61 protein-coding genes, 3 other RNA genes and 4 pseudogenes (1 of these 68 cut by a window edge) are annotated in these 53,986 nt (G+C 60.4%); 49 read left to right on the plus strand and 19 right to left on the minus strand.

Annotation, left to right across the window (positions count from 1 at the left end; translation table 11 throughout):
• The 5 genes and pseudogenes from AB5Y50_RS11185 to smpB all read right to left on the minus strand — a co-directional run.
• Positions 1-134: pseudogene (locus AB5Y50_RS11185) on the minus strand (IS5/IS1182 family transposase); the annotation flags it as partial.
• A 114-nt stretch (positions 135-248) separates the two neighbouring features.
• Positions 249-419, minus strand: a pseudogene (locus tag AB5Y50_RS11190) (IS1634 family transposase); the annotation flags it as partial.
• 557 nt (positions 420-976) lie between these two features.
• Positions 977-2,215 (minus strand): integrase domain-containing protein, encoded by a 1,239-nt coding sequence (locus AB5Y50_RS11195; RefSeq protein ID WP_161653437.1) that lies wholly within the window; start codon positions 2,213-2,215, stop codon positions 977-979.
• Between the two features lie 164 nt (positions 2,216-2,379).
• Positions 2,380-2,739: a transfer-messenger RNA gene (gene ssrA / locus AB5Y50_RS11200) on the minus strand.
• 122 nt (positions 2,740-2,861) lie between these two features.
• Positions 2,862-3,350 (minus strand): SsrA-binding protein SmpB, encoded by a 489-nt coding sequence (gene smpB, locus AB5Y50_RS11205; protein WP_010673973.1) that lies wholly within the window; start codon positions 3,348-3,350, stop codon positions 2,862-2,864.
• Between the two features lie 248 nt (positions 3,351-3,598).
• Between smpB and AB5Y50_RS11210 the strand changes: the two genes are divergently transcribed.
• A complete protein-coding gene (locus AB5Y50_RS11210; protein ID WP_010673974.1) occupies positions 3,599-4,033 on the plus strand; it encodes an SRPBCC family protein in 435 nt (144 codons plus the stop codon).
• Complete coding sequence (locus tag AB5Y50_RS11215; RefSeq protein WP_102948158.1) at positions 4,026-4,382, plus strand: RnfH family protein; 357 nt, start codon at positions 4,026-4,028, stop codon at positions 4,380-4,382. Before AB5Y50_RS11210 ends, AB5Y50_RS11215 begins: the two co-directional genes overlap by 8 nt.
• A 67-nt stretch (positions 4,383-4,449) precedes the next feature.
• On the opposite strand, the gene AB5Y50_RS11220 is transcribed toward AB5Y50_RS11215, so the two are convergent.
• The 4 genes and pseudogenes from AB5Y50_RS11220 to AB5Y50_RS11235 form a co-directional block, all read right to left on the minus strand.
• Positions 4,450-5,085, minus strand: coding sequence for an NAD-dependent epimerase/dehydratase family protein (locus AB5Y50_RS11220; protein ID WP_041212681.1), 636 nt, complete (start codon positions 5,083-5,085; stop codon positions 4,450-4,452).
• 100 nt (positions 5,086-5,185) lie between these two features.
• Entirely contained in the window at positions 5,186-5,524 is a 339-nt protein-coding gene (locus AB5Y50_RS11225; RefSeq protein WP_029314185.1) for an outer membrane protein assembly factor BamE, read from the minus strand.
• A 132-nt stretch (positions 5,525-5,656) separates the two neighbouring features.
• Positions 5,657-6,621: pseudogene (locus AB5Y50_RS11230) on the minus strand (iron-containing alcohol dehydrogenase).
• A gap of 264 nt (positions 6,622-6,885) precedes the next feature.
• Positions 6,886-7,632 (minus strand): helix-turn-helix transcriptional regulator, encoded by a 747-nt coding sequence (locus AB5Y50_RS11235; RefSeq protein WP_201922504.1) that lies wholly within the window; start codon positions 7,630-7,632, stop codon positions 6,886-6,888.
• Between the two features lie 408 nt (positions 7,633-8,040).
• Here AB5Y50_RS11235 and AB5Y50_RS11240 point away from each other — a divergent pair, with 408 nt between their 5' ends.
• The 34 genes from AB5Y50_RS11240 to AB5Y50_RS11405 all read left to right on the plus strand — a co-directional run bounded on the left by AB5Y50_RS11240 (position 8,041) and on the right by AB5Y50_RS11405 (position 30,434).
• Positions 8,041-10,254 carry a DNA-binding protein gene (locus AB5Y50_RS11240; protein WP_368162832.1) on the plus strand — a complete coding sequence of 738 codons (2,214 nt, stop codon included), beginning with the start codon at positions 8,041-8,043 and terminating at the stop codon, positions 10,252-10,254.
• A gap of 41 nt (positions 10,255-10,295) precedes the next feature.
• The gene (locus AB5Y50_RS11245; protein WP_042008341.1) at positions 10,296-11,018 is read left to right on the plus strand and encodes an AAA family ATPase; all 723 of its coding nucleotides are present in this window, start codon (positions 10,296-10,298) and stop codon (positions 11,016-11,018) included.
• Between the two features lie 36 nt (positions 11,019-11,054).
• Positions 11,055-11,660 carry a hypothetical protein gene (locus AB5Y50_RS11250; protein WP_182935434.1) on the plus strand — a complete coding sequence of 202 codons (606 nt, stop codon included), beginning with the start codon at positions 11,055-11,057 and terminating at the stop codon, positions 11,658-11,660.
• On the plus strand, positions 11,644-12,204 hold the full coding sequence (locus tag AB5Y50_RS11255) for a transcriptional regulator (protein ID WP_368162835.1): 561 nt from the start codon (positions 11,644-11,646) through the stop codon (positions 12,202-12,204). Before AB5Y50_RS11250 ends, AB5Y50_RS11255 begins: the two co-directional genes overlap by 17 nt.
• Before the next feature lie 57 nt (positions 12,205-12,261).
• Positions 12,262-12,492, plus strand: coding sequence for a hypothetical protein (locus tag AB5Y50_RS11260; protein ID WP_010673991.1), 231 nt, complete (start codon positions 12,262-12,264; stop codon positions 12,490-12,492).
• Between the two features lie 41 nt (positions 12,493-12,533).
• Positions 12,534-13,154, plus strand: coding sequence for a DUF3164 family protein (locus AB5Y50_RS11265; RefSeq protein ID WP_368162838.1), 621 nt, complete (start codon positions 12,534-12,536; stop codon positions 13,152-13,154).
• Positions 13,155-13,168: 14 nt separating this feature from the next.
• On the plus strand, positions 13,169-13,366 hold the full coding sequence (locus AB5Y50_RS11270; protein ID WP_042074589.1) for a hypothetical protein: 198 nt from the start codon (positions 13,169-13,171) through the stop codon (positions 13,364-13,366).
• A gap of 2 nt (positions 13,367-13,368) precedes the next feature.
• Positions 13,369-13,438, plus strand: an RNA gene (locus AB5Y50_RS11275) — hammerhead ribozyme type II.
• A 5-nt stretch (positions 13,439-13,443) separates the two neighbouring features.
• Positions 13,444-13,656: a hypothetical protein gene (locus tag AB5Y50_RS11280; RefSeq protein ID WP_104452622.1), complete on the plus strand. Its 213-nt coding sequence runs from the start codon at positions 13,444-13,446 to the stop codon at positions 13,654-13,656.
• Positions 13,655-13,720, plus strand: an RNA gene (locus AB5Y50_RS11285) — hammerhead ribozyme type II. Before AB5Y50_RS11280 ends, AB5Y50_RS11285 begins: the two co-directional genes overlap by 2 nt.
• Positions 13,721-13,760: 40 nt before the next feature.
• Positions 13,761-13,991 carry a hypothetical protein gene (locus tag AB5Y50_RS11290; protein WP_201925086.1) on the plus strand — a complete coding sequence of 77 codons (231 nt, stop codon included), beginning with the start codon at positions 13,761-13,763 and terminating at the stop codon, positions 13,989-13,991.
• A gap of 149 nt (positions 13,992-14,140) precedes the next feature.
• Positions 14,141-14,731, plus strand: coding sequence for a gp16 family protein (locus AB5Y50_RS11295; RefSeq protein WP_368162843.1), 591 nt, complete (start codon positions 14,141-14,143; stop codon positions 14,729-14,731).
• Positions 14,724-15,155 carry a Mor transcription activator family protein gene (locus tag AB5Y50_RS11300; RefSeq protein ID WP_368162845.1) on the plus strand — a complete coding sequence of 144 codons (432 nt, stop codon included), beginning with the start codon at positions 14,724-14,726 and terminating at the stop codon, positions 15,153-15,155. Before AB5Y50_RS11295 ends, AB5Y50_RS11300 begins: the two co-directional genes overlap by 8 nt.
• A gap of 150 nt (positions 15,156-15,305) precedes the next feature.
• Entirely contained in the window at positions 15,306-15,806 is a 501-nt protein-coding gene (locus tag AB5Y50_RS11305) for an ImmA/IrrE family metallo-endopeptidase (RefSeq protein ID WP_214004496.1), read from the plus strand.
• 67 nt (positions 15,807-15,873) lie between these two features.
• Positions 15,874-16,452, plus strand: coding sequence for a hypothetical protein (locus AB5Y50_RS11310; protein ID WP_368162847.1), 579 nt, complete (start codon positions 15,874-15,876; stop codon positions 16,450-16,452).
• Between the two features lie 81 nt (positions 16,453-16,533).
• A complete protein-coding gene (locus AB5Y50_RS11315) occupies positions 16,534-17,121 on the plus strand; it encodes a glycoside hydrolase family 108 protein (RefSeq protein ID WP_368162848.1) in 588 nt (195 codons plus the stop codon).
• Entirely contained in the window at positions 17,118-17,420 is a 303-nt protein-coding gene (locus tag AB5Y50_RS11320) for a hypothetical protein (protein WP_368162850.1), read from the plus strand. The genes AB5Y50_RS11315 and AB5Y50_RS11320 overlap by 4 nt, the downstream gene beginning before the upstream one ends.
• Positions 17,413-17,634, plus strand: a complete 222-nt coding sequence (locus AB5Y50_RS11325; protein WP_368162851.1) for a hypothetical protein — start codon at positions 17,413-17,415, stop codon at positions 17,632-17,634. The genes AB5Y50_RS11320 and AB5Y50_RS11325 overlap by 8 nt, the downstream gene beginning before the upstream one ends.
• Before the next feature lie 26 nt (positions 17,635-17,660).
• A complete protein-coding gene (locus AB5Y50_RS11330) occupies positions 17,661-17,888 on the plus strand; it encodes a TraR/DksA C4-type zinc finger protein (protein ID WP_042074576.1) in 228 nt (75 codons plus the stop codon).
• Positions 17,869-18,171, plus strand: coding sequence for a DUF2730 family protein (locus AB5Y50_RS11335; RefSeq protein WP_081332095.1), 303 nt, complete (start codon positions 17,869-17,871; stop codon positions 18,169-18,171). Before AB5Y50_RS11330 ends, AB5Y50_RS11335 begins: the two co-directional genes overlap by 20 nt.
• Positions 18,168-18,464, plus strand: coding sequence for a hypothetical protein (locus AB5Y50_RS11340; RefSeq protein WP_010674005.1), 297 nt, complete (start codon positions 18,168-18,170; stop codon positions 18,462-18,464). Before AB5Y50_RS11335 ends, AB5Y50_RS11340 begins: the two co-directional genes overlap by 4 nt.
• 12 nt (positions 18,465-18,476) lie before the next feature.
• On the plus strand, positions 18,477-19,052 hold the full coding sequence (locus AB5Y50_RS11345) for a DUF3486 family protein (RefSeq protein ID WP_128296926.1): 576 nt from the start codon (positions 18,477-18,479) through the stop codon (positions 19,050-19,052).
• Complete coding sequence (locus AB5Y50_RS11350) at positions 19,052-20,623, plus strand: terminase family protein (RefSeq protein ID WP_368162854.1); 1,572 nt, start codon at positions 19,052-19,054, stop codon at positions 20,621-20,623. Before AB5Y50_RS11345 ends, AB5Y50_RS11350 begins: the two co-directional genes overlap by 1 nt.
• A complete protein-coding gene (locus tag AB5Y50_RS11355; RefSeq protein WP_368162856.1) occupies positions 20,623-22,194 on the plus strand; it encodes a DUF935 domain-containing protein in 1,572 nt (523 codons plus the stop codon). Before AB5Y50_RS11350 ends, AB5Y50_RS11355 begins: the two co-directional genes overlap by 1 nt.
• Positions 22,194-23,669: a phage minor head protein gene (locus tag AB5Y50_RS11360; protein ID WP_368162857.1), complete on the plus strand. Its 1,476-nt coding sequence runs from the start codon at positions 22,194-22,196 to the stop codon at positions 23,667-23,669. The genes AB5Y50_RS11355 and AB5Y50_RS11360 overlap by 1 nt, the downstream gene beginning before the upstream one ends.
• Positions 23,666-23,866 (plus strand): hypothetical protein, encoded by a 201-nt coding sequence (locus AB5Y50_RS11365; protein WP_010674009.1) that lies wholly within the window; start codon positions 23,666-23,668, stop codon positions 23,864-23,866. The genes AB5Y50_RS11360 and AB5Y50_RS11365 overlap by 4 nt, the downstream gene beginning before the upstream one ends.
• Positions 23,866-24,300 carry a phage virion morphogenesis protein gene (locus AB5Y50_RS11370; RefSeq protein ID WP_368162859.1) on the plus strand — a complete coding sequence of 145 codons (435 nt, stop codon included), beginning with the start codon at positions 23,866-23,868 and terminating at the stop codon, positions 24,298-24,300. The genes AB5Y50_RS11365 and AB5Y50_RS11370 overlap by 1 nt, the downstream gene beginning before the upstream one ends.
• A 201-nt stretch (positions 24,301-24,501) precedes the next feature.
• The gene (locus tag AB5Y50_RS11375) at positions 24,502-26,067 is read left to right on the plus strand and encodes a hypothetical protein (RefSeq protein ID WP_368162861.1); all 1,566 of its coding nucleotides are present in this window, start codon (positions 24,502-24,504) and stop codon (positions 26,065-26,067) included.
• 25 nt (positions 26,068-26,092) lie between these two features.
• A complete protein-coding gene (locus AB5Y50_RS11380; protein WP_368162862.1) occupies positions 26,093-27,289 on the plus strand; it encodes a phage protease in 1,197 nt (398 codons plus the stop codon).
• Between the two features lie 54 nt (positions 27,290-27,343).
• Positions 27,344-28,252, plus strand: coding sequence for a Mu-like prophage major head subunit gpT family protein (locus tag AB5Y50_RS11385; protein WP_202014187.1), 909 nt, complete (start codon positions 27,344-27,346; stop codon positions 28,250-28,252).
• A 104-nt stretch (positions 28,253-28,356) separates the two neighbouring features.
• Complete coding sequence (locus AB5Y50_RS11390; protein ID WP_368162864.1) at positions 28,357-28,839, plus strand: Rho termination factor N-terminal domain-containing protein; 483 nt, start codon at positions 28,357-28,359, stop codon at positions 28,837-28,839.
• 1 nt (position 28,840) lies between these two features.
• Positions 28,841-29,254 carry a gp436 family protein gene (locus tag AB5Y50_RS11395; protein WP_368162866.1) on the plus strand — a complete coding sequence of 138 codons (414 nt, stop codon included), beginning with the start codon at positions 28,841-28,843 and terminating at the stop codon, positions 29,252-29,254.
• A complete protein-coding gene (locus AB5Y50_RS11400; RefSeq protein ID WP_368162868.1) occupies positions 29,251-29,688 on the plus strand; it encodes a hypothetical protein in 438 nt (145 codons plus the stop codon). Before AB5Y50_RS11395 ends, AB5Y50_RS11400 begins: the two co-directional genes overlap by 4 nt.
• Positions 29,685-30,434 carry a hypothetical protein gene (locus AB5Y50_RS11405; RefSeq protein WP_368162869.1) on the plus strand — a complete coding sequence of 250 codons (750 nt, stop codon included), beginning with the start codon at positions 29,685-29,687 and terminating at the stop codon, positions 30,432-30,434. The genes AB5Y50_RS11400 and AB5Y50_RS11405 overlap by 4 nt, the downstream gene beginning before the upstream one ends.
• A gap of 59 nt (positions 30,435-30,493) precedes the next feature.
• On the opposite strand, the gene AB5Y50_RS11410 is transcribed toward AB5Y50_RS11405, so the two are convergent.
• Complete coding sequence (locus tag AB5Y50_RS11410; protein ID WP_368162871.1) at positions 30,494-31,189, minus strand: hypothetical protein; 696 nt, start codon at positions 31,187-31,189, stop codon at positions 30,494-30,496.
• A 175-nt stretch (positions 31,190-31,364) separates the two neighbouring features.
• On the opposite strand from AB5Y50_RS11410, the gene AB5Y50_RS11415 reads away from it, so the two are divergent.
• From AB5Y50_RS11415 to AB5Y50_RS11455, 9 genes are all read left to right on the plus strand, one after another.
• Positions 31,365-34,199: a tape measure protein gene (locus tag AB5Y50_RS11415; protein ID WP_368162872.1), complete on the plus strand. Its 2,835-nt coding sequence runs from the start codon at positions 31,365-31,367 to the stop codon at positions 34,197-34,199.
• Positions 34,196-34,564 carry a hypothetical protein gene (locus AB5Y50_RS11420; RefSeq protein ID WP_368162874.1) on the plus strand — a complete coding sequence of 123 codons (369 nt, stop codon included), beginning with the start codon at positions 34,196-34,198 and terminating at the stop codon, positions 34,562-34,564. Before AB5Y50_RS11415 ends, AB5Y50_RS11420 begins: the two co-directional genes overlap by 4 nt.
• Complete coding sequence (locus tag AB5Y50_RS11425; protein ID WP_368162875.1) at positions 34,561-38,178, plus strand: curculin (mannose-binding) lectin protein; 3,618 nt, start codon at positions 34,561-34,563, stop codon at positions 38,176-38,178. The genes AB5Y50_RS11420 and AB5Y50_RS11425 overlap by 4 nt, the downstream gene beginning before the upstream one ends.
• Positions 38,179-38,226: 48 nt before the next feature.
• Complete coding sequence (locus AB5Y50_RS11430; RefSeq protein ID WP_279989750.1) at positions 38,227-39,423, plus strand: hypothetical protein; 1,197 nt, start codon at positions 38,227-38,229, stop codon at positions 39,421-39,423.
• A gap of 2 nt (positions 39,424-39,425) precedes the next feature.
• On the plus strand, positions 39,426-39,881 hold the full coding sequence (locus AB5Y50_RS11435; protein WP_279989749.1) for a hypothetical protein: 456 nt from the start codon (positions 39,426-39,428) through the stop codon (positions 39,879-39,881).
• Position 39,882: 1 nt separating this feature from the next.
• Positions 39,883-40,287, plus strand: coding sequence for a hypothetical protein (locus tag AB5Y50_RS11440; protein WP_239053225.1), 405 nt, complete (start codon positions 39,883-39,885; stop codon positions 40,285-40,287).
• Positions 40,288-40,314: 27 nt separating this feature from the next.
• The gene (locus AB5Y50_RS11445) at positions 40,315-42,261 is read left to right on the plus strand and encodes a hypothetical protein (RefSeq protein ID WP_368162877.1); all 1,947 of its coding nucleotides are present in this window, start codon (positions 40,315-40,317) and stop codon (positions 42,259-42,261) included.
• On the plus strand, positions 42,258-42,482 hold the full coding sequence (locus AB5Y50_RS11450) for a hypothetical protein (protein ID WP_042016781.1): 225 nt from the start codon (positions 42,258-42,260) through the stop codon (positions 42,480-42,482). The genes AB5Y50_RS11445 and AB5Y50_RS11450 overlap by 4 nt, the downstream gene beginning before the upstream one ends.
• Positions 42,483-42,560: 78 nt before the next feature.
• The gene (locus AB5Y50_RS11455) at positions 42,561-43,070 is read left to right on the plus strand and encodes a GspH/FimT family pseudopilin (RefSeq protein ID WP_368162879.1); all 510 of its coding nucleotides are present in this window, start codon (positions 42,561-42,563) and stop codon (positions 43,068-43,070) included.
• Positions 43,071-43,179: 109 nt separating this feature from the next.
• On the opposite strand, the pseudogene AB5Y50_RS11460 reads toward AB5Y50_RS11455, so the two are convergent.
• Positions 43,180-43,353 (minus strand): annotated as a pseudogene (locus tag AB5Y50_RS11460) (L-threonine dehydrogenase); the annotation flags it as partial.
• 392 nt (positions 43,354-43,745) lie between these two features.
• On the opposite strand from AB5Y50_RS11460, the gene udp reads away from it, so the two are divergent.
• Positions 43,746-44,501, plus strand: coding sequence for a uridine phosphorylase (gene udp, locus AB5Y50_RS11465; RefSeq protein ID WP_010674037.1), 756 nt, complete (start codon positions 43,746-43,748; stop codon positions 44,499-44,501).
• Positions 44,502-44,608: 107 nt separating this feature from the next.
• Here udp and AB5Y50_RS11470 read toward each other — a convergent pair whose 3' ends face one another.
• Entirely contained in the window at positions 44,609-45,373 is a 765-nt protein-coding gene (locus tag AB5Y50_RS11470) for an RluA family pseudouridine synthase (protein ID WP_201984692.1), read from the minus strand.
• A gap of 161 nt (positions 45,374-45,534) precedes the next feature.
• Here AB5Y50_RS11470 and rihA point away from each other — a divergent pair, with 161 nt between their 5' ends.
• The gene (gene rihA / locus AB5Y50_RS11475) at positions 45,535-46,470 is read left to right on the plus strand and encodes a pyrimidine-specific ribonucleoside hydrolase RihA (RefSeq protein WP_010674039.1); all 936 of its coding nucleotides are present in this window, start codon (positions 45,535-45,537) and stop codon (positions 46,468-46,470) included.
• A gap of 29 nt (positions 46,471-46,499) precedes the next feature.
• Positions 46,500-46,976, plus strand: coding sequence for a hypothetical protein (locus AB5Y50_RS11480; protein WP_029314217.1), 477 nt, complete (start codon positions 46,500-46,502; stop codon positions 46,974-46,976).
• Between the two features lie 96 nt (positions 46,977-47,072).
• On the opposite strand, the gene AB5Y50_RS11485 is transcribed toward AB5Y50_RS11480, so the two are convergent.
• The 3 genes from AB5Y50_RS11485 to AB5Y50_RS11495 all read right to left on the minus strand — a co-directional run bounded on the left by AB5Y50_RS11485 (position 47,073) and on the right by AB5Y50_RS11495 (position 49,697).
• A complete protein-coding gene (locus tag AB5Y50_RS11485) occupies positions 47,073-47,369 on the minus strand; it encodes a helix-turn-helix domain-containing protein (protein WP_039039881.1) in 297 nt (98 codons plus the stop codon).
• Positions 47,366-47,896 carry a DUF1523 family protein gene (locus tag AB5Y50_RS11490; protein WP_039039880.1) on the minus strand — a complete coding sequence of 177 codons (531 nt, stop codon included), beginning with the start codon at positions 47,894-47,896 and terminating at the stop codon, positions 47,366-47,368. Before AB5Y50_RS11490 ends, AB5Y50_RS11485 begins: the two co-directional genes overlap by 4 nt.
• Before the next feature lie 178 nt (positions 47,897-48,074).
• Positions 48,075-49,697 carry a methyl-accepting chemotaxis protein gene (locus AB5Y50_RS11495; protein WP_201996816.1) on the minus strand — a complete coding sequence of 541 codons (1,623 nt, stop codon included), beginning with the start codon at positions 49,695-49,697 and terminating at the stop codon, positions 48,075-48,077.
• 163 nt (positions 49,698-49,860) lie between these two features.
• Here AB5Y50_RS11495 and AB5Y50_RS11500 point away from each other — a divergent pair, with 163 nt between their 5' ends.
• Positions 49,861-50,493: a LysE family translocator gene (locus AB5Y50_RS11500; protein WP_039039878.1), complete on the plus strand. Its 633-nt coding sequence runs from the start codon at positions 49,861-49,863 to the stop codon at positions 50,491-50,493.
• A 142-nt stretch (positions 50,494-50,635) separates the two neighbouring features.
• Here AB5Y50_RS11500 and AB5Y50_RS11505 read toward each other — a convergent pair whose 3' ends face one another.
• The 4 genes from AB5Y50_RS11505 to AB5Y50_RS11520 all read right to left on the minus strand — a co-directional run.
• Positions 50,636-51,739, minus strand: a complete 1,104-nt coding sequence (locus AB5Y50_RS11505) for a beta-N-acetylglucosaminidase domain-containing protein (RefSeq protein ID WP_180911532.1) — start codon at positions 51,737-51,739, stop codon at positions 50,636-50,638.
• 45 nt (positions 51,740-51,784) lie between these two features.
• Positions 51,785-53,512: a potassium/proton antiporter gene (locus tag AB5Y50_RS11510; RefSeq protein ID WP_010674047.1), complete on the minus strand. Its 1,728-nt coding sequence runs from the start codon at positions 53,510-53,512 to the stop codon at positions 51,785-51,787.
• A gap of 268 nt (positions 53,513-53,780) precedes the next feature.
• Positions 53,781-53,927, minus strand: a complete 147-nt coding sequence (locus AB5Y50_RS11515; protein ID WP_010674048.1) for a hypothetical protein — start codon at positions 53,925-53,927, stop codon at positions 53,781-53,783.
• On the minus strand, positions 53,927-53,986 hold the 3' portion of the coding sequence (locus AB5Y50_RS11520; protein ID WP_368162882.1) for a M15 family metallopeptidase. 627 nt of this gene lie beyond the right edge of the window; only the last 60 of its 687 coding nucleotides appear in the window; the start codon falls outside the window, past its right edge — the gene reads right to left on this strand; the stop codon is at positions 53,927-53,929. The genes AB5Y50_RS11515 and AB5Y50_RS11520 overlap by 1 nt, the downstream gene beginning before the upstream one ends.

A 53,986-nucleotide genomic window follows, 5' to 3' on the forward strand; every position in this document is an offset into this window, starting at 1 on the left:
TAAAACGGCTCGATGACTTCCACCATGTTTTGCCATGGCAGAATCTGCTCCATGCGGGACAAGAAAATCTCTTTTCTGGTCTGACGGCGCTTACTGCTGAATTCACTGTCGGCGAAGGTAAGTTGATGACTCATGATGAACCCTGTTCCATGGCTCCAGATGACAAACATGATCTCATATCAGGGACTTGTTCGCACCTTCCCTAGCGCAGACGGTCAAACTCATGTTGCCGACATTCCGCACCTGATTTAGGAATAAATTTTCTGATAGCGCTCACCCAATACTTCCAGGTTGACCTGCTGCTCCACGGTTAGCTCCGTTATCTGGGGTGTGGCTTCTACCAGTCGATATTCATGGATGCCGCCAAAGCGCAGAAAAATCCCACGGGCGGTTGGCTGCTGGGTCAGCTTCTTTTTCATCCGTCATTCCGCACTTAATTTTTGTATTGTAAATGGTGATGCAGATCACACCGTTATGATCTAGTTGTGAAAGTCCATGATTTTACCCATGTAATCGTGTCCTAATACTCAGTTCGATAACAATTCACTTCATCTCACAGGAGGCGGCAAACATGAATCTGAGTTTTTTAGCTATTTTTACCCCCCTTCTGCAAGCCCCTCATAGTCGCCATTTGCTGTGAACGTGTACCCACCATCTTCGAAAAAAGCCAATCAGGTACGGAAAGTCAGCTCTACCTGTAAGAAGTAAATAGTTCAGAACCACCATGCTCTGCCAAGCAGAAAAGAAGTTGGTAATTAGATGCAGAAGAATGATTCTAAGGAAGGTGCGAATAAGTATCCTATGTGCCAAAACTAAAAAGTTTAGCCATTTAATATCAATAATTTAGAATGGTGTGTTTTTGTGCCAAGTGACTTGTTAGCACCTTCCTTAGGTTAGAGCCAAAGGGCAGTCATTTCAGGACACACCCGCGCAATTGGGCGGTGAGGACTTCCTGCGAGACCTCACCGAATTATGCTCAACCTGCTTTTGTGGATGGCAACCAGGTCAGTGCAGAGCCAGTTTTCGCTGCTGCATCAATATGCTCTGACCACCAGACCATCATTTCTCGGCGGCGTTCCAGATAATCCGTGCGATTGTATGCGCTACGAACTTCATCTTTGTCAGAGTGCGCCAAAGCGGCCTCAATGACGTCTCGATCAAATCCTCTCTCATTAAGGGTCGTGCTGCCCAAGGCTCGCAGGCCGTGAGCGACTAAGGTCCCTTCATATCCCATCCGTTTCAAAGCGGCATTGGCTGTCTGTTCGTTGGTATGCGTCTTGGGATTTCGTAGTCCTGGGAAGATAAATTCACGATGACCGCTGATTGGCCGCATGAGGTCTAGGTAGGCAAGTGTTTGTGGCGTCAAGGGCACGTCATGACCTCTGCGCTTCTTCATTCTCTCTGGTGGGATCCGCCAGAGTTTCTTTTCCATATCGATCTCTGCCCACCGGGCTCCGGCCGCCTCGCTGGGGCGAGCCAAGGTATGCAGGCTCCATTCGATAAGGCAGCGGGTCTGCAAATTGATGCTGGCCTTGGAAAGCCGGTGCATCAGTTCTGGCAACTGGTTGGGGTTGATGCTGGGCATGTGCTGTTTGGCTGGCCGCTGAAAGACCTTGCTTATCCCCGAGCAAGGGTTGGCATCGATCAGACCAGAGTTGACGGCGAAGGTCATGATCTCGTTCACCCGCTGGGTGAGACGACGCACGGTTTCGAGTTTACCAGCAGCGGCGATGGGCTCGATGATCTTGATGGCTCTCTGAGCCTTGATCTCCATAACAGGCACAGTGCCAATCTCGGGGAACAGATACATTTCGAGCGAACGCCAGAGATCCTCGGCATAGGCCGGGGTGACGGAAGGACGCTTAACATCAAACCAGCGCTTGGCGACGGCTTCAAAGGTGTGCTCGCTCTGTGATAATGCGGCGGATGCTTGCTCATCACGGTGATGCTGGGGATCAATGCTTTGCAGTAACAGAGATTTGGCTTCGGAGCGTTTCTCTCTCGCTTCAGCCAACGACATCTCCGGCCAGGAACCAAAGCTGATCATGTTTCTCTGTTTAGTTAGGGGGCGGTAGTAACGCAGGCGCCACAACTTGGAGCCATTAGGCTTGATGACGAGCTCCAGACCAGCCCCGTCGCAGAGGGTGTATTCCTTCTCTTTGGGCTTCGCTGCTTTGATCTCGGTTGGGGATAAGGGACGGGTGATACGAGGCATAGGCATACGCTCCGGAAGGCATACAAAACGATATGCCTAACGATATGCCTAAAAGGGCTGGATGGCAACACACCCCATTGGACAGCGTAAGACAACAAAAAACCCGCAAAGCCTTATGCTATGCGGGTTTCTTGGACTTCGTTGGTCACTGTTGGACCGGTATTTGGTGGAGCTGGGGGGATTTGAACCCCCGTCCAAAATTACTACATCCTCGGTACTACATGCTTAGTCACTCTTTACATTCGCCAACACGCTGCGGAGAGACACGCCACGCATTGACTAGCTCGATTGGTTTTAATGCTTCCGCCCCGAGCAGGACTTCCACACGATCCTGTGAAGGATGACCTTCCATTTCCCTAGGACACAGGCAAGCTAGGGGAGAAGGGCTCAGCGCAGGTTATTAAGCTGCGAGTGCGTAGTTTTCGTCGTTTGCGACTATTTTTTTGCGGTTTATTAACGAGGCCTACCGCACCTCGGCATGCACCTTGGGTTTCGTGAATCTTGTCGAATCCAGAATCAGCCCCAAGTTGTCAAAAGGGATTGTACGCAAAAATCCTGTCATGGCAAGGCGTTGATGGCAATCGACCGGCCTTGGCCGGTCGATTGCTGGTTTATTGGTCGCCGCATGGGGGCCGACGGCGCACAATCAACCGCGGTGCTTGTTCTTCATGATGCGGGCCTTCTCACGGTCCCATTCCCGGGCCTTGGTGTCTTCCCGCTTGTCGTGCTCTTTCTTGCCTTTCACCAGGCCGATCTCGACCTTGACCCAGCACGCTTTCCAGTAGAGGGCCAGCGGCACTATGGTGTAGCCCTGACGAGCGGTCAGGCTCTCGAGCTTGTCGAGTTCACGGCGACTGAGCAGCAATTTGCGGGTGCGGGTCGGATCGCATACCACGTGGCTGGAGGCGGCGTTCAGCGGCAGGAAGCTGGAACCGAACAGGAAGGCTTCCCCCTGCATGAAGATGACATAGGCTTCGCTGATGTTGGCCTTGCCCGCCCGCAGGGACTTCACTTCCCACCCTTGCAGGGACAGACCGGCTTCCACGCGCTCTTCGATGAAGTACTCGTGACGGGCGGTTCTGTTGAGTGCAATGGTGCTGGACCCGGCTTTGTTTTTACTGTTCTTTTTGCTCATGACGGGGGCCTTAGGCAATGTTTAGGAAGGCGCATTATACGTGGGTGGCGGCGGCTGTAAAACGCACAGCGCTCCGAGTGGCGGCTTTGTGAGCAGTTCGATGACGATTTTGAGGGAAGGGCGGGGCGAGAGCGGACCACACTGGCCGGAAAGTGTGCGATTGCCCTGCTTGGTGACCCGCGAACAGTTTCGGCGGTGATTTTGGCTGACAAGGTGATAAAATCGGGCCGATTGGATGAGGAAAACCCATGCCCCGTATTACTCGCAGTGCCCTGGTGATGTTCAGCGCGGAACAGATGTTCCGGCTGGTCAATGATGTTGATGCCTATCCTGAGTTCCTGCCCGGCTGTGTCGGCAGCCGTGTTCACGAGTCAGGTGAAGACTACATGATGGCCTCGGTCGATGTGGCCAAGGCAGGTATCGCCAAGACCTTTACCACGCGCAACCAGCTTGATGCCAATCGCACCATCAAGATGGAGCTGGTGGAGGGGCCTTTCAGCAAGCTGGCGGGTTGGTGGACCTTCACACCCCTGGACGTGGATGCTTGCAAGGTGGAGTTCGATCTCGACTTCGAGTTCACCTCCAAGCTCATTGAGCTGGCATTTGGCCAGATCTTCCGCGAGCTGGTGAGCTCCATGGTGCTCGCCTTCTCCAATCGTGCCAAGGTGGTTTACGGTGTCTGAGCTCCTCAATATCGAAGTGGCCTATGCCCTGCCCGAGCGGCAGACGGTGCTGTGCATCCGGGTCGCGCCCGAGACCAGCGTGTTGGCGGCCATCGAACAATCCGGCATCCTGCAAAAGCACCCGGAGATAGACCTGTCGGTCAACAAGTTCGGTATCTACAGCCGTCCGGTCAAGGGCGCAGAGCCGGTGCAGGAGGGGGATCGCATCGAGATCTACCGCCCTCTCATCGCCGACCCCAAGGAGATGCGCAAGAAGCGGGCGGAGAAAGCCAAGGAAGAGGGGCGCGCCGATGTGGTCACCGGCGGGCGACCCGATGTGCACCGCAAGCGAGACGATGCCGGCACCTGACGGGTGATGGGCTGTGACAAGGGGCGCCCTGGCGCCCCTTTGTGATCGTCTCGCCCGGCACGGGGCATCACAGGGTGAGCAGGCGCTCGTTTTCCACCGTCTCTATCCCGCTCTCCTGGATAGCAAGGCGCGCCATGGCGTGCGCCACCTGACTGGCCTCGATGGCACGCCAGCGGCGCAGCGACCCGCGCAGCAGGGGCTTTACCAGCGGATAGATGGCCTGGATGATCTGCTCCGAACGGCGCGCAGGTTCGCGATGGCCGAGCAGCATGGCCGGGCGCAGGATGACGAGCCGCTGCCACTCCTGGGCCAGCAGGGCCTGCTCCATCTCGCCTTTGGTGCGGGGATAGAGGGCAGGGGAACCCGGGTTGGCGCCCAGACTGGAGACCACCAGCAGGCGACGGCAGCCGTGGCGACGGGCGAGCGCGGCAAAGGCCAGCACATAGTCGAGATCGACCCGGCGAAAGGCCTCGGCCGAGCCGGCATCCTTGCGGGTGGTGCCAAGGCAGCAGAAGGCAATGTCCACAGGGGAGGGCAGCGTCAATCTGTCCAGCGCGTCGAACGAGGTGGGCAGCCAGGTGCGTCCCGGAGCGGGGTCGCCCGGTTTGCGGCAGAGCAGGAGGAGGTCGTGCTCCGTCCCCAGCTCGCGCAGCAAGGCTTTGCCAATCAGACCGGTGGCGCCGGCAATCAGGAATCGACTCATGATGATCTCCTCGGGGCAATGAGGCATCCAGAGTGTGGCCCGGCGACATCACCGGGGCCAGAGAGAACAAAACCGGCAGAAGCCGGTTTTGTGATGTCATCTAGAGCGGTGTGGTGAAGGCGGCAGGGAGAGGGAAATCACCGGTCACGGTGGCCAGTCTGTCACCCACGAAGTTGAGGGTCAGCTCCTTGCGCTCCTTGTCGCCCCGACCGGGCTGGAACTCATAGAGGTAGTACCAGGTGTTGGGGTCAAAGCTGTCGCGCAACATGGGAGAACCCAGCACGAACTCGACCTGTTCGCGGGTCATGCCCTGGCGCAGCTTGTCGACCTGCTTTTGTTCCACATAGTTGCCCTGGGGAATATCGATGCGATAGACCAGGCTGCAACCGGACAGGGTGAGGGCGGTCAGGGCCGCGGCAATCAGGTGTTTCATCCGCATATCGGGTTCAGATCATCCATACAGTCTTTTTAGCTCGGCAAATCATACCCACTCCCCGTGCGGAAGTAAAAAGCCATTGATCCATCAGCCAATAAAAAGGGCCGCGTGGCGGCCCTGGCAGATCTTGCCCCCTTACATGGCGGCGCGGAAGATGGCGACGATCTCCGCGTGAGTCGCCTGCCTGGGGTTGGTGAGACCACAGGCATCCTTGAGCGCATTGTTGGCCAGCACGTCGAGGTCGTCGGCCCTGACCCCGAGCTGCTCCAGACCGGCGGGGATCTTGACGTCGCGAGCCAGTTGCCGGATGGCGTCAATGGCTGCCGCCGCACCCTGCTCATCGCTCATGGCGCTCACATCCACCCCCATATGACGGGCCACATCCTTGAGCCGGCCGGCGCACACCCGGGCGTTGTAGGCCTGGACATGGGGCAGCAGCACCGCATTGCACACCCCGTGGGGCAGGTCGTAGAAGCCCCGAGCTGGTGAGCCATGGCGTGCACATAGCCCAGGCTTGCGTTGTTGAAGGCCATGCCGGCCAGGAACTGGGCATAGGCCATCTGCTCACGGGCATGGAGATCCTCCCCCTGATGCACGGCGGTGCGAAGGTGTTCGGCAATCAGTGCGATGGCCATCACGGCGCTGGCATCGGTGACCGGGGTGGCGGCGGTGGAGACATAGGCCTCGATGGCGTGGGTCAGGGCATCCATGCCGGTGGCGGCGGTGAGGCCGGCGGGCTTGGCCAGCATCAGTTCCGGGTCGTTGACCGACATCAGCGGCGTGACGTGCTTGTCGATGATGGCCATTTTCACCTGACGGGATTCGTCGGTAATGATGCAAAAACGGGTCATCTCGGAGGCGGTGCCGGCGGTGGTATTGATGGCGATGAGCGGCAACTGCGGCTTGGCGGAGCGATCCACCCCCTCGTAATCCTTGATGTTGCCCCCATTGGCGGCCACCAGGGCGATGCCCTTGGCGCAGTCGTGGGGTGAGCCGCCGCCGAGCGAAATGACGCAGTCGCAGCCGTGGGCCCGGATCATCGCAAGACCCGCCTCGACGTTGGTCACGGTGGGATTGGGTCTGGTCTCGTCGAACACCACGGCACCGATGCCGTGCTGTAACCAGTCACCAAGAGTGAGAAAACCGGGAGCAGCCGAAAACAAGTGGGATCTCGTGGGACAAACTCAAGGCTGATAAGGCTTAGAGGGGGAGCGGGAGGTTCTAGTCGCGGGCGCCGCCAAAATGAAAGACGGCGCACGACACTTGGGGTGAATGCGGCAAAAATGAAAACCTCGATGAGGGCCGATTAAGATAGTGTTCCAAGTTTAAATTGCTATTTAAGTCCGATTTTCGGACTCACGAAACTAAAAAAAGTCGTGCCCGGCCCAGACTACCTTGCCGATCACGGCCAAGCTCTCCAACTGGTTGGCTGGAACGACCTGCAGGGGGTAATCAACACGGTTATCGCTGATGATGGTGATCCCGCCATCGAAGTTCTTCTGCAAGCGCTTGGCATAGAGTTCCTCTCCAAGCCGCAACACGAAGATGGATCCGTCTTCGATCTGATTCTTGCTGATATCGACCAGGATGGAGTCGCCAGAGTGAATGGTGGGTTCCATGCTGTCGCCTTTGGCGAAGACCACCACCAGGTTATCCGGGCTCAACTTGCGAAACGTAAGCCACTTGCGGCGAAATGCCAGCTTGCGTTTAACCTCATGATCATCATTAAACGCGCCATGGCCGGTACTGACGGTGACATGGTAGCCATCGATCAGCGCGTACTCCTCATCAAACTCATCACGACGCACCGCTTGCTCGGCAACTCCATCGGGATGTTTCGGGCCCTGACCCGTGGCCAGCCACTCCAGATTCACATTGCACGTTCGCGCAATGCGCAGCGCCTTGTCGATGGTGGGCAGCGAATTGAACGGGGGGAAGTATTTGCGCATCCCCGACTCACTCATCCCCACCAATTCGGCAAATGCCTTGTAGCTCAGCCCCCCACGTAGCTCGTCCAGGCGGTCACTCAGAGTATCCATTCCAACCGTCAGAAAAGATACCTCACCGTCTTTTTGTGCTGATTGTGGTTTTTCTTCATAACGCTCTGACATACAAGGAATTCTCGGCTAGTGGCTATTGCTGGTGAGTCGATAGACAAAAAATTCCGCACAAAAAGACTTGTCAATCTTTTTGGGGTGATCAATCATTCATATGTGACGCATTGCGACATAAAATCATTCTTTTATGAATGATAAAGATACGCATCGCGACACTTGATGATACCGAAACGGGGTGAGTATGTCAGGGAAAACACCAGAGTGGATCAGGGCTGAGCTCATAAAACGCGGATATTCCCAGGCTGCTTGGGCCCGCGCCAAAGGGTTGCATCCCAGAGCAGTGCAGCGCTGCATCAAACAATATGCCCCCTCCATGGGCGTCAGCCCCAAGCGCAGGGAAAGTCGTTCCATCATGGCGCAGCTTTCCGACTCGCTGGGCATCGACTTGCTGGGAGGTGGCCAATGAGTACCTGGTTAACCGCCCAAGGGTTGGCCGGATTGATTGGCATGCCAGCCTATCCCGATGGTGTGCGCAAAAAGGCGGAGCGTGAAGAGTGGCAAAGTCGCAAGCGCGAGAAAGGCAAGGGCGTTGAATACCACATCAGCTCGCTGCCCGCAGAAACCCGTCGTTATCTGGCGGAGCAGGCTGTCGCCCAGCAGGGGCAAGCGGTGACCGATCATGCGGCCGGCGGCAAGGCGATGGCCAAGCTGCTTGCCCGCGAGGTGGCAGTGAAGCCGGATGCGGGGCGCAAATTGCTGACCCTGGGCGCTGCCGCCCGCAAGAAGGTAGATGCCCGGTTGTTGATCCTGCAGGCCGCCGATCTCTTCCTGGCACCTTATCAAGCCTGCCAGCAAGGGGAGGTGGGGCGCCGCGCTTTTATCGAGGCATACCGCACCCGCAGCCTGTCACTCCCTGCGAGCGTCTATGAGCAACAAAAGCCGTTCAGCCTGATCACCTTGCGGCGCTGGCAAGGCACCCTGGCGGATGCCGGTCCGGCTGCGCTGGCGGGCAATTACCAGCGGGAGCGGTCATCCAGCGTCGAGCAAAGCCCGGATCTGGCCCGATTCCTCACGGCATTGATCACCGCCAAACCGCACTTGGCGAACAAGTGGGGTGCGCTGCATGAGCTGGCGACCCAGTACAACGAGATGAACCAGCTTAGCTGGCAGATCCCGAGTCAGTCCTCCTTGCGCCGCTGGCTGGTCAAGTGGCTGAGCGACAACAAGGTGGCCTTTACCTATGCCACCAACCCCGACGCCTACAACAACAAGTATCGCACCGCCATCGAGGAAATGTACCCCTGGATGGGTCAGCCCAACGACGTGTGGGAGTTCGACAGCACTCCCGTCGATGCCATGTTGGTGGATGGCCGCCACAGCATCATCGCGGTGATCGATGTGTTCACCCGTCGGGTGCGGCTGTTGGTGGCCAAAACCTCGTCGAGCGAGGGGATCTGCCTGCTGCTGCGCAAGACCCTGCTGGCCTGGGGCACCCTCAACGACAACGGGGTGATGCGCACCGACAACGGATCCGATTACGTGAGCCAGCGGGTTATGTCCATCTGCACCTTGCTCGGTATGAACGTCAGCCGATCCAACGCCTATTCAGGATGGGAGAAGCCGCATATCGAACGCTTCTTCCGCACTCTCTCTCACGGCCTGATCGAGTTGCTGCCTGCCTTTGTCGGGCACTGCGTGGCCGACCGTCAGGTGATCGAAGCTCGCAAGAGCTTTGCCGAACGGCTGGAGGAGAAGCGCAAGCCCAATGCAGAGAAGGAGATCTACGAGCTGGCCATGACGGCGGCCGAGCTACAGATCTTGCTCGATGACTGGCTCGATGCCCGTTACCACAACCGCAAACACAGCTCACTCGGGATGACTCCCAACGAGAAGTATCAAAGCGCCCGCTACCAACGCCGCGCCATTGTCGATGAGTCGGCGCTGGATCTGCTGCTCAACCATATCGGTGAGGCCACCGTTTCCAAGGGCTTTATCAAGGCCGGTGGCCTCAAGTACAGCGCCCCGGAGCTGCTGGAGAACAGTTGGAAGAGCCAGCGGGTCAGCGTGTTCCTCGACCCGAGCGACGTGGGCCGGGCCATTTTGTACCGCACCGGCGACTGGAACGAGCGGATCGAGGCCGTGAACCTCGATTTGTTGGGGAACGGGGTGAGCCCGGATGCCTTCCGCGCCGCCAAGCGTGCCGATGCCAAGGCTCTGGCGAGTTTCCGCCGTGAGATGCGCAGCCTCGCCAAGACCTTCGGCATCAACGAACTGCATCAGAATGTGGTGCGCCACTTCGTCGACCAAGCGCGTGATGTTGCCCAGTTCCAGCGCGGTGATCTCGGGCTCGATAACCCGGCATTGGCGGCGCTCTCAGGCATTGCCTCACCCAGTGAACCGGCCCAATTCAGCGCGGCAGAGCTGGCTGCGATAGAAGCCCGCCGCGAAGAAAAAGTGGCCCGTGCCCAGGCGACGGCCGGGCAGGAATCCAGGGCGCTCAAGACCGAGTACGAACAGGCCATGTATCTGGCCGAGAAGGAGTTGGATACCCCGCTCGGCGAGCGGGAGAAGGAGTGGCTGACCAAGTACCTCTACAGCCACAAGCTGATGGCGAAACGGATTGTCCGCCATCTGGAAAGTATCAGGGCCACTCGCAACGCCCATGCAAAAGGTTAGCAAGCGGCCCTGTAAAACGACCTCATAAGGACAAAAAGACTATGAAACACAAGATCGTCGAAGTCAAAAACATGATCAAGACCGAGCAACTGCTCGACAACCTGCTCAACCGCTCCAGCATCGTGCCGGGCATTGGCCTTATCCACGGGCCATCCGGCTTCGGCAAGACCACGGCCGTGGAGTGGCTGTTCAACCAGGACGAAGTGAACGGCATCTACGTGCGCTGCTACAAGGCCGACACCGTGACCAGCCTGCTGGAGCAGATCGCCAAGGAGATCGGCATTCCCCAGCGCCACAACCTGCGGGGGCAGGTGGACAGCATCGTCGAAGCGGTGCGAGCCGAGGAGCTGGCCATCTTCGTGGACGAGGCGGACTACGTGGTCGGCAATGCCCGCATCATGGAGACCCTGCGCGATATCTACGACGCCACCGAACAGCCGCTGATCCTGGTGGGGATGGAGGAGATTGCCCGCCGCATCAGCCAGCGCAAGCAACTGTTCAACCGTATTTCCCAGTGGATTGAGTTCAAGCCGGCCGACCTGGAAGACGTCTCCCTGATTGCCAGCGAAATGCTGGAGGTGGACGTGGAGATCGACGACGCCCTGCTGGACCTTATCCGCAAGCGCTCCAACGGGGTGGTGCGCACCATCGTCTCGGCCCTGGACAAGATCGAGAAGATGGCCATGGCCTCTGATGCCCGGATTATCCGGCTGGAGGACGTGGACGCCAGCGAACTGCTGCATGACGTGCGCCGCAGCCGGTAGCCCAGCAAATAACAACAAAGCACGGGAGGGATACCAGTGGTTGATATCAACGATAAGTCCAAGACGGAAGAGGCTTGGCTGTGGATGTGCAAACAGGACTCGTTCGATATGAGTGAGTTACTCGCAGCGACAGACGTTAAGCAAGCAAATTTATATGCGCTGATGCGTCGTTGGTTAGCGAGCGGCCACCTCAGTTGTGTTGTTGAAGGGGCATTGCGTCAGAGAGAGGTGTTCGGCTGCAACCGGTATCAAGTTTCGAATGTGAATGAACCACCCAAATTTGGCACCAATCAAGGAAATTGCATCTCTCGGAAAAAGCGGAAAAGCAGGCGCAAGACCAGCCAACAAAAGATGTGGAACACCATGAAAATCAGTCGGGTGTTCACGTTGACGGAATTGGCGATGACCTCGAATTCAACCAGTAACCATGCCGGCGTTTATGCAAAGGCGTTGGCCAAGGCTGGTTACGTAAAAGTTCAGGCCAAAGCCATGCCACATCGTGGAGAGGTCGCCAAGTACCAGTTGCTGAGAGATACAGGTCGCTTTGCCCCCATTGTTCGCAAAAACGGCTGTTGGGATCAAAACCAACAGCGGCTCTATCCGTTCCTGGTTGAGGAGGAGAAACATGGACACGTGGCTTGAGGTTCTGCAAGCCGAAGTCGGGGCCAGTTCGTTGTCCGTGGTGGCTGAAAAACTGGGTCTGTCCCGCACTACGATCAGCCAGGTCTGCAACGAGAAGTACCCAGGAGATCTGGCCCGGGTGCAGAAGCTGGTGGAGGGGAACCTGATGGGACACAAGGTGATCTGCCCCATTTTGGGGGAGATCCCGGTGCATCAATGCCTGGCCCATCAGCGGCGGCGGGCGGACGAGGTTGGGACCAGACCGATGGACATCAAGCTCTGGAAGGCCTGCCACAGTGGCTGCCCCCATAGCCAGCTCAGTGAAGATCAGCAACTGCGTCGGCCGATGCGTCTGGCCGTCGAACAGGTTGGCAGAGGCGTGGAGAAGGGTGCCCGCTATGACGCCGAGGTGACTATCTCCAGGTTACGCCGCCAAGCGAAAAGCGATGGCGAGAACGCCAGCAGCAGCTTGCGCATCTTGGCTGAGCTGTTGGCCGAGGAGCTCAAGATCCTGGGCATCAAATACAACCGGCTGCTCGACAAGGTTGAGAAGCACGGCCAGTAAACCAGCGGGCTCGGGGTGTGCAGTGGGCCCAGTGATTTACATCACAAGGAGAACGGGATGAACAGAAATCTGCAGAAGACCGCCGAGCAGTTGCGGATCTGGCTGACGGCGAAGGGGTGCAAAGTGAGTACCAGCCGGGTGTGCCACACCCCCTTGCTGGCGGTGACTGGCCCCTTGCCCGAAGCGATGACCAAGCGGGCAGTGTGGGGGCGGGAGTGCCTCGCGGGTGTGGTGCGGGATGTCGCCATCGTGCGTTTCGGTGGCTGCCTGCTGCACTGGCGTCAGTAAGCGACCACTGAACCACAATGGGATAAATCAAGGAGAGCCTTATGCAAGAAGCACAGACCAAAGACACGACCCCGATGCGGCAGAACGCCCAGGGTCACTGGGTACCGGAGAACCTGATCTCCCCTGCTGACAAGCTGCGCGATGAGGTGGTGATGGGCATCATCGCGGCTGCCAAGGAAGAGCGCTCACGCCTGGCTGCTTTCAAGATCGGCGCCATGCAGCAGATCACCGATTTTGTGGACCTCTCGGCCGAGCGATACGGGGTGGCCTGGGGCGGTACCAAGGGCAATGTGACCCTGCTCAGTTTCGACGGTCGTTACAAGCTGATCCGGGCGGTGGGGGAGCACCGCAAATTTGATGAACGGATCCAGGCGGCCAAGGTACTGATCGACCAGTGCATCGCCCGCTGGAGCGATGGTGCCAGCCCCGAGATCCGCGCCCTGGTGGACCACGCTTTTCGGGTTTCCAAGGCCGGTCATATCGACGTCAACCAGGTGCTCTCCCTGCGCCAGCTCAACATCGACGACGCCGACTGGGAGCAGGCCATGCAGGCGATCGCCGATGCCATCCAGGTGACCGGTACCAGCCAGTATCTGCGGCTCTACGAGCGGGACGGCCAGGGCCGTTACGTTCAGATGAGCCTAGATCTGGCGAAGTTGTAAGGGAGGAGTGCGCGATGGATATCAACGTAGAACAAGCCGAAGAGCAGCTGCAGCTCTGTGAACAGATCAGCGAGACCGAGGGCACCTGCTATCCCGACGACACCTATGAGGATGGTATCAAGGCCGCGTTGTTATGGGTGCTGGGGCTGGGCCCGGCTCCGCTGAGCGAAGAGGAGTACCAGGATCTGATGCCGCTGCAGTTCGAGCAGTAACGATGCGAAACAGGGCGACCGCACCGCCCTGTCTGCCCGGCGTGGTGGCCGGGCACTGATGAGCAGCCGGAGGACGGATGGATAACGTGAAAGCACTTCTGAACACCAGCGTGGCCGATGCGAAAAGCTCCCTGGAGTGCCTGCTGATGAGCAATCCGCAGCAGGCTCTGGACGATGCGCAACTGGCCGTTGATTTCATCAATCAGTACGGTCAGGCCATCAATCAGAAGTCCAGGATGGCCATGCTGGCCACCATTGTGAGCAAGGCACGAAAGCGCTTGGTCAAGTAAGCGAAACGGGGGGCTTTCCCCCGTCTGCCTGGCGTGGTGGCCAGGCACTGATGAGCAGCCGACCTGGGCCCAGGTCTTCACCGCCTCGAACAAGGAGCACGGCGATGACCAAAACAGAGATGGATATTCGGCTTACCAAGATATTCAGCGCGGCCGCCATTGCACTGGCGACCCCTGATAAACGGGCTGTGTGCAGACAGCTCAAGCAGTTTGATAGAGAGGCTCGTGCCCAAGGGCTGTTTGCCCTGGCAGGGGAGGCCAGCCAGATGCGCTGGCAACTCGTGGCAGAGCTGCAGCAAGCCAGAGCAGCAGAGGTCAGTCATGGCGGCGTCTAATTGGCAGGGTTTGCTGGCCTATGTGATGAAGTTCGGCCCATTGAGCCAGCAAGGGGCCGAGCAGTGGCTAGATCGTCATTGTCCGCAATGGCGTAGTGGGAGCGACGTGGTCGCCGGCCAGATCTGGGTGGCAAAAGTGGGGAGAAATCATGACAGCAAGCAATGAGCGTACTCGCTTGATCCGGTTGGTACAGGTGGGCCGCCGCTCCCTGGGGCTGGATGAAGAGACCTATCGAGAGCTACTGGCCCAGCAGAGTGGCAAGCGCTCGGCGGCAGAACTGACGCTCCAGGAGTTGGACAAAGTGCTGCTGGCCATGAAGGAGGTGGGGTTTAAACCGACCGTTAAACGTGCCGTAAACGAAGGCAAGCAGAAGCGTTTAAGCCCGACCAGCGGCACCCCAGTTCGGACTGCTGAGATAGGGGTGATTCGGGCCATCTGGATCACCATGGCCAAGCACGGCCTGCTGCGCGATGGCAGCGAAACGGCGCTCGATCACTATGTGGAACGCCAGACAGTACGGCTCAACAAGGGGGTCGGGGTGACCAGGGTGGCCTGGCTCGATGGTGTACTCGCTTACTCGGTGCTGGAGTCCCTCAAACGCTGGCACAAACGGGCGATGGTTGAGGCGTTGCAGTCCGCCAAGCGGCGTGTTCCTGTCGGCAGGGGCGGCGAGGTGGCGGGTTATTCGGTCGTGCTGGCGGCCTTCGAGCAGATGATCGATGAGGTGCAACATGGATAGCAGCCAAGAGAATCTGGACCTGTTCGCCGATGACCATGAATCCCTGGGGCAGTTGGTGGACCGACTGGATCAAATCCCGGCGGCCGAGCTGACCGCCAAGTGGCCCAAGGCACTGGCCGAGCTGGTCGATGTGCTCGCCTGTGAGCTGGGGCGCAGCGGAATGGCGGCGGATAAGGCCTTGGCTCAGGCCCGCAAGCTGGCATTGGTGCAGGCTCACTATATGGGTGGTCGCGCCTACTACATCCCCACCGGCGATCACCTCAAGGCGGCCCTGCGGGACCGAGCGATCTGGGATGAGTTCAACGGCCGCAACATCGACCAGCTTGCCCGCAAGCATGGTCTCTCGGTGCCCCAGACCTATGCGGTGGTGGCGGAGCAACGTGGGTTAATGAGGCGTCGAATTCAGAAAGATCTGTTTGATTAGTCACAAATCTATTTGACGTAACCGTTAGATAGGGGTTCTTTTTTGCATTGCAAATGCTACACTGGCCTTGTTACCAATGGGTAACATTGACTGGGCTCCCATTGTGTGGTAGCCCATTTTTATTACTTAATCGCATTCAAAGGAGGCCCCATGGAGATGAACAATGTTCGTGCTCTTCTCAACACGCATTGGGATCGCCGCCTGCCAGTAGATCCAATGAAATTGGCTCATGCATTGGGGATGCAGGTTAAACAGCTCAACGCATTTAACATGGCTGCCGAAGATCTTGGTATCAGTGGTTATGCAGCCATTGAAAATGGGCAGCGAGTCGTCGCTTATAACACCCATGAGCATCCTAATCGGCAGCGTTTTACTGTCGCCCACGAGATTGGTCATCATGTTCTTGGGCATGTGAATTCTGAAGCTGGTCGTCGCTTGCGTGACAACGCAAGTAACTACTCTGCTAGTATAAATAAGAGTATTGAACTAGAAGCTAACGAGTTTGCAGCACAGTTAATTATGCCTGAGGACGCAGTAAGAACGCTGATTGAGCGTAATGGCATAACATCAATTCGTGCTTTAGCTGATGCATTCAGTGTTTCCGAGGCCGCGATGTATTATCGCCTGAAAAATCTTGGCCTTACACGTTGATGTACATCTAGCGATTTAAAATCTACTTGAGTAGCATAAAGCCACCTAAGAATGAGGTGGCTTTTTTATGACTGATCCTACTCAACGCTTTGACGATGACTTATCTGGGCCATCTCCGGGTGGAGATAAAGCAGAACCAAACGCTTACTTGCTCGAAGAACGACGAATGTACAATGAAAAGCGCTGGATGAGGGTGTCAGTATTCCTCGTAGCCATAGGCTTTGCATGTGCTTTCCTATTCAAAGGGCTGATGTTTGCTTATGTTGTCGGAAACGGCATTGTTAAGAATCAAGCATCAATTATTGAAGTAATGCTAGTTTCCGCAAAATCAGCGCATGAAAAGCAGACTCTCGCATCCAGCGCAGCTAAAGCAACTGTAGCCAACCAGCCCAAGACAACAGTTAGTGTTGACAATCCATTTGCAACAACAGAACACTTTAACTGGCTATCTACGGGTTCACTATTGATGTTGGTGGGCTTCCTGCTGGCAACCGGTTTGACCCTTATGCTGACGTTAGTAACCTGTGTCTTCAAAGGGAAGAATGATGATTCACCTTCGGAGGGGGTTTTTAAGGATATGACAACTCCTATCAGTAAATTGTGTGAAGAGTTTTATGCATTTTTGAAGTCAAAGTTCTCATCATAAAACTCTTCTAACCCACCATAAACCCGCCCCATTAAGGCCCCTCGGTACGCTGCGATAACGCAGTTAATCGAGGGGCCTTTTATGTTGCCTGATACCTATCCCATAGCGCTTGCCTGGTTGCTCCGTCCCGATGTGGAAGGGGGCGAGGTCAACCACCCGGCCGACCGTGGCGGCCACACCAAGTTCGGCATGGCCGATGCCGCCGACGGCAAGAAAGACGGCATGCTCGATCTCGATCGCGATGGCAGGCCGGACATTGCCGTCGGCGATGCGACCCCTGCCCATGCCCAGTTGTTTTACCGAGCGAACTACTGGTTGCCCGCCCGTTGCGACCGGGTTGATAGCGTCTGCCCGCTGATTGCCATCGCCCTGTTCGACGGCGCCGTGCATCACGGCCCTGGCCGTTCGGTGCGCCAGTTGCAGCAGGCGCTCGGTGTCATGGTCGATGGAGTGCTGGGCTCGCAAACCTTGCGGGTGCTGGCCGCCAAGACGGGGCGGGACGGTGGTCGGGCCCTGCTGCTCACGCTGCTTGAGATCCGCGCCGGCTTCATGCTCGGCATCGTGCGCAAAGACCCGAGCCAGTGGGCCAATGCCCACGGCTGGAGTAACCGCCTGCTGCGCCTGCAGAGCTACCTGCTCTCGACCCGGTTCGGGGAGGGGGCAGCATGAGCAAACCTAGCCTCATCAACAAGCGTCGTCAGGCGTTGCAGGGGATCCAGGCCGCTGGCTATTTCGGCATCCCCGAACTCAAGAACCCCCGTTACCTCGCCTGCTTCAAGGATGGGCGCCGCGCCCATCTCAAGGCCGCCCTGGCCGGTGCGGATCTGGATGCCATCCCGCTCTACAGCCATCACGCCACTCGCCAATCCCTGTTTGCCCAGGGCTGGAGGTCGGTGGGTGAGCTGGATCGCCTGCGGGCCCGTGCCCGTCATACCCCACCTCTACAGAAGGAAGACCATCATGCCTGATTCCCTGTTGCCCCAAGCAAAGCCTGCGCTCCAGAGCCGCGCCGTGATCGGCGGTGTGATTGCCATGGGCGCCGGTATCGCCGGCCTGTTCGGCGTAGCGATCGATGCCGGTACCCAAGCCAGCCTGGTCTCCACCGCCGTGGATCTGGCCAGTGCCATCGGCGGCCTGCTGGCCATCTGGGGGCGCCTCAAGGCGACCCACGTCATCAAATAAACCATCAAGCAGGGCAGGAGACACCCTTGAGCGACCCCATAGACCGCGCCCAGCAGCTCGATGCCGAGCGAACCGGGCGCCTTATTGATGCCCACCGGGCAAGGCCCAAACCCCGTGGCGATGGCATCTGTTGCGATTGTGATGAGCCCATTCCGATTGCGCGGCTGCATGCCGAACCCGATGCGCCGCGCTGCATCGAGTGCCAGACCCTATTCGAGCGCAAGGAGGCAATCCGTGTGGGATTTCATCGTTAAGAACTGGGGGCCCCTGTACGCCCTGGCCAGTCTGGTGGGGTTGATCGTCATCATCCTGCTCTCCAAGACCTATGCCAAGCGAGAGGATGTCACCGGCCTGGCCGCTAGGGTGGCCAGGGTCGAGCAACAACTTTCGGATCTGCCGACCGAGAAGGAGTTGCACACCCTGCAACTGGAGATAAGCGAATTGCGTGGCGAGCTGCGGGCACTGGCGCCGGAGTTGCGCCAGGCTCGCCGCCTGGCCGACCTGCTGCTGGAAAATGAACTCAAGGAGAGACCATGAGCATTCAAGGAATATTGGACGCCCAGCAACGCCTGGTGATCTTGCGATCCTTGCTCGATATCGGCGGGGCGGCCAACGAGTCGATCCTCAATGACTGCCTCGACCAGCTGGGTACCGGCCGGGTGTCCCGGGATCGGGTCAAGACCCTGCTGGCCTGGCTGGATGAGCAGGGGCTGGTGCGCATCGAGAAATTGGCCCAGGTGCAGGTGGCCCACCTGACCGGCCGGGGCCAGGACGTGGCCGAAGGGCGATCCAGCGTGCCTGGCGTCAAGAAGCCCCGTGCCGAAGATTGAGGGAGGATGACCATGGCCGAGAAACCGACCCGGGGCCGGGCCAGCAAGGTGTGGCTGCTGCCCGAAGCTATCCGCAACGCCCTCAACGAGATGCTGCGCGACAAGGCCAACAGCCAGGCCGCCATCCTGGACGAGATCAATGGCCTTATCGAGGGTGCTGGGCTGCCCGATGATCTCAAGCTCTCCCGCTCTGGGCTCAGCCGCCACGCGAGCCAGGTGGAGCAGGTGGGCCAGCACCTGCGGGATTTGCGGGAGACCACGGCGGCACTGACTTCCCAGCTCGGTGACAAGCCGATGGGGGAGACCACCAAGCTCATCCTGGAACTCGGCCGCTCCCAGCTGTTCAAGGCGATGCTGGCCCAGGTGCAGAACCCGGAGGAGGCGGTGGATATCGACATGCTGAAAAACGCCATGTTGGCTGCCCAGCGCCTCGAATCCACGGCCATGCAATCGCATCGCCGGGAGAAAGAGATCCGCCAGGCCTTTGCCGAGGAAGTGGCCGCCAAGACCGAGGCCATCGTCACCCAGGCGGGCCTGAGCGGTGAGGCCGCCGCAGCCATTCGCCGCGAAATCCTGGGGATTGCCTGATGACCACGATCGCCCAACAACTTGCCCTGACCCTCGGTACCGAATACAACCCCGACGAGGTGCTGCTGCCCTACCAGCGCATCTGGATTGCCGACGAGAGCCCGCTCAAGATCGCCGAGAAGAGCCGCCGCACCGGGATCACCTGGGCGGAGGCGGCCGACGCCACGCTTACCGCTTCCAAATCCAAGCCAGCTGGTGGTTGCCACCATTTCTATGTGGGCAGCAACAAGGAGATGGCGCGAGAGTTTATCGATGCCGTGGCCATGTGGGCCAAGGCGTACAACAAGGCAGCAGGCGAGATCCAGGAGGAGGTGTTCACCGACGACGAGGACAAGGCGATCCTCACCTTCGTGGTCTATTTCGCCTCGGGCTTCAAGGTACAGGCCCTCTCCAGCAACCCCTCCAACCTGCGGGGGATGCAGGGCAATGTGACCATCGACGAGGCGGCGTTCCACGACCGGCTGGCTGAGGTACTCAAGGCTGCGATGGCGCTGACCATGTGGGGGGCCAAGGTGCGGCTTATCAGCACCCACAACGGCGTCGATAACCTGTTTAACCAGCTGATAAACGACAGCCGGGCGGGTCGTAAAGACTATTCCATCCATACCATCAGCCTGGACGACGCCTGCCGCCAGGGGCTGTATCGCCGCATCTGCCAGGTCAAGGGCACGCCCTGGACGCCGGAGGCAGAGGATAGCTGGAAGGCGGGCCTCCTCAAGGCCACCGCCACCGAGGAAGACGCGCTGGAAGAGTATTTCTGCGTGCCCAAGCAGAGTAGCGGCGTCTATATCAAGCGCACCCTGATCGAGCGGGCCATGCAGCCAGAGATCCCCATCCTGCGCTTCACCGCCCCTGCGGACTTCGAGCTGCAAAGTGAGGAGGCCCGCAAGGCGGTGGCGGAGATCTGGTGTGAGGAGAACCTCAAGCCCTGCCTGGAGGCGCTCGATCGCAATTGCCGTCATGTACTGGGGGAGGACTTCGCCCGCAAGGGGGATCTCTCGGTGTTCGTCCCGCTCGCCATCGCCCCCAACCTGCGCAAACGGGTGCCCTTCGCTGTGGAGTTGGTCAACGCCCCCTATGAGACCCAGCGCCAAATCCTGTTCTACCTGCTGCAGGGACTGCACCGCTTCACGGCGGCCGCCTTCGATGCCACCGGCAACGGCGGCTATCTGGCAGAAGCTGCCCGCTTGCGCTGGGGCGCCGGGATGATCGAGTGCGTGATGCTCAATGACCCCTGGTATCGGGAGTGGATGCCCAAGCTCAAGGCGGAATTCGAGGATGGCAACCTCATCATCCCGCGCCATGCGGACGTGCAGGACGATCTGGGCAAGATCCAGGTCATCAATGGGGTGCCCAAGATCGACAAGGGCAAGAACACCGGCCAGGGCGGCCAGCAGCGCCACGGCGACTTTGCCGTGGCCTTGGCCATGGCCGTGCGGGCCAGCTGGATGGAGGGGGGCGCCATCGAGTTCACCCCCTTACCTGGTAAACACGGGCGCGACAGCAACGACGACTATCACCCATCCCTCGGGACGAGGGATCTGATTAAAAGTGAGAGAGGGGGTTGGTAATGGCCGGACTCATCGACATTCATGGCAACTCACTGCGCCTGCAGAAAGAGCCGCAAACCGAAAACGACGCCAAGCTGGCCCAACTGCGCCGCCACTACAGCGAACACCCCACGGTGGGGCTCACCCCGGGCAAGGCGGCCGCTGCGCTCAAAGAGGCGGAGGAGGGGAGCCTCATCGCCCAGTGCGAGCTGGCCGAAGACATGGAAGAGAAGGACGCCCATCTGCAGAGCGAGCTTGGCAAGCGGCGCCGGTCCCTGCTCGGGGTGAGCTGGACCATAGAGCCGCCCCGCAATGCTACCCCCGCCGAGCAGCGCGATTGCGAGATGATCCGGGAACTCTTGGAGGACTTTACCTGGTTGGATGATGCCATCTTTGACGCCACCGATGCGGTGCTCAAGGGGTTCAGTGCCCAGGAGTTCAGCGGCTGGGAGATGGTGGAGGGGCTGCAGCTCCCCAAGGGAATCGTCTGGCGCGATCCCGCCTGGTTCCAGACCCACCCGGATGACTGGAACCAGGTGCGACTGCGGGACGGCAGCAAGGAGGGGGCGGCCCTCAATCCGTTCGGCTGGATCATGCACAAGGCCAAGTCGAAATCCGGCTACTTGGCCCGCACCGGCCTTATCCGCACCCTGGTCTGGCCCTTTCTGTTCAAGAACTACAGCGTGCGGGATCTCGCCGAGTTTCTGGAGATCTACGGCCTGCCGGTGCGTCTGGGCAAATACCCGGAAGGGGCCACCGAGAAGGAGAAATCCACCTTGCTGCAGGCGGTGCTCTCCATCGGCCATAACGCTGGCGGCATCATCCCCCGGGGGATGGAGATCGAGTTCCAGAATGCGGCCAGCGGCCAGGCCGACCCCTTTGTGGTGATGATGGACTGGTGCGAACGCTCCATGAGCAAGGCCATCCTGGGGGGCACCTTGACCAGCCAGGCAGACGGCAAGAGCTCGACCAATGCGCTCGGCAACGTGCATAACGAGGTGCGCCAGGAGGTACGGGATGCAGACCTTCGCCAGCTCGCCGCTACCCTGACCCGGGATCTGGTCTATCCGCTGTTTGCTTTGAACGGCAAGAGCTTCCAGGGGCCGCGCCGCTGCCCGCGCCTGGAATTCGACGTGACCGAGCCCGAGGACATGCGCGATCTGGCCTATCCACTGCGGGCCCTGGTGGGCATGGGGATGCAGATCCCGGCGCAGTGGGTGCGGGACAAGCTGCAGATCCCGGCGCCCAAGGAAGGGGAAGAGGTGCTGGTCATCGTCGACAAGCAGGCAGGGGCCGGGGAGGCGGCTCTCAGGGCGCAAGGGTTGGCGGCCTTGGCGGCAAAGAATCCTGTTCAGGGGGATAACAACGACGCCCAACTGGCGAGGCTGCAGGCGGAGGTCGCCCCCTTGCTTGCCAGCATGACCGATGCCGTCCAGGCGCTGGTGATGCAGGCCACCACCTTGGAGGAGATCCGGGATGGCTTGCTGGCGCTGGAGCCCAACCTCAGTTATGACGAGCTGGGGGCGCTGCTGGCCCAGGCCATTGCAGCCAGCGAACTGCTCGGCATGCTGGAGATGGAGGAGGGCAACTGATGCCCGTTCGTTACGGCAGTCTGCCGTTCGAGGAGGCGATCGCCTTCTTTCGCCAGAAGCTGAATATGCCGAGCGAGCGTTGGGCCGATGTGTGGCGGGATGCCCATAACCGCGCCTTTATGGTGGCGGGGGCGACCAAGACGGACTTGCTGGCGGACCTGCGCGGGGCGGTGGACAAGGCGATAAGCGAAGGGCAATCCATCGGGGCCTTTCAGAAGGCGTTCAAGGAGGTCGTGGCTCGCCACGGTTGGGAGCATACCGGCCCGGCGTCCTGGCGCTCTCGCGTCATTTTCGAGACCAACCTGCGCCAGAGCTACAACGCCGGGCGTGATGACCAGATTGAGCGCATCAAGCACAAGCGCCCCTTTGCCCTCTATCGCCACGGCGATTCCGAGCACCCCAGGGAGCTGCACCTCAAGTGGAACAACCTGGTGCTGCCGGTGGACCATCCCTGGTGGGAGACCCACAGCCCTAGCAACGGCTATGGCTGCAAGTGCAAGAAGTTCCTGCTCTCCGAGGCGGATCTCAAGCGTCGGGGGTTGACGGTGGGCCAGGCACCGGATGACGGCAATTATGAGTGGGTGGACAAGGCGACCGGGGAGATACACCGGATCCCTCGTGGCATCGACCCCGGTTTTGATTACCGGCCAAAGACGCCCGCCGCCCTGACCGAGGCGATGGCCAAGCGGGAGGCGGCGAAACCCGCGCTGGCCGAGCGTCTGCCGGAACGCCTGGTAGAGAGCGCCTTCTCGACGGCCAAGGGGGTGACGGCGCAGGGGGTCAGCGATTTGCTGGCCCAGCTACCCGCACCCCAGCGCGAGCCCTTGGCGGCCTTTCTCAAGGCCCACCCAATCAAGACCCTGTTTATCAAGCAGACCGAGATGGGCAAGGGAGCGGCAGGGCTCAAGGTTGCGCCGGCTATTGCCGAGTACCTGGGCACAGACCCTTACCTGGTGCGCTCCCTCTATTACACGCGCCGGGCCAGCGCGACCAACGGCTTTACGGCCAAAAGCTGGGGCCATCTGGTTATCAAGGTCAAGGCGGGTGATACACTCAAAGCAGTGGATATGCAGGCGGTGCAAGCGGCGGCCACCGAAGTGGTGACCGATGCCCATGCCAACACCGGGCCCCGTCACTGGTTGCCAAGGGGGACCAGCGGCGAGACCTTGCGCCGTCACTGGAGCATCTCCGCCAACGTCGGCGGCAAGCAGGGGGAATCAGCCCAGCGGCTCTCAACCTGGTTGCACGAACTCGGCCACCAGGTTCACTTCTGGGCCGGGGAGCCTGACCTGACGGGAGTGGGGCTGCTGACGGAGTATGCCGGCAAGACCAGGATGGAAGCCGCCGCCGAGGCGTTTGCCGCCTGGGTCTTGGCGAGGGATGCCATGGTGGCGCATTTCCCCGAACTGGCCAAACGGGTGGAGGCCATGCTGGCCCAGGCCACGACCGCCAGCCGCAAAGGAGAGAAAGGATGACCCTGTTGGAGCAAGCCAGCGCTCTGCTGGCAGAAGATGGCCCCTTTACCCTGGCACAGGCCAAGGCGCTGGATGCCTTGTGCGAACAAGCCGAAGGTGAAGAGGCCGACCTGCTGGGGGATCTCTGGGCTGCCGCCATGGCTGCGGCCGATGAGGAGGCCCTGCACTTTATGACCACCTTTGAGGATGACGTCTGATGGCGGGCAGCTTTATCGCCATCAGTCACCACGGGGTGGCCGATGCCCATGAGTTGCTGGCCCGGCTCTATGAGCGCATCGGCGACTTGAGCGAGCCCCTGGCGGATATCGGCGAAGGACTGGCGCTCTCCCACCGGGATCGCTGGGATGCGCAGGAGACCCCGGAAGGGGAGCCCTGGGCCCCCCTCTCGGACAAGTACCGCGCCCGCAAGCCGCGCCATGCCGACGAGGTGCTGCGCCTCAACGACGATCTGCGCGACACCCTCAACTATCAGGCCTATCCCCAGACCCTCTACTTCGGCACCCCGCTGGAATACGGTGCCGCCCACCAGTTCGGCCGCCCAGAGATCAACCTGCCCGAGCGCCCCTATCTGGGGTTGTCGGAAGCAGACCAGCAGAGCGTGCTGGAAATGCTGGAAAGGTATCTAAGTTAAGAACTCCTGAAACGTTGTCTACTGCATTGATGGCTTAAAACGAGGGATGGCTCTTTCCAAGTTAATAAAAGAGCAGATACGCATTTTTAAACAGTGTTAAACAGCATGCTAAGCATGCTATGTTGGTCTCATCAGTGTCCTCCGGGCTGAGTGATGCTTAGCTCAGCCAGTCTCGCTTAAATCGAATTAGAGGGGAAAGGTGTGAAGGAGTACAACAAAGCCTTTTTGAGAATTGCAAAAAGAGCAGAAAGGCAAGATGACGATATTTTACAAAAGACGTTTGTAGACATTGGATCCGTTTTTGATGTGCTTTCTTCTATAGACCACCAGATAATATTCGGTCGACGAGGAACAGGGAAAACGCACATACTGACTGTGCTGAGGAAAGAGAAAGAAGAAAATAAAGAAGTTGCAATTCAACTTGACATGCGCAATCTCGGATCAGTTGGTGGTGTTTATGCCGATGCGACTTTACCTATAAAGCAAAGAGCCACAAGACTGCTTGTTGATGTTTTATCATCAATTCACACATCGATTCTTGAATGTGCTATTGAGAAAGATGACCTGATAGATCTTAGCTTGGTTGGACCTGCATTAGATGCATTTTTTGATGCTCATAGTGAAGTCACCGTAAGTGGCGAGGTTACTCAGGAGTTGATAGAGACAAATACAAACTCTGTGAGTGATGAAATCACTGCTGGTATGAAGTTTGATCTGAGAAATGTTGGTGTTAATGCTGGCATAAATAAAGGTGATGGGCAAAGTTCAACCGTTTCTGTCAAAACAACCACTATCGGAATACACACACCAAGAGTGAATTTCGGTAGGGTCGGTACAGCCATGAAGAAAATGGTAGAAAATCTACCGAACAAAAAATTGTGGCTGCTAATAGATGAATGGAGTGAAGTGCCATTAGATTTGCAGCCTATATTGGCGGACCTTTTAAGGCGTGCAATTTTACCGATCCGTGGTGTTGTTGTGAAGATTGCAGCAATAGAACAGAGAAGTAACTTTATCATACCAGATCAAAGTGTAGGCAATGTTGGAATTGAAGTCGGTGCTGATATATCGTCAGCGGTTACACTTGATGATTACATGGTTTTTGATAATGATGAGGATAAAGCAGTTGATTTCTTTAAACGAATGGTTTTGAAGCACATCCAAGCCATTTGGGATGGTGATAAACCAATGCCTAGTACCACATCGGAGTTGATATCGAAAGCATTTACTCAAAGTAATGCCTTTATTGAGTTGGTGCGTGCCTGTGAGGGGGTGCCAAGGGATATCATTCATATATTAAGCCTTGCAGCACAAAAAGCGAATGATGATTCTGTCTCTATACCCCATGTCAGACAAGCTGCTGCGGCATGGTACATATCATCAAAAGAAACTGTTGTATCATCTCATGCATTGGCTAAAAACTTACTTTTCTGGATCGTGGACAGCGTTATCAAAACAAGGAGAACAAAAGCCTTTTTATTACAGGTTGGAACATCAGATGAACTGATAGATTATTTATATGATGCTAGAGTTTTACATATATTAAGAAAAGGTATATCAGCACAAGATCTACCAGGGATTCGTTATAGTGTATATGGAATAGATTATGGCTGTTATGTTGATTTGATTAATACCCAACAATCCCCCATCGGATTGCTAGATATTGGTGAGGAGTCAGTTGATGTGACCAGTATTGTACCCAAAACTGATCTACGGTCAGCCCGCCGATGCATTCTTGAACTGAATGAGTTCTACCAACACCATTAACCTACCATAAACCCCGCACTCTCTCATGCCGCCGCACTATGGCGGCATGAACATATCCAAGACTCCATACTCAGCGCCCCTCGTGGCCATCCTCCATGCTAACCCCGTCAGCGGGGAGCGGCTGGCGGTGCTCGATGCGCAACTCACTCCCCAAGGCGATGGCTGGTATCAGCTGCTGCCGGTCGGTCCCTTCAAGGCCCGTGACGGTCGTCCCTTTGATGTACCTAGCGGCCACTGGCTATTGGATGGACAGATCGCCGCTGCCCTGATTGCCCGTGCCAAGGGGCTTGGCCAAGACATCCTTATCGACTACGACCACCAGACCCTCAAGGTGGACCAGAACGGCCAGCCAGCCCCGGCGGCCGGTTGGTACAACGGCGACGAAATCGAGTGGCGCGAGGGGGAGGGACTCTTTATCAAACCCCGCTGGACCGAGCGGGCCGCCGCCCTGGTCGCTGCCAAAGAGTATCGCTTCCTCTCTGCCGTATTCCCCTATGACGCCCAGGGCCGCCCCCTGGAGCTGCGCATGACCGCCATCACCAACGATCCCGGGGTGGTGGGTATGCAGGCGCTGGCGGCCTTGAGTGCTCAACCGATCCAACCCGGCCAGCCGGCCACCCCCGCCCATGCGGTACACAAGGAGACTCCCATGAATGAACTGCTGAAAAAGCTGCTGGCCAAGCTCGGCATCGAGCTGACCGGTGACCCGACCGACGAGCAACTGCAGAAGGCGCTCACCGAGCTCGACAGCCTACAGGCCAGCGCCAAGAAGGCGCCGGAGCTGGAGGCCGCGCTCTCGGCCGAGAAGACCGCTCTGGCCGCCCTCAAGGCACAGACGACGTCAGTACAACAAGGAGCCCAGGTTGACCTGGCGCAATTCGTGCCGGTGGCGACCTATAACGCCCTGGTCACCCAGGTGGCGGCATTGACCGCCCAGGTGGACACCACCGATGCCGCGACCCTCATCAAGGAGGCCCGCACCGCAGGCAAGGTGGTGGCGGCCGAAGAGGAGTACCTGACCGCCTTCGCCGCCCAGAAGGGGGTGGCCGCCCTCAAAGCCCTGCTGGAGCCGCGCCCTGCCATCGCCGCGCTCACGGCGAGCCAGACCGCCGCCGTCACCCTGCCGGAGAAGAAGGGGGAGGCCGTGCTCTCGGCCGAGGACAAGTACGCCGCCGACCATCTCGGCATCAGCTACGAGGACTTTGCCGAGGCCAAGGCCTGAGCAAGCCCCGTTTCACACGAAGGCAGTTCTGTTTAACCAGAGAAGGAATAGACCATGGCCATGATTACACCCGCGCTGCTGCAGTCCCTCTTCACCGGCTTCAAGAAGAACTTTGAAGACGCCAAGAGCGAGGCGCCGACCCAGTACACCAAGATCGCCACCGTGATCAAATCGACCACCAAGTCCAACACCTATGGCTGGCTCGGCAAGTTCCCGAGCTTGCGCAAGTGGGTCGGGGATCGGGTGATTGAGTCGATGAAGACCCACGGTTACCAGATCGTCAACGAAGACTTCGAAGCCACCGTGGCCGTCGATCGCAACGATATCGCGGACGACGAGCTGGGCATCTATGCCCCGCTGTTCGCCGAGATGGGGCGCTCGGCCGGGGTACATCCCGACGAGCTCTGTTTCGGTTTGCTGGGAGCCGGTTTCACCACACCCTGCTACGACGCCCAGTATTTCTTCGATACCGATCACCCGGTCTATCCCAAGGTCGATGGCACCGGCACCCCGGCGCTGGTTGCCAACCTGGTGGTGGATGGCGCCTATACCGGCGAGCCCTGGTTCCTGCTCGATACCAGCCGCGCCCTCAAGCCGATCATCTTCCAGGATCGCAAGTCCCCCGAGCTCATCGCTATGACCAAGATCGACGACGAGGCGGTGTTCACCCGCAAGGAGTTCCGTTACGGGGTGGATTGCCGCGACGCCGCCGGCTTTGGCTTCTGGCAACTGGCGTTCGCCAACAAGCGGGCACTGACCCCCGACAACCTGTGGGATGCCTACAGCCGGATGCGGGAGTTCCAGGCGGACGGTGGCCGCAAGCTCGGCATCAAGCCGACCCTGCTGGTGGTGCCGGCGTCGCTTGAGAAGTTGGCGACCAAGATGCTGGAGCGCGAGCTGGAAAGCAGCTCCAGCAACGAGCTCAAGGGCAAGCTGGAACTGGTGGTGGCTGACTACCTGTAAGCGACACCGAGCTGTTTAACGGCGGGGTGAAGCGAGCGCAGTGTGGGCGTTTAACCCCCGTTTAAACCGGATCCTGGATTGAACGAGACAGAGGGAAACATGAGATGGAACACGAGATGGAACAGGCTATTCGCGTTGGCATCACATCAACGGTTCGTCAGGTCTATTTTCGCGCGGGCCTGGCGATTGCACCTGGCAAGTCTGAGCTGGCTGTGTCGCCTGTGCAGTGCGAGACCCTGGAGGCCGATCCGCGCCTGGTGGTCACCCGCCTGGGTCAAGACGTCGCCCCTGCGACGGCTGATGCACCGCAGACGGGCCGGGATCTGGACGCAGCAGTGGGCGGCCTGACTGGCTCGGGCTATCTGGCGGGCGTCGCCACGCTGGATGGCAAGGTCATCCCGTTGGCCGAGATGAAGGTCGATGAGCTGCGCGAACTGGCCGTGGAGATGGCGATCCCGGGTGCCGCCGGCATGAAGAAGGCCGAGCTGGTGGCTGCCATTGCGGCGACCGAGGTGCAATACCCGGTCAAGGACGAGGCTGGCACTACCACTGAGCCGCCTGCCGACCCCGTGGCCGAGGGCGCTTGATATGTACGCCAGCGTCAACGACATGGTGACCCGCTTTGGCGAGGCGGAGCTGTTGCGCCTGTCCATGACCCCGGCCGGCGAGCTGGATGAAGTAGCGATCACCGTCGCCCTGCAGGACGCCTGCGCCCTGATCGACGGCTACCTGGCGGGGCGCTACCCGTTGCCGCTGGCCCATGTCCCGAGCGCCCTGGTCCCCATCTGCGCCGACATTGCCCGCCACCGCCTCTATGGCGAGCAGGCGCCGGAGCAGATTGCCAAACGCAATGAGGCGGCCCTGGCCTTCCTCAAGTCGGTGGGCAAGGGGGAGCTGGCGCTGGGGCTGGCGGCCGATGGCGAGCAGGTGGAGAGCCAGAATCTGGCCCAGCTGCAGTCTGATGGTCGGGTCTTTGGCCGGGGAACTGGGGGCTTCCTATGAACGGGCCCACGCCTGAACTCGACTACCTGGCGGCGGGGGAGCGGCTGCGCGAGCTGCTGCTGCCCTTGAAAGGGCAAGGGCTCAAGGAGGTGTTTGTGGCCACCGACCTGGAGGCGGTGGCCAACCTGGGGCAGCACACCCCAGCCATCCACATCATCTACCAGGGAGAGCGAGAGAACGAGAGCAGCCAAAGTGGGCGGCAAAGCGCGTTCGAGCAGGTTTGGCTGCTGGTGTTGGTGCATAGAGCCACCCCCAAGGAGGCCAGCGCCGGGGTGTGGCTGGGGCGCATGTTGCAGGCCGTGGCCGGTCGGGCCTGCGGTGACAGTACCTTTCGGCGTGAAACCGCACCGGTCAAGCCGAGTTACAAGGGTGGGGTGGTCTATCTGCCCCTTGCCTTCAAGACGACAGTGAAATTCAAGGGAGAACGGTCATGAGTGAAACACTGCACCTGGAAGGGGATCTCTACATCGAGACCTTCACCAACAACGTCTCGAACGGGGTGATTGGCCCGGTGGACGTCAACAGCCTGGAAGTCAAACCGGACAGCGAGAAGATCAGTATCCCGAGCAAGCGCAAGCACAAGCTGGGCCAGGCGCGGGAGAGCTACTTCGTGCCCAAGCCCGCCACGGTCAACATCAAGACCAGCGAGATCCCGCCGGTGTTGCTAGCCGCCGCTTTTATGGGGTTGGAGAGCCCCATCAACCAGGGGGCGGGGACGCTGACCGAGGTGCCGGTGACCCTGCTGGCGCACCCCAAGTGGGTGAGCCTGGGCAAGACCAACCTCTCGGCCACCGGCCTGGTGGTGAAGGAGGGCGCCACTGCTCTGGTGCTGGGTACCGACTTCGAGATCAATTATGCCCTGGGGCTGTTGCGGGCCACCAAGGCGGGGGCGGTGGCAGATGGCGGCCCGGTGACCGTCAGCGCCAGCTATAACGCCATCACCGGCACCCGCATCGCCGGCAACGTGCAGCCGGAGGTGAAGGCGAAGCTGACCCTGGATGGGCGCAGCGTGATCAGTGGGGAGGCTATCCTGCTGACGGTACCCCGCGCCAGCCTGGCCCCCAAGAAGGCGGTGGACTTCCTGAGCGACAAGCCCATCGAGATCGAACTGGAGGGGGAACTGTTGGCCCTGGACGGTGAGGCCGCGCCTTTCTATGTGGATCGGCCGGAGACTGTGTGACGATGTGAAATAGGAAACGGCGGGGAGACCCGCCGTTTTTAACTCAGTTGCACTTTCTACTACTTGGTAGTTGACATGCTTGCGTAGTTAATAACCTTGCCATCAATGAATGAAAATGGGCGACAAAATTGCCTAGCCTCGGGAGCATAAATAATCCAAGGTTTCAATCGCCCACAAGGACCCTTTGCTCCCCAAACAGTGCGATTCTCTTCTTGCCAACTGTAACCGTATTTCTCTTTTGTAAACGCTGGATGTATGTTGGCTTCTGGAGAGTTGTATGGAATGGGGTCTTCTGCATATGTAACGTTCGCATTTCCAAAAAAGAAAGCACTACTTGTGATGGCTTTGTTAATTGCTGAGAAAAACATAATAGGATTAGTGATCTCATAACATGCATCTACCTTATTCTCGGAATGCCATCTCCAGAAAAGTTTTTCAGTGAACAACTTACTCGTGCAGAACACAAAGCCATCGGGTGACCTTCTAGGTACAACAATACTCAAATTACTTAGAAATGCCTCTCCTTCTCCTTCCATTCTGAAAACTTCTGAAATAATAGGTTCGTACTTATCTTTAGTGATCGCGATAGTGCCATCGATTCCTCTGATTAAATTATGTTCACCCTCGGATTTATCACCTCGGCTGTTGCCGTGTTCAATTGTATCCTTGAAGTCATATAATGAACCTAATCTGAGGCAACCAGTGGTGAAAAAACTATCAAGGAACTCTCTTTCAACAAATTTATATAATGACAAAATGTAACCCTCAAAATTTGATGAAGCTTAACAGGATAATAATGGAACGATAGTTAATCAGCATGAACTATCTAAGTGCTCATTCCTGTGACATTTCTCTCAGTAATTCACCATAAATCCCCGCTTTTATCCATCCATTTACCATGGGGCAATCCAATTTTTCAGGGTTGCCCATATGTCCAACTCCAACCTGAAACTCGCGCTAGAGCTGGCGGCCAAGGTCACCGGTCGGGAAGACTTGGCCGCTTTGGCGGGTGAGGTGCAGGAGCTGGGGCCTATCTCAGACGAGACGGCCGCCGAGACCGAACGGTTGGCGCAGACGCTGGAAGCCTTGAGCCAGCAGCAGGAGTTGATCAATCAGTTCGAGGCCAGTGGCCGGGCTCTGACCCAGCTCGAACTGGCCACCATACTCTCCCGGGATAAGTTGGCCGAATTGCGCCGCGAGCAGCAGGGGGCGGCAGGTAGCGCTCGCCAGCTCACCGACCAGGAGCGATTGCTGGCTTCCGAGGTCAAGCAGCTGGAGCGCCAGCTGATTGCCCAGCACAGCGAAGTTGGCCGCCTGCGTGGGGGCCTCTCCCAAGCTGGGATCGATACCAGCAACCTTGCCCAGGAACAGCAACGCCTGCAGCGGGAGCTGCGCGAGAGTGCGGCCCAGACCGAACGGCTGGGGCGCTCCCTGATGCAGGGGGCGCAAGGCGCTGGCGGCTTCCAGGGGGCTATCGGTAGCCTGACCGGCCGCTTGGTGGCCATGGCCGGTACCTGGTTCGGGATCCAGACCCTCACCACCCAACTGATGGCCATGTTCCAGACCGGCGATCAGGCCGAGCGGCTCAGTGTGCAGCTCAAGGCTGTGATGGGGTCGATTGCCGGCGGCAAAGAGGCGTCTGCCTGGATCCAGGACTTCGCCAAGAACACCCCGCTGCAGCTTGACGAGGTGACCCAGGTCTTTGTGCGCCTGAAAGCCTTTGGCATCGACCCCATGAATGGCGCCATGCAGGGCATCGTCGATCAGGCCTACAAGCTCGGTGGCGGCTTCGAGGAGGTGCAGGGCATCTCCCTGGCGCTGGGCCAAGCCTGGGCCAAGCAGAAGCTGCAGGGGGAGGAGATCCTGCAGATGATCGAGCGCGGGGTGCCGGTGTGGCAACTGCTGGAGCAGGTCACCGGCAAGAATACCGCCGAACTGCAGAAGCTCTCAGAAGCGGGAAAACTCGGCCGGGACACCATCCAGGCCCTGATGAACGAGATCGCCGCCCAGTCGAGCGGGGCAGCGGCCAACAACATGAGCCTGCTCTCGGGGCTTATCTCCAACGCCCAGGACAACCTGGCCAAGTTCTACCGCATGGTGGCGGAGAACGGGGCGCTGACCTGGCTCAAGAACCAGTTGGCCAGCCTCAACCGTGAGTTCGACCAGATGGCCCAGGATGGTCGCCTGCAGGCGTGGGCCAAGCGCCTCTCCGATGGCATCGTCGGGCTTGGGGAATCCATCAAGACTTTCATCCAGACCGTCTATGCCTGGCGCGATGCCTTGCTGGTGATGGCGCAGGCCTGGTATGGCCTGAAAATCGCGGGCTGGATTGCCGATCTGCGCGGCCTCTACGGCCAGTTCATCGCCCTGCCGGCAGCGACGGCCACGGCGGCGGGGGGCATGACCACGGCAGGCACGGCAGCGGCCGGGGCGGCGATCGGCGTGCGGGCGCTGGGCATGGCCATCAGGGCTGTGCTGGCTGCCGTGACGGTGGAATCCATCATCCAGATCACCCAGTTCGCCAACGCACTGCGCCAGCTGGTGCAGGCCGAGCTGGCGTTGCGAGAGGCGCAGGCCCAGCGCTCGCAAACCCAGGCCCAGCTCAATGGCCAACTGGCAGCCCTCTCTGCCGAGCTGGGGTTGGCCATCACCAGCGTGGCAGACCTCGATCGCCTGGTCGCCGAAGGCAAGGTGCATTACGACGAGGCCACCGGCAGCTGGCGAGCAGGGGCCGCCGCCGTTAAGGCGTTGGGCGATGAAGCCAAGCAGACCCGCGACTATCTTGCCGAAATCAACACAGTGGCCAAGCAGACGGCGGCGGATGGTCCGGCAAAGCTGGCCAAGGCATTTGATGAGCTGGGGCTGGACTTCGAGCGGGCTAATGGTCGTATCGGCGCCAGTTTCCAGAATACGCTCGGCGCCCTGGATACCCTGGTGCAATACACCGGATCCAGTTCGGCAGCCTGTGAAGAAGCCCTGGCGGCGGCGTTCAACCAGGCGAAGAACAAGGCCGAGATCGATGCGGTGATCGAGCGTATGCAGGCAATGGCCAAGCAGGGCCAGCTCACCGGGGATGGTATCACCCGCTCGATGGCCATCGCTGCCGACGCCATGAGCAAGGTCAAGGGGGGCAGCGGCGATACCAAACAGGCGGTGGCGGCGATCGGCGATGGCTTCGACACGGCCGCCGCCAGGGCCAAGAGTGCCACCGATGCCATGCGATCCGGCCTTCGCGGCGTGCAGAAAGAGGCAGAGCAGACCGGTAATGTCGTGGCCTCGGCAGGTGGTGGGGGCGGTGCCGGTGGGGGCCGAGGGGACGTCACCCGCACCGTGGGCGCCGGCTCGTTCTTCTACAAGACTGTGGACATCAACAACTTGCGGGGCAATGCCGATGCCCTGGCCAACACCCTCGCCGGCGTGGAAGAGGAGCTGGCCCGCTACAGCCAGAAGGTCAGGGACATCCCTGCCTATAGCGAGTGGAGCAAGTGGTACGCAGAGAAGTTCCAGAAGGAGATGGAGGCCATGCGCACCAAGCTCCAGCAGGAACTGAGCAAAGCCCAGGCCAAGGAAGCAGAGAAAGCGCAGACCACCACCTCGGCTGCCAGTCAAGCCGGGCCATCTTCCCAAACCTCGTTCACCCAGGGGCAGCCCCAGCGGATCATAATCGAGCTGAGATCAGGCTCCGCCCGGGCCGAAGTTCAGGCCGATGAGGCCAATGCTGCCGCCTTTATCAACCTCCTTAAACAGCAAGGATTGCGCTCATGAACGTCACCTTAAACGGGCTGCTCCTGCCCGATGATCTCGTTTGGCGCGACGAGTTCGATTGGTCGCCCGTCGAGCAGGTTGTCACGCCGACGCTCTCTGGCGCTCTCCTGGTCGAGGAAACGGCCACGCCGGAGGGGCGCCCCATCACCCTGGTGGGCCATGCCCCCCGCGCCACGGTGCTCTTGCTTAAAGCGCTGGAGGCCCAGGTGGCCCAGCTGATGACCCTCACTTTGCTCAATGGGCAGCAGCGGGAGGTGGTCTGGCGTCGGCCCGGCATCGTGGCCATCCCCGTGATCGAGATGGCTGACCCCGAAGCGGGTGAACCCTATGCCCTGACTCTTAACTTCACCGAGGTGATCCGATGACCATTCATTCCGGCGACATCACACTGATGGCCAGTCAGCGGTTGACTGACACCACGGACGGCGGCGGCCGCATCACCGGTCAGGAGATCGTGAGCGGCGAGCACAATGGCCTGTTTCAGGACATCAGCGATCTCGACCGCACTTATGGGGTGGTCAGCATGCGCAAGGCGTTTCTGGCGGTGCAGACGGATGACACGGACACCTATCGGGGTGCCCATATCATCGTGCAGGTGCCCCCGGCTGACCCGAACGTGGGGCTATGCCTCATCAACACCCGGGATCATCACGACACCCGCGCCAATGCCCGCGACGTGCTGGAGCGCTATCTGGCCCGTGGTCCCAAGTGGCGCGGCTTCCTGTACGACACCCAGCTCGAAGGCCAGCGGGCGATCCGCTTCTTCCAGCGCGTCGAAGTGCGCCTGCCGGAAGTGGGGGAGACCCTGGTGCTGGTCGGCAACGAGGGCAAGGCGGGGGAGTTCGAGCAGTACGTGCGGGTGCTTGAAGTCACCCAGCAGCTGGCCAAGTTCCAGGTGCCCAACGTGCCCGAGTTCACCCGCAACGTGGTGACCTGCAAGCTGGCTGACCCGTTGCGTTACACCTTCGAGGGGGAGCAGCCGACCCCCTATGATGTGGTGACCAACGTCAAAACCGCCCTGCGGGAAACCGTGGTGGCCGATGCCGCCAACTACTTCGCCACCACCAAGCTGGCGGAGGCGGTGAACCTGGGCGCCATGCAGGTGCGGGCCAAGACGATCTTTACCCAGATCGTGCCGTCTGCCCGTACCGAGACCCCGGCGGTGGATCTGACAGCGGCTGGCGAAATGGCCAGCCTGGTGGACTCTGGCAAGGGGCTGGTCAGCTTCTCGACCGTGGTCAGCATTGCCCCCAGCCGGGGCCTGTTCCTCGGCACGGGCGTGAAACCCGGCACCCTGACCATCACCATCGGTGCGGCCGTCATCACCGACAAGGGGGGCGAGCTGGTTGTCGCCGGGTCCGTGGTGGGGGCCATCGACTATGGCCGTGGTCAGCTGGAGTTCAATGCCCAGTGCCCGAACTACGGGGCCGCAAGCAAAACCATCAGCTTCTGGCCCGCGTCTCGCCCGTCCCGTATCGCTGACACCGCCAGGATCGACATCAAGGCCAACAACCGGGGCTATGCCTACACCATCACCCTGCTGCCGACCCCGGCACCCGGTACCCTCACGGTGTCGTTTATGGCGCAGGGGAAATGGTACGACTTGAAGGACAACGGGCGCGGCGAGCTGTTCGGCGCGGATCGCTCGTTCGGCACCGGGATCGTCAACCTGGCCACCGGGTCGGTCATGCTGACCCTGGGGGCGCTGCCGGACGTGGACACCGCGATCCTGTTCAGCTGGGCGACCCCGGTCAACTACACCAACCGCAGCAACCAGCCCATCAGCATCAGCAAATCGGCATGGCAACTGCCCCACACCGGGATCACCCCCAAGAGCGTGATCCTGACCTGGGGCAGCGGCCAAACGGCCAACGATGCGGTGGGGGACGGGCGCCTGCGCGGCAACATCACCGGCACCATCAACTATGCCGAGGGGGTGATCATCCTCGATCACATCACCCTGCCGGCGCTGGGCCAGGAGTACATCGCCCAGTACCAGTACGGTGAGCCGGTGACCGAGCGCCACGTTGAACCGGGGCGCCTGAGTACCCCAGGCCAGGTGGGGCACCTCTCCATCACCCTGGACGGGGCAGGTGGCGGGGCCACCAACCTGACCCCCGGGTCGGTGCATGTCAAATTCAACGCGCTCTATCACAAGTTCGATGTGGACGATCAGGAGCTGGTGATCCAGACCCGCGACCCGGTGATCACCCTGCTGGATGACGGCCAGGGCAACCTCAAGGACGCCAGCGGCAACACCCTGGGGGCCATCAACTACGCCGCCGGCACCCTGCATTTCATGCCGGATGGCAGTGCCCCCTTGCCCAAGCCGACCTATGCCTGGGTGACCGTGGGCACCAAATGGGTGGGCAACAACCAGGTGGCGGTGCAGCGCTGGACCATGACCGGCATCGAGTACCACAACACGGCGTACACCTTCCCCGATGGCGAGGGGGGCTGGGTCGAGGTGACCTACCGCAACAACAACAGTGCCCTGGCGCAAAACGCCACCCTGACCGCCCAGGCGCTGCGCATTGATGTCACCCCCGGGTTTGCGGAGGCCATTCTGGAAGGGTCGCTGCGCTTCACCCTGGGGGGGAGCACCTACGTGGATCGGCAGGGACTGCTCTACCGCAACCCGGACCCGGAGACGGGATCCGGTATCCAGGCAGGGACCATCGACTACTCGAACGGGTTGGCGGTGCTGTCTGACTGGGCGGCCGGGCAGACGGCGCAGCCGTCGCTGCAGTCCCTGGCCACCTCGTTCAGTGCCCAGTCGGTGGATGAGGTGACCTTCCGTACCCCGGGGGCCCCGGTGGCGCCGGGTAGCCTCTACATCAGCGCCAACACCGCGAGCGGGCGGCGCATCGAGGCCACGGCGGACGGGGACGGCTATTTCACCACCACCGACATGGATGGCCGGGTGAACTACCAGACCGGGGTGGTGACGGTGCGCTTTGGTCGGTTCGTCACCGCTGCGGGCAACGAAAGCCAGCCCTGGTATGACGTTGACCAGGTGGGGCTGGACGGCAAGATCTGGCGCCCCATCAGCGTGGTGGCCGACACCATCCTGTTCAACTGTGTGGTGTTCAGCTATCTGCCCCTCGATGCCGACATCATCGGGCTGGATCCGGTGCGTCTGCCGTCCGATGGCCGGGTGCCCTTCATCCGCAAGGGGACCACGGTGGTGGTTCACAGCACCCGCAAGTCGGCGTTCCCGCTGGGGGTCAGTGCAGGGCAGCAGCTCAGCACCGGCCGCACCCGCTTGGCGCATGCCCATGTGGAGGACAAGAACGGCAAGGCGCTGGCGACCACCCTCTACAGCGTCAACCTGGATAGCGGCGTGGTGACGCTCGGCACTCCATTAGACCTGACCGGCTATGTCGAACCCCTCTATGCCGTGCATCGCATCGAGGACATGAGCCTTGTCAGCGACGTGGAGATCTCGGGCCGCCTGCTGCTGACCAAGGCGCTGTCCCATGCCTATGACCCGGCAGATACCTATGTCTCCAGCGCCCTCATCATCGGCGACCTGTGGGCCAGGTATACCAACCTGTTCGATCAGAAGGCGTGGACCAATGTCTGGTCTGATTACCTCATCGGCGACCAGTCCACGGCGCAATACAACGACACGGTTTACCCGCTCCTGGTCACCAACCGGGGCGCCCTGCAGGAGCGCTGGGCAGTGATCTTCACCTCCAGCACCACCTTTGTGTTGGTTGGGGAGCATGTGGGCCAGATCGCGGTGGGGGATGTGAACACCGACTTGGCCCCCATCAACCCCAACAACGGCCAGCCCTATTTCAGGCTGGATCACCGGGGCTGGGGGGCGGGTTGGTCGAGCGGCAACGTGCTGCGTTTCACCACCCAGGCAGCCGGCGCCCCCTTCTGGCCGATCCGTACCGTGTTGCAGTCGGTGGCGTCACAGGATACCGACAAGTTCGAGCTGGCCCTGCGCGGCAACATCAACACCCCATAAGGGACCAACCAGGTGGGGCAATCTGCCCCACCTCTATAGGAGATCATCATGGCGTTTCCGGTGAAATGGTACAGCAATGCAATGCAGGGGGCCCCGAGTCTGGGGGATACCGCTCCCGGCGCCTTGGCCGCTCTGCTCAAGGCGTGTTTGATCACGGGGTTTGGTAACCTGACGGTCAGCAGCCTGGCATGGGATGCCGCCATGGGGTGCGCAGTGGCCACCATCGACAACGGTCACAGCTACCTGCCTGAATCGGTGATCGCTATCAGTGGCGCCAGCCCGGCCGCCTACAACGGCGAGCACCGGGTCAAACAGGTGAATGCGACCAAGGTGTGGTTTGAGCTGGACGGCGGCAACCCGGGCAGCAGCGCCACCGGCACCATCAGCATTAAGATCCCGGGGTTGGGATGGACGCTGCTGGCGGAAAGCGCTGATGGACAGACCATGATCATCCGCAGCCCGGAGTCGGTGGATCAGTACCCGGTGTGCTACCACATCGACAACACGGCATTCAGCGGGTGGACAAATGGCACCCTCAACTACTATTTTGCCAAAGTCAGCATGGTGGAGGATGTGCAGGATCTGACCACCTACACCTTGATTAGTACGCAGGCGTGGCCAGCCACCAAACGGTACTCCGATGGCCGCTGGGATCTTATTGGGGACAAGCTGCTGTTCTATTTCATCCCGGCGTATGCTGCTCGCAATGCTCGCTCATGTATTCCAGTTGGGTACATCAACTCGGTCAGGGCAGGAGACCGCTATCATGCGGTGTTGGGGGGTATCCCAAACAGTATCGGTGCAACGACTGCGTACAGTTGGGCTGCCCCCCAAAGTTACTCACCCAGTAATATCCACAACGATTTCCTCATTCACTCTGCATCTGGCACTCGTGTGCTGGCGCGCGCCCATAGCCAGTTATTTGGGGTCATAACCTGGGTGACTGTCGGGCTGTTCGGAAGAATGGGAATGGGCCTCGCTGTTCCAAATCCTGCAGACAACGGTTTTTATCTGGCCAAAGAGCCGACCATGGTACTGGAAGGAGGAGACACCATGCGCGGTTCCTTGCCAGGGTTAATCAATCCCTATGGCGATATCGCAGCCTACGACGGTAAGACGTTTAGCAATCTTCCACTTATGGGGGGGCGCTCGGTGCGTTTCCTCAGAGCGACATATGCTATTAGCGCATACACAGGCGTGGCGGTATCGCTAGTAGGTTTTGACATCACCGGCCCCTGGAGGTAGCGATGGATCCGCTTTACCCGTTTGCCGTCATCGGTTCTGGGCTGGTGTGGGGAAATCAGGAGACTCCAGCCGAAGCCGTACTCCCTCTGCTTGAAACTCGGCCTCGCCCGCTGGCGTGTCAACCCGGTCTGGGGGCCTACGATGGCTTGATGATGGTGACGCCAGAAGGCCGATCCCGCGCCATGGGCCACATCGAGAGCACAGTCACCATCAACGGTGAGGGGGTCGCTCGCCGTGTGCTCTGCTTCACCCAGTCGGGGGATCTGATCGCCGAAACCATGAGCCGGGAAGGAGATGGCAAATATCGGTTCGACAGTCTTTGGCTGGCCCAACGTTACATGCTGGTCGCCCAGGACGATCCGGCGTTCGGCCCGGCCGATTACAACGCCGTGGCGGCCGACTACCAGCTCCCCACCCCCTACGCCCCCGGGGAGGGGGTCGGCCTGTCAGGAGGTTGATATGTTCACCTACTCCGATACGTTGCGCACCGCTCGCGCCAATCTGCTGGCCACGGCCATCGACTCAGGCAGTGCGGGGCCGGCGACCCTCACCATTTACACCGGGCCACGGCCCGCCCCGGGGGCCGCCGTCACCAGTCAGGTGCTGCTGGTCGCCATGCAGTTTACCCACCCCTGCGCCCAGAGCGTGACGGGCGGGGTGCTGACCCTCAAGCCGCTTGCCGAGAAGATGGTCACCGGTAACGGAGTCCAGACGTGGGGGCGGTTGGCCAACCGCGATGGGGTCTTTATCGCAGACCTGGATGTGGGGCCACCGGGCAGCGGGGCCGACATCGAGATCCCGGCCAACGAGCTGTATGCGGGCGCCATGGTGCGCATCAACAATGCCACCTTCACCGAACCCTAACCGCTCTGCGTGAGCCAAGAGGTCAGCATGGCCAGAACCGACGCCCGCCTGGCGCTGCAGAAGGCCCGCAAGTCGTCCGCTGCCCTGGAGCTGAACCCGGCCATGGTGGTGCGCTATGTGGTCGTGCTGCAGGGCACCTGTCTGCCGCCCACCTTCGCCAGCTCCCCCGGGCTGGTGCTGCCTGCCGTCTTGCAGGGGCAGGGGCAGGCACCGCTGACAGATGTCACGATCACGCCCATCCATCCGGCTACCCTGGCCAGCACGGCCCCTGCCACGGTCACGGACATCACCGCCAGCGTGGTGATCGATGCGACGTTGGCCGTGACGGCGCGGGCCGCGCTCTACCAGATTGAGGCGGGCTATGACATCAACGTGTTTAGGGGACCGAGCCACACCAGCCAGGGTCAGTGGCAGCAAGCCCAGAATGTAGTGGCCAGCGTCATCAGCCACTGGGAGCGCCCCGGGGTGGCCCAGGCGCACCATCAGCAGTCCTGGCAAGAGGGCACGGCGCTGGAGAGCACTCTGGTAGGTGTCGCGGCCCAGATGCCGCGCTGCGATAACCTGGTGCAGGATCGCTTTGAAGAAGGCCCGGCACTGGGCACGACCCACGGCACCGGCTTTACCAGCCTGCCGCGCTGCGATGTCACTCCGCGCTCGCCGTGGCGTGAGGCCACCAGGGCGGGGTGCTGGCAGGTGAGCGGTTATCGTGACCTGCCGCGCCTGGACAACGAGTGGCAGGGCGGCTGGGCCCAGGGTATCGGGCTGGGGTTCACCCTGACCGGCCAGCGCTGGCAGTGGGGTCTGCCCCTTCGCAAAAGCTGGCGGGATGGGTGGGACGAGGCGATACAGCCCCCCTGGGGCATCACGCCGCCCCCCAAGCCCCCCATCACCCCGGAGCGCCCGGACAAGCGCAGCCGCAAGCTGGCGTTCGGCCGCCCCCGGGGGGATGCCTCCCTGGAGTTTGTCTGGTTCGGGCAAGCCCACATCGTTATTCCAACCCGGAGGGTTTACCTGGTGAGCAACGCAGCAAGCATTGTACGGGTGAGGGACGGGCTCGACATTCCCGCCACCTCGCTGAGCATCGAGCTCGATACCGACTCCTGGGCCTGGCAGTTCACGGCCCAGATCCCCCGCATCGCGGCAGCCGAGATGATGGACGAGGAGGAGGTAAGCATCTTCGTCAACGGCCAGCAGTGGGATTGCGTGTGCGATGGTTGGCAATCAAGCCAGAGCTTTGCCCGCGAGTCGGCGACCCTGACTGGGCGCTCGCGCACAGCCTACCTGTCGCCAACCCACGAGTTACCCCAGGCGGTGAGTGAGATCGGGGCTGCTACCATGGCCCAGCTCGCGGAGGCGCTGCTGCCGTTCGGGTGGACCCTGGACTGGCAGGCGCCGGATTGGCTGGTACCTGGCGGCTTCTTCAGCCTCGACAGCCAGACTCCCATCGAGACGATCAAGTACCTGGCCGAGGCGGCGGGTGGGTTCGTGTTACCGCATCAGCGCGATCGGCACCTGGTCATCAAGCCACGCTATCCGACCGTGCCCTGGCAGCTCGATGGGGCGCTGGCCGATGTGGCCATCCCCCGCGCCATCATTACGACGCTGGGCAGCGACTTCCAGCCGGGGCTGCCAGCGAACGGCATCTATGTCAGCGGTGGCCATCAGGGCATCAACGCGCGGGTGCTGCGCCAAGGCACAGCAGGGGAGCGGCAGGCTTTGGCCATCACCCACCCGCTGGTGTGCGATGTGGTGGCGGCTCGCGCCCAGGGTGTGGTGGGCTTGGCCAAGACCATGCCGAAGCGCACCCAGACCATCCAACTGCCGTTGTCTGCCGATACGGGGCTTATTCTGCCCGGGGCGTTGCTCGCGGTGGATGGCTGGAAGGGATACAACCGGGGCGTCAGGGTCTCTGCTGAGCTGCAGAACAAGGCCATGACGGTGCGCCAGCAACTGAGTGTGGAGCGATTTGTATGAACCTGTTCAAGCAGTTCCGGGAGCTGATACCCGGCGCCGACCCGTTGCTGGTCGGGACCGTCACCGCAACGACGGGTACCAGTACCACGCTTGAGACCCCGGGCGGGGGCGTGGTGATTGTGCGAGGGGGAGGGGTGGCCATCGGCCAGAAGGCGTTTTATCAGGGAGGCGCCATCATTGGGCCCGCGCCTGATTTACCAACCTATGAAATCGAGGTTTAAACCCCTGTTAAACGTTGGCTTTTTCTGGCGATATGGCAATCAGTGGTTAGGCTTTATTTGTTCAAGGAGGATATCGCTATGAAGAATGTGAAAGGATTCACATTGCTTGAACTGATGATAGCGGTCAGTTTGGGCGTCATTTTACTCGGTATTGAGGCCCCGGCTTTATCCAGCTTGCTCAGCGGAAACGCTCTGCATTTCGAGTCCCGTAACATACTGAAAAACATGAGATTCGCTCGTAGCCAAGCAATTGACAATCAGACGGTAGTGACTGCGTGTTTGGCTGATGCCAACGACAATTGCGTAACGGCAGACCCCTCGCATTTCTTGGTGTTCATTGACGACAATGCAAATGACGTCTTGAACAATGGAGAGCAGGTTTTGGTAAGAAGTGCAGATTTCCCCAGCTCACTGACAGCAACTAACAGCATCACCTCTAGCACTTTCAGCCCGGATGGTACTCGGGATATCGATGATGAAGATGAACATGTCATCAGCCTCTGTATCTCAGGTAATGCACAGGTCAATCTTGTGACGCCGCCAGGTGGCCGAACCCGTCAAGAAACTCAAGCATTCATCTGCCAATAGCATCTTTCATTCTCGGCGGAATCTGCATCGCCGAGAATGATAAATACCATGCTCCAGTCGATAGTCATTTTCCCCGTAAGAATTTCTCATTTTTCGCGGCGGGCTACACGTGCTCGGCCAGGAGGGCGGCAAGCCGGCCCACCACGCCAATCTGGCCCAGGATCTTGTCGGTGACGATGAGCGCCTTGCGATAGCCATGTCCCTGGATATCCGCTGCCGCTTCCTGCAGGCAGCCCGCCCCCATCAGGTTGATTGCGGGAATGTAGAACTTGAATGTCGCCATGATGGACTCCGTATGATTAGCCATTAAGTGGTATGCGGGCGCCAACATAACAGCGTCGGAGGGGATGAGAAGGGGTCAATGGTATCTCGTTTGCAACTTTGTGGACTCGATCGAGCTCTTTAAATGGACGGTCGCTCAAGGCTTGACAAGGGATGGGAGTGCAAAAGGAACGTAAAAACGTTTTTCAAGAAATTCATCATCTTAGCAAACGTTTCGCGCCATTTTTGTCAGCTTTGAAGCGCAGAAGTGTGAGGCGCATCAAGGAATTGGAAAGCGTTTTTGACCATAGTTGGCGCCTCCCCGGATGAGGGGACACCGGCTTGAAAGTACCATAAAGAATCACCTTAACTGCACTCGGCTGCCATGCGGCGGGGCGCAACCAGGAGTCCACTATGTCTGATGTATTTCACTTGGGTTTGAAAAAAGCGGATCTGCAAGGCGCCACCCTGGCGATCGTCCCCGGTGACCCCGAGCGCGTGAAGCGCATCGCAGAGCTGTTGGACAACCCGGTGCACCTGGCCAGCCATCGTGAATTCACCACCTGGCGCGGCGAGATGGACGGCAAGGCCGTGATCATCTGCTCCACCGGTATCGGTGGCCCGTCCACCTCCATCGCGGTGGAAGAGCTGGCCCAGCTGGGTATCCGTACCTTCCTGCGCATCGGCACCACCGGCGCCATCCAGCCGCACCTGAACGTGGGCGACGTGATCGTCACCACCGGCTCCGTGCGCCTCGACGGTGCCAGTCTGCACTTCGCGCCGATGGAGTTCCCGGCAGTGGCCGACTTTGACTGCACCACCGCCCTGGTGAACACCGCCAAGGAGCTGGGCTCCAAGCTGCATGTGGGCGTCACTGCTTCTTCTGACACCTTCTACCCGGGTCAGGAGCGTTACGACACCGTATCCGGTCGCGTGGTACAACGTTTCCAGGGTTCCATGAAAGAGTGGCAAGCCATGGGCGTGCTGAACTACGAGATGGAGTCCGCGACCCTGCTGACCATGTGTACCAGCCAGGGCCTGCGTGCGGGCATGGTGGCCGGTGTCATCGTGAACCGTACCCAGCAGGAAATCCCGAACGCCGAAACCATGGCGAAAACCGAATCTGATGCCATCAAGATCGTGCTGGGCGCCGCCCGCAAGCTGATCTGATAGCACCACACCGAGTGGGGGGTGGGGGCCGTTGCGAAAGCGCGGCCCCTATCTTTATCCGCCGTTTGCCCCTTTTGCCTTCCTGGCCCTGCTTTCCCCCTTCTTCGTTACCCCTGTTGCACCGTCATGGCCGCCAGTGCCTGCGCAAAGGGTGCCTCACAGCGGATCTGTACCGCTTCGCCGCTCACCGGGTGCACAAAACCGAGTTCACTGGCGTGCAGCATCAGTCTGGGGGCCCGTTCGCAGCCGGGCGGGAGCAGGCCGCCATAGAGATCGCATCCCAGGATGGGATGGCCCAGCCACTGGCTGTGGATGCGCAGCTGGTGGGTGCGCCCGGTTTCCGGTACCAGCCTGACCCGGGTCAATGGCACCGGCTGGCCTGCCCCCTCCAGGGTGAGCCGCTCCATCACCTGATAGCGTGAGCGGGCGGGTTTGCCGCTGGCGGCGCAGATGCTCATCAGCGGGAACAGCGCCGGATCCTTGGCAATGGATGCGTCGATGACGCCCTCATCCGCCGCCAGATGGCCGCAGAGCAGTGCCTCGTAAGCCTTGCTCACAGTGCGCTGGCTGAACTGGTGGCAGAGCAGGGCGTTGATGCTCTTGTTTCTGGCCACCACCATGACGCCCGAGGTGCCAAAGTCGAGGCGGTGCACCAGGGTGCAGCCGGGGTAATCCTGTACCAGCCGGTAATGGACCGAATCGAGGTTCTGCGGGTTCTTGCCCGAGAGGCTCAGCAGGCCGCTCGGCTTGTTGATGAGCAGCAGATGCGCATCCTCAAACAGGATCTCGATGATGGCGGCGCAGGGCGGAGCAACAAAGGTGTCGATGATGGCGGACATGGGGCAACCGGACGATGAAGGGGGAGGGATCATACCCGAACGATGGCGGCGCGGCGAATCTGGGTGTCCGCTCCCAAGGCCTGTCGCCAAGTACTTGATCTCGTTGGTTGAGGCGTTTTGTGACTCCCTCCTGAGTTCATCTGGCCATCTCTTGCTAAGGTATGGCTCCCTGTCATGTTGTAAGGAGTCTGTCCATGGCGTTGCCCGTTATTCTCGATTGCGATCCCGGCCACGATGATGCCATCGCCCTCATTCTGGCGCTGGCGAGCCCCGAGCTGAAGGTGCTGGCGGTCACCACCAGCGCGGGCAACCAGACCCCGGACAAGACCCTCAACAATGCCCTGCGCATCCTGACCCTGCTCGGCCGCGACGACATCCCGGTGGCGGCGGGGGCTGCCAAGCCCCTGGCCCGTGAGCTCATCATCGCCGACAACGTCCACGGCGAATCGGGGCTGGACGGCCCAGAGCTGCCGGATCCCGCCTTTGCTCCCCGGGCGATGAGCGCCCTTGAACTGATGGCAAGGTGTCTGCGCGAGAGCCCGGAGCCGGTCACCCTGGTACCGACCGGGCCGCTCACCAACATTGCCCTCTTGCTGGCGGCCCACCCCGAGCTCAAGCAGAAGATCGCCCGCATCGTACTGATGGGGGGCGCCGCCGGTGCGGGCAACTGGACCCCCGCGGCGGAATTCAATATTTATGTGGATCCCGAAGCGGCCGATATGGTCTTCAAGTCGGGGCTGCCCATCACCATGTGCGGGCTGGACGTGACCCATGAGGCCCAGGTGATGGACGAGGATATCGAGCGGGTACGCGCCATTCCCAACCCGGTAGCGCAGTGCGTGGCACAGCTGCTCGACTTCTTCATGATCTATCATCGGGATCCCAAGTGGGGATTTGCTGGCGCGCCGCTCCATGACCCCTGTACCATCGCCTGGCTGCTGGCGCCCTCCCTGTTTCACGGGGTGGAGTGCCGGGTCGATATCGAAACCGGCGGGACCCATACCCTGGGCATGACGGTGGTGGATCGCTACGACCTGACCGGCAAACCGGCCAATGCCCTGGTGCTGCTGGGGCTCGACAGGGTCGGTTTCATCGAGTTGCTGGTGCAGCGACTGCGCTCATTTGGTTGACATCCTGGACATCGGATAAGGGGTTTGGAATGTGGAAAGGGACGTTGGCGCTGCTGACATGCATGCAACTGACGGGTTGCGCGACCCCGTTCGAGAAGATGTGGCAGGGGCTGGCGACCTGCGAGCTGGACACCCTTCATCTCGACATCGAGACCGGGCGCCCGGCCAATCCGCAGCTCGCCATGTATACCCCTGACAAGGTGAGCGAGGGCTTTGCCTGGTACAAGGTCCATCAGGAGTTGCACGGCCTGCCCATCGTCGGCTTCCTGGTGCCAGCCTCCACCTTCGAGGTACATGCCCTCTTCGTGGATACCCCCATCGCCAATGCCCGCAGGCTGACACATAACGCCTATGGCAGCGAATTTTCCGACGAAAGGCTGCATGACGAGGGGATGGCCCCCCTGTTGCTGCGCGACCCCAACAATCCCAAGCGCTCCATCATCGACTGCACCCGGGGTGAGTCGGCGGAGCCGCTGCCGGAAGAGTCTTTCGGCGAAGGGGAGTGAGTCCGGGGGAGGGCAACGGGATATCAGGCCAGACAAGAAAGGGGCCAGCCGCAAGGCTGGCCCCTTCTCTATGGGAGCAGACCCGGGTCCGGGGTGTCAGGGATACCCCAGGGTCTGCCTGATGACGGGAAGCTGCGCAGCAATCCAGGCCGGATTGATGGGCCCCCAGTCGCTGATGCGGTAGTGCCCCTGCAGATGGCGAGCCCCCTCGGTCTGCTCGAAGGCGCACTGGATGTCGAGCTCCGCCAGGGCACTGAGGGTGTCCTGGGCGGTGCGGCGCGGCATGCCGGTCGCCTCCATGATGGCGGGCACGGTGTCCGTGCCCTGACTGATGAGGTGAGCCACGTAGAGCCGGCGATAGAAGCTGGTGCGGGTCTTACTCGGCTCGCTCATATCTCGTCCTCGAGGCGATCGAAGTAGCGCCAGGTGGCGATGGCCGCCTTGCCCATCACCAGGGCCCAGACACCGAACCAGAACCAGCGGAAGAAGCTCCAGGTGGAGGCATCGGGCTCGGTGCTCGCGATCTTGGTGACGTTGGGGAACATGGAGAACATGTTCACGCGCCAGCCGTAGGAGGTGATGATGGCCAGGCGTTTTTCGAACTCCATGGACTTGGCCTTGGCCTGGACGTCGGCGGCGTTGAACTTGAAGTAGAAGGGCCAGCCCCATTCGGTGTCTTCATTGCGAAACACCCGGATCTTCTCGCCGGGGCGCTCGGTGTAGATGTAATAGACGTCGGTGGTGGGGCCGTCAGCCGGGTTCTTCTGGCTGATGGGGCCATCCTTGTCGGTGCGCTTCACCTCCACCCCGGTGATGGTGGCGATGGTGTGTTCCGGCAGATAGAAATCGAGCCAGAGTGCGGAGAGCAGGGCGATGAGGCCGAGCGTGATAAAAGCGGGTTTCTTGAACTTCAGGCTCATGATGATCTCTCGATGAGGGGGAGTGACGTGCCTCTACCATACCCACATTTGCGAATGCAGCCCAGCCCCTAATGACACCTTGATGGCAAAAACCCGTTTTAAACAGGAGGCGTGAAGGGAAAGGGGCAAGTGCGGGGCCAGCGCCGGGCCCCGTGGTATCGAAGAGATCCTCGCAGTATCAGAGCTGGAACTGGGCGAGCTGCCTGCGCTGCTGCTCGGCGAGCTGTGACAGTTCGTGACTAGCGGCGGCACTTTGGCTGATGCCGGCAGCGTTCTGGTTCACGATCTCGTGGATGTTGGTGAGGTTGCGGCTGATGTCGGCGGTGACGCAGGATTGTTGTTCTGCCGCGGTCGCCACCTGGGCGTTGGCACCGTTGATCTGGTTGACCGCGTCCGTGATGCCCCCCAGCAAGGCCTGTACCTCGGCGGAGAGCTGCTGGTTGTGGCCAAGGATCTCCAGGGTCTGCTGCACGCCGCTGTTGGCGGAGAGGGACTGGCTCTGCAACTGCTCGATGATGGCCTGGATCTCCTTGGTGGAGTCCTGGGTACGGGCGGCCAGCAGGCGCACTTCGTCGGCCACCACCGCAAAGCCGCGGCCGCTTTCACCGGCGCGGGCCGCCTCGATGGCGGCGTTGAGGGCCAGCAGGTTGGTCTGCTCCGAAATGCTCTGAATGACTTCGATCACCTTGCCGATCTGCTCGGACTGGGACTTGAGCCTGGCCACCACAGTCGCGGCGTTCTCCAGACTGCCCGCCATGCGGCCGTTGGCCTCGATGCTTTCGGCAAACAGGGCCAGCCCCTGCTCGACCCGACTGTTGGCATCCCGGGCCAGCTCGTCGGCCAGGGCGGCGTTGTGGTTGACGTTGTCGGCGGTGCTGGCCAGCTCGGTGACGGCGGAGGCCACCTGTTCGGTCTCACCGCGCTGCTGCTGGGCGTTGACCTCTGCCTGGGTCATCACAGCGGCAAGCTCGGTGGCGGCGGAGGCCACATTGCCGCTGATGCCGGTCAGGGTCTGGATGGTGTTGGCAAGCTGGCTCAGGGTCCGGTTGATATCCCTGGCGAGCTGGCCCAGCTCGTTGTTGCCTTCAGCATTGGCACGCACGTTGAAGCGGCCGAGGGCGACGGCGTGCATCACCTCCTGCAACTGGCCGATGGGTTGCACGATGCGCCCGGAGATCCACCAGCCGCCCAGCAGGGCCGCGATCAGGGTGCCCCCCATCAACAGCAGGGTGCGCAGCAGGGTCGCGCGGTAGTGGGCCTGCTCCTCGGCAATCTCAGTCTGGGTCAGCTGATTGATGTGGACGGACATGGCATCGATCTGCTTGATGAGCGCCTCCCCCAGATCGCGAAAGTGCAGGCGGGCCTGCTCATAGGCGGCGGGATCGCCACTGCCTTGGTACTTGGCGGTCAGCAGGGGCAGCATGCTGCTGCGGGTATGGCCGAGGTAGGCCTGCAGGGCGGCCGCGACCTGACGGTTGTCCTGCTCGGCACCGGTGACAACCAGTCTGGTCAGGATGGCGCCAATCTCCTGCTCGGCGGCGGAGAGCTGGGCCGGCAACTGGGCGAAGAGGGCCTCATCGTAGAGGCCGTAGATGGCGTTGGTGCGCAGCCGGTAGGTGGCGTGGATCAGGGCCGCGATGTCGTCCTTGTGGCGGGTGACGCTGGCTGTGGTTTCATTCGTGTCCTGAATGGCACCGTCGATTTCCTGTTTGCTGATCACGGCCATCAGCAGCATCAACAGGCTGGCGAGCAGGAGAGGGATAAGCACTTGAAGACGAATGGAGAGATTGTTCAAAGACATGAAAGATCCTAACCCGAAAGAGGAACAAGGCCGCATCTTACACAGGTGCGACAATCCTTGTCACAGGGTTTTTGAGTCTGAATTCGGGCTGAACGAAAAGGTTTTTCTTGTGTTAAAAGAGTGTGCTGGGCATGATCGTCTGCTTGTTACCTGGAGGTGTAGTGTGTCCGACTGGATTGATCCCGCCATCTTGGCGCTCTTTATTCCCACGTTCTTTTTTGTCTCAGTAACCCCCGGTATGTGCATGACCCTGGCGATGACCCTGGGCATGAGTCTGGGGGTGCGCCGTACCCTGCACATGATGTGGGGGGAGCTTGTCGGCGTCGGCCTGGTCTCCGTGCTGTCGGTGGTCGGGGTGGCGGCAGTCATGCTCAACTACCCGGCCCTGTTCTCTGCATTCAAATATGTAGGTGGCGCCTACCTGGTCTGGCTTGGCATCCAGATGTGGCAGGCCAAGGGCAAGATGGCCATCCCGGCGGATCTCTCGGCGGGCCAGCAGACCAGCCCCATGGGACTGGCCGTGCAGGGTTTCGTGACCGCCATCGCCAACCCCAAGGGGTGGGCCTTCATGGTCTCCCTGCTGCCCCCCTTCATCAATGCGGCCAAGCCGATGGCACCCCAGATAGGGGCCCTGGTCGCGCTCATCCTGGTCATCGAGTTCTCCTGCCTGATGCTCTATGCCAGCGGTGGCCGCACCTTGCGCCATTTCCTCGCCAAGAGCGGCAATGTCACTCTGATGAACCGGATCGCGGGCTCTCTGATGCTGTTTGTCGGGGTCTGGCTGGCCTTCGGTTAAACACCCGCTCAATCTGCCGCCCTATGTGACGCCATGGGGCACCTGAAGAGAGATTATGCAAAAAGGCCACCTCCCTGCCCGGGAGGTGGCCTTTTACATGGGCCCGTTTTTTTATGAACCCACTTTTCATGGACTCATGAGGTCAGTCGGTCAGGCAGTCCGGATCGAACACGTACTCCCCGGCCAGCCAGCGCAGGATCTCGTTCACGCAGGCCTGATCCTGGAACGGCAGGTAGCGGCTCTTGAGATGGATGACCTGCTCGGGGGTGAGCTGGGCCAGACCGATGTCCTGGAAGAGCGGCAGGTCTGCCTGGATCATGGCGGAGATCTGCGGCCCGCAGGTGGCGTTGAGGGAGGCGTGCAGCGCCTTGTCAGGATCGTACTGCTTGCCGAGCTTGTAGCTCATGGGCAGGGTGGCGAGCGGCAGGGCCGAGAGGGCCGCCTGCTTCATGGGATTGACCGCATGGCCGCTCACGAGATCCGCCAGCTCTGCCGGACGGTTTTCGAAGGCGCGCAGGTGCAGGAAGCTGCTCGCCTTGCTGCCGTCATTGACCGGATAGTTGTCCCACAGGAAGGGCTTGCGATGGAGCCAGTCGGCGGCTTGTTTGAGGTGGGCAGCCGGATACTCGGTGGAGCAGACTTTGGGGCCGGTCCAGAAGACATCGATGCGCCTGTCGAGCCCCTGACCCAGATCCTGCAGATAGTGGGGGGGCATGGTACCGAACACCTTCTCCAGCACCGGATCCGTGCTGTAGTAGCTGGGGCAGAACAGCAGGCGGCCTGCGTCGGTGTGGGCCGCGATGTCGTGGGCGATGGTGAGCTGCCAGTGGGCGAGATCCGGGGTGTCCCCCTTCATGTCGTCAAACAGGATCGCCAGGATATCGGGCTTGAGCGCCTCCTCGATGAGCCTCACCTTCTCCAGCAGGGCGGGTCGCTGGCGGGCATAGTCGTGATGGGCCCCCATGGGGCTCAGGCCCACCCCGAAGGCCAGACCGTTCTCCCGGCACTGGCGGGCGAGCTGGCACAGGGCTTCAAGCTGGTCGGCGGGCCAGGGTGTGGCCCAGTGCTTGCGCAGGTAGCCGTCTTCCTTGGGGGCGTAGAGGTAGAAGCCATAGCCGTGGCGGGGCAGCCACTGGGCGTAGCGGGCACGGGCTTCCCAGCTCCAGCCCTTGCCAAAGAAACCCTCGATGAGGCCCAGCTTGGGCGAGGGAGGATACAGACCGGACAACAGGGTTTGATAAGGCATGGTTCACTCCCTTCTCACACAAATGCGGGCTACGATGGCCGGCGCCTAGACGGGGTCTTCTTCCAGGAAGCGTACCCCTATCTTGCGGGGTTCACCCTCTTCCATTTCCGCCACCGTCCAGAGCAGTCCCTGCCAGGCGACATGGTCACCGACCACCAGATTATCGCCCAACTGGTGGGCAATAAAATCGCCGAGGCTCTGATCCGCCACCTCGCTCACATCCAGCCCGTAGAGCGGGGCGAGATCCACCAGCCTGGCGTTGGCCTCCAGCAGGAAGTCACCGAAGAAGCGCGGGCCCAGATCCTGCTCCGGCGCCTGGCTGAAGAGCTGACCGAGGGCGGGCAGGTCGTGCTCGTGGCCGATGACGCAGAGGATGTCATCGGATTGCAGGCAGGTACTGCCTGAGGGGTGGAGCAGCTCCTGGCCGCGGAACAGGGCGCAGATGCGGGTGCCCTGGGGCATGCGCAGCTCCCGCAAGGGCGAACCGATGCACCACTTCTCGGCGCTCAGGCGATAGACGAAGGTTTCCCACTGGCTGTCGAGATCGATTTCCAGCCCAGAGCGGTTGATGGGAGAGGGCGGTGCGGGCACCTCCACTCGCGCCAGCTTTGATGCCAGCGGCAGCGAGCTGCCCTGCAGGATCAGCGAAACCAGCACCACGAAGAAGGCGACATTGAAGTAGAGCTGGGCATTGGGCAGCCCTGCCATCATGGGGAAGACCGCCAGGATGATGGGCACGGCGCCGCGCAGCCCCACCCAGGAGATGAACCAGCGCTCGCGCGGCGCGAAGTTCTTGAACGGCAGCAGTCCAATCCAGACCGACACCGGACGGGCAAACAGGATCATCCACATGGCCAGGGCCAGCGCCGGCAGGGCGATGGGCAGCAGCTTGTGGGGCGAGGCGAGCAGCCCCAGCACCAGGAACATGCCGATCTGGCTGAGCCAGGTCAGGCCGTCCAGCACGGAGAGGGTGGTACTGCGGCTGCGCAGGGAGAGGTTGCCGAGCAGCAGGCCGGTGAGGTAGATGGCGAGGATGCCGCTGCCCCCCACCGCCGTGGTGAGGGCGAAGATGAGCAGGCCGCCGCTCACGGTGAGCAGGGGATAGAGACCGGGGGCGAGTTTGGCACTGTTGATGAGCTTCCACAGCAGCCAGCCCCCCGCAAGGCCGATGCCAGCGCCCAGACCAAACTGCTTGACGAGTTGCAGCAGCAGGAAGCCGGCATCCAGCCCCTGCTGGGCGGTGGCCAGTACCTCGATCAGGGTGACGGTGAGAAAGACCGCCATGGGATCGTTGCTGCCCGATTCTATCTCCAGGGTGGCGCTGACCCGCTCGTTGAGGCTGCGCCCGCCGAGCAGGGAGAAGACCGCCGCCGCATCGGTGGAGCCGACGATGGCACCGATGAGCATCCCCTGCATCAGGTTGAGGTCGAACAGCCAGGCGGCGGCGAGGCCCGTGAGGCCGGTGGTGATGGCCACCCCGACCGTGGCCAGCGAGAGCGCGGGCCAGAGCGCGACCCGAAAGGAGGAGACCCGGGTGCGCATGCCGCCGTCCAGCAGAATGATGGCCAGTGCCAGGTTGCCCACCAGGTAGGCGACCGAGTAGTCGGCGAAGTGGATGCCGCCGGGACCATCCTCACCCGCCAGCATGCCGACGGCGAGGAAGATGACCAGAATGGGGATGCCGACTCTGGAGGAGAGTGCGCTCAACAGGACACTGGCACCCACCAACAGGGCACCGATGAAGAAGAAACTGTTGACGGTGGTGGCATCCAATGGCGAACTCCTTATGGCGGGCTGCAAAACAGGCACATTATATGCAGATTGACCCCCTTTGTGTGGCTTAATTGTGCATTGTTTTGCAGTTTTTTACGTTTGTTGCGCAGTTTTCAAGCAGGGTGAGGGCGGAGTGCCCGCGCGGGAAAGCGCAGGGAAAGGGGGCAATGGATGGGGCTTTCAGTGCAGGCAGAGGGGGGCGGCAGAGGGCGAAAAAATGCCGTGGACGGGAAGGGGGCAGGAGCGCCGACGGGCTCCTGCGAGGGGGTCAGTCGTCCTCGTCGTCCTTGACTTCCCGGATCTTGTCCTTGTACTTGGGCAGCTGTTTCTCGAGCTGCTTCATGTCCTTGATGGCGTTGAGAAACAGGCCGAGCAGAAACAGCAGCGGCAAGCCTATCCATAACCACAAGCTCATCAGAATCTCCTTTCGTGGTGTGCCGGGGTGACATAGCGGGCCAGGATCTCGTCGAGATG

Origin of the sequence: Aeromonas sp. s6, assembly GCF_040907815.1 — a bacterium.
GTDB lineage: Bacteria > Pseudomonadota > Gammaproteobacteria > Enterobacterales > Aeromonadaceae > Aeromonas > Aeromonas caviae.

Bases quoted from the DNA above. Each gene is read 5' to 3' on its own strand.
- AB5Y50_RS11360 (WP_368162857.1), top strand. From the start codon at position 22,194: ATGCCCGTTCGTTACGGCAGTCTGCCGTTCGAGGAGGCGATCGCCTTC.
- AB5Y50_RS11430 (WP_279989750.1), top strand. From the start codon at position 38,227: ATGGCGTTTCCGGTGAAATGGTACAGCAATGCAATGCAGGGGGCCCCG.
- AB5Y50_RS11325 (WP_368162851.1), top strand. From the start codon at position 17,413: ATGCCTGATTCCCTGTTGCCCCAAGCAAAGCCTGCGCTCCAGAGCCGC.
- AB5Y50_RS11390 (WP_368162864.1), top strand. From the start codon at position 28,357: ATGGAACACGAGATGGAACAGGCTATTCGCGTTGGCATCACATCAACG.
- AB5Y50_RS11385 (WP_202014187.1), top strand. From the start codon at position 27,344: ATGGCCATGATTACACCCGCGCTGCTGCAGTCCCTCTTCACCGGCTTC.
- AB5Y50_RS11220 (WP_041212681.1), bottom strand. From the start codon at position 5,085: ATGAGTCGATTCCTGATTGCCGGCGCCACCGGTCTGATTGGCAAAGCC.
- AB5Y50_RS11425 (WP_368162875.1), top strand. From the start codon at position 34,561: ATGACCATTCATTCCGGCGACATCACACTGATGGCCAGTCAGCGGTTG.
- AB5Y50_RS11445 (WP_368162877.1), top strand. From the start codon at position 40,315: ATGGCCAGAACCGACGCCCGCCTGGCGCTGCAGAAGGCCCGCAAGTCG.
- AB5Y50_RS11400 (WP_368162868.1), top strand. From the start codon at position 29,251: ATGAACGGGCCCACGCCTGAACTCGACTACCTGGCGGCGGGGGAGCGG.
- AB5Y50_RS11305 (WP_214004496.1), top strand. From the start codon at position 15,306: ATGGAGATGAACAATGTTCGTGCTCTTCTCAACACGCATTGGGATCGC.
- AB5Y50_RS11340 (WP_010674005.1), top strand. From the start codon at position 18,168: ATGAGCATTCAAGGAATATTGGACGCCCAGCAACGCCTGGTGATCTTG.
- AB5Y50_RS11435 (WP_279989749.1), top strand. From the start codon at position 39,426: ATGGATCCGCTTTACCCGTTTGCCGTCATCGGTTCTGGGCTGGTGTGG.
- AB5Y50_RS11395 (WP_368162866.1), top strand. From the start codon at position 28,841: ATGTACGCCAGCGTCAACGACATGGTGACCCGCTTTGGCGAGGCGGAG.
- AB5Y50_RS11315 (WP_368162848.1), top strand. From the start codon at position 16,534: ATGTTGCCTGATACCTATCCCATAGCGCTTGCCTGGTTGCTCCGTCCC.
- AB5Y50_RS11300 (WP_368162845.1), top strand. From the start codon at position 14,724: ATGGATAGCAGCCAAGAGAATCTGGACCTGTTCGCCGATGACCATGAA.
- AB5Y50_RS11480 (WP_029314217.1), top strand. From the start codon at position 46,500: ATGTGGAAAGGGACGTTGGCGCTGCTGACATGCATGCAACTGACGGGT.
- AB5Y50_RS11345 (WP_128296926.1), top strand. From the start codon at position 18,477: ATGGCCGAGAAACCGACCCGGGGCCGGGCCAGCAAGGTGTGGCTGCTG.
- AB5Y50_RS11415 (WP_368162872.1), top strand. From the start codon at position 31,365: ATGTCCAACTCCAACCTGAAACTCGCGCTAGAGCTGGCGGCCAAGGTC.
- rihA (WP_010674039.1), top strand. From the start codon at position 45,535: ATGGCGTTGCCCGTTATTCTCGATTGCGATCCCGGCCACGATGATGCC.
- AB5Y50_RS11455 (WP_368162879.1), top strand. From the start codon at position 42,561: ATGAAGAATGTGAAAGGATTCACATTGCTTGAACTGATGATAGCGGTC.
- AB5Y50_RS11320 (WP_368162850.1), top strand. From the start codon at position 17,118: ATGAGCAAACCTAGCCTCATCAACAAGCGTCGTCAGGCGTTGCAGGGG.
- AB5Y50_RS11350 (WP_368162854.1), top strand. From the start codon at position 19,052: ATGACCACGATCGCCCAACAACTTGCCCTGACCCTCGGTACCGAATAC.
- udp (WP_010674037.1), top strand. From the start codon at position 43,746: ATGTCTGATGTATTTCACTTGGGTTTGAAAAAAGCGGATCTGCAAGGC.
- AB5Y50_RS11505 (WP_180911532.1), bottom strand. From the start codon at position 51,739: ATGCCTTATCAAACCCTGTTGTCCGGTCTGTATCCTCCCTCGCCCAAG.
- AB5Y50_RS11420 (WP_368162874.1), top strand. From the start codon at position 34,196: ATGAACGTCACCTTAAACGGGCTGCTCCTGCCCGATGATCTCGTTTGG.
- AB5Y50_RS11210 (WP_010673974.1), top strand. From the start codon at position 3,599: ATGCCCCGTATTACTCGCAGTGCCCTGGTGATGTTCAGCGCGGAACAG.
- AB5Y50_RS11490 (WP_039039880.1), bottom strand. From the start codon at position 47,896: ATGAGCCTGAAGTTCAAGAAACCCGCTTTTATCACGCTCGGCCTCATC.
- AB5Y50_RS11240 (WP_368162832.1), top strand. From the start codon at position 8,041: ATGAGTACCTGGTTAACCGCCCAAGGGTTGGCCGGATTGATTGGCATG.
- AB5Y50_RS11310 (WP_368162847.1), top strand. From the start codon at position 15,874: ATGACTGATCCTACTCAACGCTTTGACGATGACTTATCTGGGCCATCT.
- AB5Y50_RS11485 (WP_039039881.1), bottom strand. From the start codon at position 47,369: ATGAGCGAGCCGAGTAAGACCCGCACCAGCTTCTATCGCCGGCTCTAC.
- AB5Y50_RS11440 (WP_239053225.1), top strand. From the start codon at position 39,883: ATGTTCACCTACTCCGATACGTTGCGCACCGCTCGCGCCAATCTGCTG.
- AB5Y50_RS11495 (WP_201996816.1), bottom strand. From the start codon at position 49,697: ATGTCTTTGAACAATCTCTCCATTCGTCTTCAAGTGCTTATCCCTCTC.
- AB5Y50_RS11295 (WP_368162843.1), top strand. From the start codon at position 14,141: ATGACAGCAAGCAATGAGCGTACTCGCTTGATCCGGTTGGTACAGGTG.
- smpB (WP_010673973.1), bottom strand. From the start codon at position 3,350: ATGAGCAAAAAGAACAGTAAAAACAAAGCCGGGTCCAGCACCATTGCA.
- AB5Y50_RS11245 (WP_042008341.1), top strand. From the start codon at position 10,296: ATGAAACACAAGATCGTCGAAGTCAAAAACATGATCAAGACCGAGCAA.
- AB5Y50_RS11450 (WP_042016781.1), top strand. From the start codon at position 42,258: ATGAACCTGTTCAAGCAGTTCCGGGAGCTGATACCCGGCGCCGACCCG.
- AB5Y50_RS11515 (WP_010674048.1), bottom strand. From the start codon at position 53,927: ATGAGCTTGTGGTTATGGATAGGCTTGCCGCTGCTGTTTCTGCTCGGC.
- AB5Y50_RS11235 (WP_201922504.1), bottom strand. From the start codon at position 7,632: ATGTCAGAGCGTTATGAAGAAAAACCACAATCAGCACAAAAAGACGGT.
- AB5Y50_RS11470 (WP_201984692.1), bottom strand. From the start codon at position 45,373: ATGATCCCTCCCCCTTCATCGTCCGGTTGCCCCATGTCCGCCATCATC.
- AB5Y50_RS11380 (WP_368162862.1), top strand. From the start codon at position 26,093: ATGCCGCCGCACTATGGCGGCATGAACATATCCAAGACTCCATACTCA.
- AB5Y50_RS11255 (WP_368162835.1), top strand. From the start codon at position 11,644: ATGGACACGTGGCTTGAGGTTCTGCAAGCCGAAGTCGGGGCCAGTTCG.
- AB5Y50_RS11370 (WP_368162859.1), top strand. From the start codon at position 23,866: ATGGCGGGCAGCTTTATCGCCATCAGTCACCACGGGGTGGCCGATGCC.
- AB5Y50_RS11365 (WP_010674009.1), top strand. From the start codon at position 23,666: ATGACCCTGTTGGAGCAAGCCAGCGCTCTGCTGGCAGAAGATGGCCCC.
- AB5Y50_RS11225 (WP_029314185.1), bottom strand. From the start codon at position 5,524: ATGCGGATGAAACACCTGATTGCCGCGGCCCTGACCGCCCTCACCCTG.
- AB5Y50_RS11355 (WP_368162856.1), top strand. From the start codon at position 20,623: ATGGCCGGACTCATCGACATTCATGGCAACTCACTGCGCCTGCAGAAA.
- AB5Y50_RS11260 (WP_010673991.1), top strand. From the start codon at position 12,262: ATGAACAGAAATCTGCAGAAGACCGCCGAGCAGTTGCGGATCTGGCTG.
- AB5Y50_RS11405 (WP_368162869.1), top strand. From the start codon at position 29,685: ATGAGTGAAACACTGCACCTGGAAGGGGATCTCTACATCGAGACCTTC.
- AB5Y50_RS11265 (WP_368162838.1), top strand. From the start codon at position 12,534: ATGCAAGAAGCACAGACCAAAGACACGACCCCGATGCGGCAGAACGCC.
- AB5Y50_RS11270 (WP_042074589.1), top strand. From the start codon at position 13,169: ATGGATATCAACGTAGAACAAGCCGAAGAGCAGCTGCAGCTCTGTGAA.
- AB5Y50_RS11290 (WP_201925086.1), top strand. From the start codon at position 13,761: ATGACCAAAACAGAGATGGATATTCGGCTTACCAAGATATTCAGCGCG.
- AB5Y50_RS11195 (WP_161653437.1), bottom strand. From the start codon at position 2,215: ATGCCTCGTATCACCCGTCCCTTATCCCCAACCGAGATCAAAGCAGCG.
- AB5Y50_RS11280 (WP_104452622.1), top strand. From the start codon at position 13,444: ATGGATAACGTGAAAGCACTTCTGAACACCAGCGTGGCCGATGCGAAA.